This window comes from Bradyrhizobium sp. AZCC 1577 (assembly GCF_036924575.1).
Classification (GTDB): domain Bacteria; phylum Pseudomonadota; class Alphaproteobacteria; order Rhizobiales; family Xanthobacteraceae; genus Bradyrhizobium.
This window is the reverse complement of record NZ_JAZHRQ010000001.1, coordinates 1,140,931-1,197,568: the sequence shown is the minus strand read 5'-3', so window position 1 is coordinate 1,197,568 and position 56,638 is coordinate 1,140,931. Positions and strand designations below refer to the sequence as shown.

Here is a 56,638-nt window from a genome sequence, read left to right as displayed (position 1 = left end):
CCGGCACGACATCGAGCGACAGATTGTCGGTGGCTTTGATGCCACCAAAACTTCGGACCAGGCTTTCTACACGGAGCAGAGGATCAGCCACGGCTCAACCTCCCGAGCAGGCCCATGATGCCACCGCGCGCGAACAGCACGATCAGCAGCAATAGCGGGCCCATAATCAGCGCCCAATATTCAGTGAATTGCGACAGGACTTCTTCCAGCAGGAGGAACACGATGGTGCCCAGGACGGGACCGAACAGCGAGCCCATGCCGCCGAAGACCACCATCACCATGAGTTCGCCGGAGCGGGTCCAGTACATCCCGGCCGGGCTGATGAAATCGGTGTTGTTGGCGAGCAGCGCCCCGGCGAGGCCGCAGATCGTGCCAGAGATGACGAAGCAGACGAGACGATATCGGTTGGCGTGAAAGCCGATCGCCTGCATGCGCTGCTCGTTGGAACGGACGCCCTGCACCACCATGCCAAACCGGGAATTGATGATACGCCAGATCAGATAGACGCCGCCGAACAGGCAGGCTAGGCAGAGGTAGTAGAACTGCACACGGTTCGACAGGTCGATCAGGCCGCCGAAAGTGCTGCGCTTGTAGATGGTGAGGCCGTCATCTCCGCCATAGCGAGAAAGACCCGAGGCGATGTAATAGGCCATCTGCGCGAAGGCGAGCGTGATCATGATGAAATACACGCCGCGCGTGCGGAGGCTGAGCGCACCGATCACGAGCGCATAAAGCGCCGACAGCGCCAGCGCGACCGGCCACTGGATGAAGCCGGAGCCGATGCCTTCGTGGGCGAGGATGCCCACCGCGTAACCGCCAATGCCGAGATAGGCGGCGTGGCCAAAGCTCATCATGCCGCCATAGCCCATGATGAGATTGAGGCTCGCAGCCGCCAGCGCGAAGATGACGATGCGGGTGAACAGCGTCAGGATGAAGATGTTGCCGGTCAGCGCCGAATAGACCGGTAGCAGCGTGAGGCCGAGCGCGACGAGCGCCACGATGACGTTGCGGGCGTTGATGTGAGATTTCATCGCTTGGCAGCCGGAAACAGCCCCTCCGGCCGCACGACGAGGACGATGGCCATCAGGAGATAGATCAGCATCGACGACAGCGCCGGCGCGGCGGTGGAAGCGGCGGCGGAACTCAGCACGGTGCGCAGGAGATCGGGCAGGAAGGCGCGGCCGAGCGTATCGATCATGCCGACGAAGATCGCGGCCATGAACGCGCCGCGGATCGAGCCGATGCCGCCGATCACGATGATAACGAAAGCAAGGATCAGGATGTTCTCGCCCATGCCGATCTGCACGGTCAGGATCGGCGCCTGCATCAGCCCGGCAAGGCCGGCGAGCGCCGCGCCAAGTCCGAACACCAGCGTGAACAACAGTTTGATGTTGATGCCAAGCGCGCCGATCATTTCACGGTTGGAGGCGCCGGCGCGGATCAGCATGCCGATCCTGGTCCGCATCACCACGATATAAAGCAATGCCGCAACCGCCAGCGCGACCACGATGATCGACAGCCGGTAGGCTGGATAGAACACGCCGGGGACGATCTGCACCGGGACGGTCAACCATGCCGGCAGCGGCAGCGACAGGCCGGCAGGGCCCCAGATCAGCCGCACCGCGTCGTTGAAGAACAGGATCAGCCCGAAGGTTGCCAGCACCTGATCGAGATGGTCGCGGCCGTAGAGATGTCTCAGTGCGATGAATTCGAGCGCGATGCCCAGTAGCAGCGTGGCGCCGAGCGCCAGCAATATGCCGAGCACAAAACTATTCGTCCACGCCACGAAGGTCGCCGCGAAATAGGCGCCCATCATGTAGAGCGAGCCGTGCGCCAGATTGACGAAGTCCATGATGCCGAACACCAGCGTCAAGCCGGCCGCCAGCAGGAACAGCAACAGGCCGAACTGCAGGCCATTCAGCGATTGTTCAACGAGGACGAGCATGAACCTAAAACTCTAGACCTAGAGCGTGATGACGCGTCATCCCGCTCTATTTTTCTATTTTGGGCATGATCTTTTCGGAAAACCGGATCCCACTTTTCCGGATCATGCCCTAACAAAACAGCGGCAGCACATCTGCGCCGCCGCCATTTTTCTTGTTGGGCGGATGATCTGTCGTTAGTCGCCCCCGGGTCAAGCCCGAGGGCGCGCTCCGGCGATCATGCACTGGCCATGCCAACAATCACTTCTTCATCGGACATTTGTCGTGGAAGCGATCCTGGTCGTCCTTGACGATGGTCGCCACCGTCTTCAGCGAGAGCTGGCCGTCGGCGTCCTTGACCACGTCCTGCAGGTAGAAATTCTGGATCGGAATGTGGTTGTTGCCGTATTTGAACGGGCCGCGCACGGATTTGAAGTTGGCCTTCTCCATCTCGGCCTTCATCTCGTCCTTCTTCGAGGTATCGCCCTTCACCGCGACCACGGCACTGTTGATCAGATTCGCGGCGTCATAGGACTGCGCGCCGTAGAAGGTCGGGCGCAGGCCAGTGTACTTCTTGCGGTAGTCCTCGACGAACTTTTTGTTCTCGGGGAACGGCAAATCGTTGACCCATTGCTGCGCGCCGGGCACGCCGATCGCGTTCTCCTTCTGCAAGGGCAGCGTCAATTCGTCGATGGTGAAGGCGGTGTAGAGCGGGATCTGCCCCTTGAGCCCGGCCTGGGCATATTGATTGAGGAATTGGACGCCGGCAGCGCCAGGATAGAACACGAAGACCGCCTCGGCCTTGGAGTTCCTGGCCTTGGTGAGCTCGGCGGAGAAGTCGAGCTGGCTTGGCCACACCGTATATTCTTCGCCCACGACCTGACCCTTGAACGTGCTCTTCACGCCGGCCAGCATGTCCTTGCCGGCGGCGTAATTCGGGCCAATCAGGAACACCGACTTGACACCCTTCTGGTTCATGTAGGTACCGACCGCCTGCGGGGTCTGGTCGTTCTGCCAGGAGGTCGAGAAGACGTAAGGCGAGCAGAGATCGCCGGCGATCTGCGAGGGGCCGGCATTGGACGTGATCAGGAAGGTCTTGGAATCGACCGCGGTCTTCAGCGAGGCCAACAGCACGTTCGACCAGATATAGCCGGCGATGAAATCGACCTTGTCGGACTGGATCAACTTCTCGGTCTTCTGCTTGCCGACGTCAGGCTTCTGGCCGTCGTCCTCGTAGATCACCTCGACCGGCTTGCCGCCCATCTTGCGGCCAAGATGGTCGAGCGCCAGCTCGAACGAGTTGCGCATGTCGTTGCCGATCACAGCGGTCGGGCCGCTGAAGGTCGAAACAAAGCCGATTTTGATGGTGTCGCCAGCGAGCGCGGGCTGCGCCAGCGCCAGAATTGCTGCGCCCGCCAGCCAGAATGCCTTTTTCATAATCACTCCCCTCCTGTTTATCACTCAAAACCCGGTCAACCAGGCGACCGGCAACGCTTGCTCCGCGCGCCTCTTATCTGTGAGGTATTTTGTGCGCGAAATCGCCGGTCAGCGGCAAGCATGAACCCAAGGCTCCGGTTAGAACCTTCGGCGCATGCTTAAGCCACCTGCACCATAATTCGTGGATGGCGGGGATGGCAAGAAATATAATGCCGGTTGCCCCGGACAGACCAAGGGACCGACTGGGGGCTACCTGACATTTTCAATCTCCCCTCGCCTCCATCCATGAAAGGCTCGAGATCAATATCGAGGACGCCCGGCAGCGCCGTCTCACAAATCATTTTAGGCTTAAAACAATTTTTCGCAAGGGTGGAATCGCGTATTCCCACCTTCACCTTCCAGAAGCGGTCGTTCAGATCAGATATTCAGCGCCATCGATGACGTAAGGCGCGTGGCGGAAGTCCCGGATGGTCGCGACCTTGCCGGCCGACCAACCGAGCAGCATGAAATATTTCGGCTTGGCATCGCCTTCGTTGGAATCGAACACCAGGATCGCGGGACGCCCCTCCACCAGGCCCGGCACCAGGTGCCAGTCGCTGACTTTGTCGTAGTTGCCGAAATAGCGGGACACTTCGGCCTTGCCACGCAAGTGGGTTCTGCTGACGAGATCGAGCCTGACATCGTCTGTAATCATGGCGCGGATCGCGTCAAAGTCGCGGGCGTTGAAATGGGCGACATAGGCGCCGAGCCGCTCACGATCGGCGTCGGATAGTCTTTGTTGCGGCGCGTCGTCCGGCTCGTCGGCGATTTCCCGCAACTGCGCGCGGCCGCGATGCAGCGCGGCCTTGGCCGCGGGCAGGCTGCAATCCATCACCTCGCAGATTTCCTTCAGCGAGCAGCCGAGCACGTCCATCAGGATCACGCTCGCACGCTGTGGTACCGGCAATCGCATGAAGGTGCGCAAGGAGGTCGCGGCGATCTGGCGGCTCGCCACGGCATCGAGCTGGTCAACGATCATGTCCACCTCCGCTGGTCCCCGGAGCGCCTCCTAGCGCTTGCGCCGGCGCAGGAAATCCAGCGCTGTGTTGTGCGCAATGCGAAACAGCCAGCCTTCGGGATTGCCGAGCGTGCCGGCGGAGGCATGCGCCTCCACCGCCTTGATCATGGCATCCTGCAGCACGTCCTCGCCGTCGATGACGGAGCCCACCATGCGCGCGCAATAGCGATGCAGCCTTGGGCGCGTCGCCACCAGCAGGCGCTCGATGTCGAAGGCGGCGGATGTCTCGGGAACCACTGTCATTCAGACTCCGGCAAGTGCGTTCTCGGTCTCGCGCAACATGCGATAATTGCCGACGACGGTCACGCCTTTCGGCAGCGGCGGTTCGGCGCAACGCTCGCGAATGCCGTTCTGGAACGCCTGAAACGCCGCCAGTTTCGGCAACGCGCTGGAGCCGTCGTCGGCTGCGGTCTCGACGAAATGGATGAACGTATCATCCTCCAGCCGCAGCGACAGATAGCGAAAGCCCTCCGGCTGGGCCGCCTGCAATTCGGCAAACACCGCCGCCACCAATTCGGCGTTCCTGTCGCTCATTTCCGGCTTGGTTTTGTACCTGATCACGGTTTGTCTCATGGCTTTCTCCTCATTTTGCGGCCATCTCGACCCCAAGGACGTTTGGGATTGGGCAAAGGATGCTGTGGCAGGAAATTTATTTTGCCGTCGTCCCTGCGAACGCAGGGACGACAGCGTGATACGCTTTCGCTATCGACCGATTGACAAAGGCGTATTGGAGCGGAGCCGCAAATGGCTACATAGTCCAAGGCGTTGAGACATCTGAAACCGGGGTCGCATTCCCATGACGACAGTGCCGAAAGAACCCCATCACGTCGTGATCGTCGGCGCCGGTTTCGGCGGTTTGGAGACCGCCTTTGGCCTCGCCGGGGCGCCGGTCCGGATCACGCTGATCGACCGCCGGAACCATCATCTGTTCCAGCCGCTGCTCTACCAGGTCGCGACCGCTTCGCTGGCGACGTCGGAAATCGCCTGGCCGATCCGCTATCTCTTGCGCGACCGCCCCGAAGTGACGACGCTGTTTGCCAATGTGAATGGCGTCGATGCCGAGGGAAAGCGCGTGCTGCTCGAAGATGGCGAAACGATTTCCTATGACACGCTGATCCTCGCCACCGGCGCCCGCCACGCCTATTTCGGCCACGATGAATGGGAGCCGTTCGCACCAGGCCTGAAGACGCTGGAGGATGCCACGACGCTGCGGCGGCGCATCCTCGTCGCCTTCGAGCGCGCCGAGCGCGAGAAGGATCCGGCGCGGCGCGCGGCGCTGCTCACCTTCGTCATCGTCGGCGCCGGCCCGACCGGCGTCGAAATGGCCGGAACGATCGCCGACCTCGCCAAGGACACGCTGCCGCCGGACTTTCGCAACATCGATACCCACAAGACCCGCGTTATCCTGATCGAGGCCGGCCCGCGCGTGCTCGCGGGCTTTCCCGAAGACCTCTCTTCCTATGCGCAGCGCGCGCTGGAGGAGCTTGGCGTCGAGGTGGTGCTGGGGCAGCCGGTCACGGAATGTGCGATCGACGGCGTTGTCTATGGCGGCAACCGGCTGGAGGCCAGGACCATCGTCTGGGCGGCCGGCGTGCGCGCCTCGCGCGCTGCGGAATGGATGAAGGCACCCGCCGACCGCGCCTACCGCCTGAAGGTCGAGCCTGATCTGACCGTGCCCGGCCATCCCGATGTGTTTGCCATCGGCGATACCGTGACGATCGCCGGCCCCGACGGCAGTCCCGTGCCCGGCATCGCGCCGGCGGCCAAGCAGCAGGGGCGCTATGTGGCGGCGCTGATCAAGGCGCGCCTCTCCGGCGGCACGCTGCCGCCGTTCCGCTACAAACATGCCGGCAGTCTCGCGCAGATCGGCAAGAAGAAGGCCGTGATCGACTTCGGCCGCATCAAGCTGCGCGGCAATCTCGCCTGGTGGATATGGGGCATCGCCCACATCTACTTCCTGATCGGCCTGCGCAACCGCCTCAGCGTCGCCTTGAGTTGGCTGTGGATTCACGCCCGCGACCAGCGCGCCGCGCGGCTGATCACGCAGGGCTCGAGCAAGGTCACGGGATAGGTTTCGTCGCTCGCGTTGAGCGGAGAAGACCTCTCACGGCGCGCAGGCAAAACTGGTCGCGCTACTCGTCGGCCCCGATTTGTAGTGCGGCCATGCCGGCCATTGGCACAATGGCAGCGCGCGCGTCGTCTCAAACGCCGGCGCCTCGACCTTCTGCTCGATCACCTCGAGATCACCCGGCGCCTTGCCGTTCTCGACCCAATCAACGAGCACCGCCAGCATGTCGACATTGGCGGGCGCGCCGGAGCCGACATGGTCGACACCGGGCGCCGTGTAGAGGCGGGCGAACTCTGCGGTCTTCTCCTTGCCCAAGGTGCGCTGCACGTTTTCGAAATAGCGGATTCCTGCGTAAGGGCTCTGGGCGTAGTCGGCCATGTTTTCGAGAACCACGAGCTTGCCGCCGCGCGCGGCAAAGCGGCTGAGGTCCGGATTGGTCGAATCCATCAACCGCGATACCTGCAGCAGCCGCTCCTTGTGATCCTCGGGCCTGTAGGTCGTGACGTCGAGCTTCGGGTCGCGCGCGAAGACATATTGGATGCCGCCCGCGCCGTAGATCCAGGCGATGCCGTTGGCAGGGGCCGGCGGCTGCGCCGGCGCCGCCTTGCCGAGCCACCAGGCGATCCAACCGCCGGTCGGACCGAAGGCGGGAATGTTTTCGCCGGAAACGCCCCAGCCGGGATAATCGTCGAGGCCGTTCTCCAGCGGGAACGAGAACTTGTACGTCGAATGCAGCGTCCTGATCGCCGCGATCTGCGCCTCGCTCAGGCACTGATCGCCGCTTTGGCCTGCCACGCAACGCAGTGTGTCCGGCTGGAATTTCGCCTTGCAGCCGACGGGGTCCAGCACCAGCGAATCCTCGGCGCCGTCCGCCTTGTCGCAGGCAGCAAGCACCGCCTTGGCCACGAGCTCGACCTGCGCGGGACGAATCCAGCCCTCGCCCATGGTGGCCAGCCCCGACCGCGTCCCGGCATGCTGCAATCCGACCCAGTTGATGACGGGCACGCGGGCAAAGATGCCGTCGAAGTCATCGGGATAGCGCTGCGCCATCGTCAGCCCCTCGCGGCCGCCTTCCGACGATCCCATGAAATACAATTTGGCCGGCGGGTTGCCGTAGGCGCGCAGCATCAGGGCAACCGCGGCGTCGCGCACGCGCTTGTAGGAACGATGGGCGAAATTCTCAAAGGCCTCGTCGTTGAGCGCAAACACTTGCGGCGGCTCGCCCGGCTTGGTCTCGTGGCCGGAATCGGTGCCATAGGTGACGAACCCGCGCGCCAGCGGCGACGGCGCGCCGAATGGATACGCCGGCGGCAAGGCAAGCCCGGTAATCAGCACGCCGTTGAAACCGCCGCCACCATATTGCAGCGAGCGGCCGTTCCACTCGACCGGAAGATTCACCTGAAATTTGATCGGCGGCGCCTTGGGATCGGCCGGCGCGATCTGGCCGAGGACCTTGCAGAATTCCGGATCGGCTGGCGTGATGCGCGCCGCCGGCGTCGGTGCTCTTTCGGCGACGGCGAGCGGCGACGGCGCGACCATGGTCGCAGAATCAATCCGCACGGCATTGTCGACCGGCCGGATAAGGTCGCCGCAGGTCGCGGCGGGATCGCCGACCATCTTTGCGGCCGTGGCGTCGACGGCAAAGAACGAGGTCGCAGCCGCCAGCAAAGCCAATTGGATGCGAATTTGGAATCTGAGGCGTTGCATCGTTTCTCCCTTCGCTGTCGCAGCCGTGTTCTTGACCGGCCATCAGGCTTACAATGGTTCAGACCACGCGGGCGTCAATCGAAATAAGACGAGGCAAGATTAGCGTCGACGTTTGACATCCGTTGTGCGGCGGCACCCCAACCATAGCCGATGCTCCGCATCGGCGTTCTTCTAAGGAACGGCGGCCACAGGCCGCCTATGCCTCCCCGCAATTACCCGTAAGCGGGAGAGGAAGGGCAGCGGAGCATTACTTCACCAGCGAGCAGCCGCCGTCGGCGAGCGGGCGGAAGGCCTGGTCGGCCGGAATGGTCGAAACCAGTTTGTAGTAGTCGTAGGGATATTTCGACTCTTCCGGGTTCTTCACCTCGAACAGGTACATCGGGTGGATGACGCGGCCGTCCTGGCGGATGGTGACGTCGCCGAACAGTTTGTCCTTGCCCTTGAACTTCTTCATCTCAGGCACCGCATCCTTGGCATGGTCGCTGCCGGTCGCCGCCACCGCGTTGAGATAGGCGAGCGTGGAAGCATAGACGCCGGCCTGATTGCCGCTCGGCATCTTGCCGTTCACGCCCGGCCGCGCTGCGAAGCGCTTTGCAAACGCGCGGGTGTTTTCATCCATGTCCCAGTAAAACGCCTCGAACAGTTGCAGGCCCTGGCCTACCTTCAGCCCCATGCCATGGACGTCGTTGATGAACAGCAGGAACGCCACCATCGTCTGTCCGCTTTGCTGAAGGCCGAACTCGGCCGCCTGCTTCACCGCGTTGACGGTGTCGCCGCCGGCATTGGCGAGACCGATGACCTTGGCCTTGGAATTCTGCGCCTGCAGCAGAAGCGAGGCAAAGTCCGGCGTGTTGAGCGGATGCTTGGCCGAGCCCAGCACCTTGCCGCCGTGCTTTTCGATGTAGTTGGTGGCCTCGGCCTCGATGCCCTGGCCGAGCGCAAAATTCACCGTGATGAAGTACCATTCCTTGCCGCCGCGCGCCATCATCGCCGCCGCGGTCGAGTTGCCGGTCGCCCAGGCGTCATTGACCCACTGGATCGTGTTCGGCGAGCAGGCCTTGCCGGTCAGGTCGGAGCTCGCCGTCGACGACGCAAGAAACGTCATGCGGCTATCGCGCAGCAGCGAGTTGATGGTGAGCCCAACGGCGGAATTCGGCACGTCGACCACGGCATCGACGCCATCGACGTCGAGCCATTTGCGCACGATCGCCGAACCGACGTCGGCCTTGTTCTGGTGATCGGCATAGACGATCTCGACCTTGATACCCTTGCCACCGCCGTTGAAATCTTCCGCCGCCATGCGCGCGGCTTCCACCGAGCCCATGCCGTTGGTGTCCTGGAAGATACCGGAAATGTCGTTCAGCACGCCGACGCGCACGACATTGTCGGAAATTTCCGCGCGCGCCGCGCCCGACGCCACGCAAGACAAGGCAAGCGCGAGACCTAACCTTAAACCCCTCATCGTTCTCTCCCTTTCGAATTTGATCTTGAGCGTTCCCGGACTTCGCCGGGTTTGACTTCAGTTCAGGTGATTAGGCCGTCACAATTGCCGGTCCGGCAGATTGAGAACCAGACCATCGAGGTCGGCAGCCAACTTGATCTGGCAGGACAGCCGGCTGTTGGCCCGCCGTTGGGCCGCGGCGCCGTCCAGCAACGCGTCCTCGTCGTCGCCCATGGCCGGCAGGCGGGCGAGCCAGCCCTCGTCGACATAGACATGGCAGGTGGCGCACATCGCGTTGCCGCCGCATTCGGCCAGAATTCCACCGACATCGTGGCGCGTCGCCGCCTGCATCGCGCTTTCGCCATCGCGGGCGTCGATGCGCTGCGCCCGGCCGTCAGAGTGAACAAACGTGATGCTCGGCATCGGCGGTCCGTCAGGCCGGAGAAATGGTGATGGGGAGACTTTCGAGGCCGCGCAGCGTGTTGTTGTAGCGGCGCTTCACCGGGCCTGATATCTCGATACTTGCAACCTTGCGCGCGATCGCCGCCAGCATCACCTCGCCTTCGAGGCGTGCGAGGAGCTGGCCGACGCACATATGAATGCCCGAACCGAACCCGACATGGCCGGAGGTGCGGCGGGTGACGTCGTAGCGATCAGGATTTTCCCAGCGTCGCGGATCGCGGTTGGCGGCGCCAAGGAACATCAGAACCTTTTCGCCTTCGCCGATGCGATGGCCGGCGAGTTCGACCTCCCGCGTCGTGGTGCGGAAAAAGGTCTGCACCGGGCTTTCGAAACGGATCGCTTCCTCGAATGCGTTGCGCGCCAGCGTCGGATCGCTGCGCAGCCGCGCAAGCTGATCGGGGAAGCGCGCCAGGCAGTACATCGCGGCGCCGACACCGTTGACGGTGGTGTCGAGGCCTGCCGAAAGCAGCGAGCGCACCAACAGTGGCGCCTCTTCCGCCGTGATGTCGCCGGCGTCGGCGCGCGCATGGATGCAAGCCCCGAAGCCGCCGGGCGCAAGATTTTCGCGCTGGCACTGCGCGGCGACATAGGCCTGATGGGGCGCGGAGCGCTCGATCGCCTCCTGGCGCAACTGGTTCGGCGGCCCGAACGCGTTGAAGACCAGGCTCGCATAGGGCAGCAGATTCTCCCGCCCTTCCTGCTTAAGGCCCATCGCATCAGGAAATACCGAGAGCGGATAGGCCTCCGCGAGATCGGCAACCGCATCGAAACTTCCGCGCGCCAACAATTCGTCGACCTTGGCTGCGGCCATCGCCGTGAAATGTTCGCGGACCTGCTTCATGGCGGTCGGCGACAGCACCTGGGCGAGCACCGCGCGTGTCCTGGTATGCGCCGGCGGGTCTGCTTCAAGGATGATGCTTTGCGGTCGCCACGGCTTTTCCTTGGCAAAATCGCTCAAGCCGACGCCGCGGCTCGAGCAGAAGGTCAGGGGGTCGTTGAGGACGGCGTGCACCTCGGCATAGCGGGCGACGCCATAGACGCCCCACTTCTCGAGCCAGACCACCGGCCCGGCCTCGCGGAGAACGTCGTGGATCCGGTGCGGATCCTCGAAAAACTCGGTCGAGAACGGGTCCACGTCCAGACAGGGTACGCCGGCCGGCGCACTCCGCTCCGGGGTTGCAGAATCTATCCGGGATGTCGCGCTCATGTGGGCCTCCTGCATAATGTCCTTGCAGAGCGGTGTGCGCTGTCTCTATGTCTGGAACGCTGGAGCAGCGTCGGAAAAGCATGAGCAGGAACAGACAGGCGCGCGCCCCCCGTGTGGGCGCGGCAGGCAGGAGCGGACGGGCCGAGCAGGTGCTCGACCTCGACCGTTACGTTCCGGCCCTGATCACCTTCATCGCCAACAAATTGTCGCGTAGCGCGACCGTGGTCTATCAGAAGCGCTTTGGGGTCAACGTCACGGAATGGCGGATATTGTCGCTGCTCGCGATCGAGCCGGAAATTTCGGCGGCGCGGATCTGCCACGTGATCGGTTTCGACAAGGGACCCGTGAGCCGGACGCTGGCCGGCATGGAAGAACGCGGGCTGGTCAGCATCAGGGCCGACCGCAAGGACGGCCGCACCCATTCGATCTCGCTGACCCCGAAGGGCTATGCCACCCATGATCAGGTCATCGCGGTCGCGCTTGAACGCGAGCGCCGCCTGCTCTCCTGCTTGAGCAAGCCGGAGCGGGAGACCCTGATCGCGCTGCTGCTGCGAGTGCACGGCAATCTCGACGCCGTGAAGGGCGCGGGCGAAGTCGATACGCGGAGCTGAGCTGCGCCTATTAGCTGCGCCGCGGTGACCACACTGCGCGCGCGACATCGCATTGCGTCGTGACGATCCGACACACCCAAACATCCGTTTCTCCCTGTGCGGCCCGGCACTCTCCGTGCTCTGCGATCGGCCGCCTTGTGGAAATACGCTCGCACAAATTAGTTGCCTTGGCAACATACACGACGAGCCTCGGCGATCGATTTTCGGACCCGGCCGATTCCTGCCGGCCGCCGCCGGTCAGATCATCTCTTGACGAGTGGGCAGTTGCCGTCGCTTTCGGGACGAAACGCCTGATCGCCCGGGATCGTAGCGACGACCTTCAACAGATCCCATTTCGACGTGGATTCGTCAGGCTTCTTCACCTCAAGCAGAAACAGCGGATGAATCTTACGCCCGTCTGCGCGGATGGTTCCCTTGCCGAACAGCGGATCGTCGGTCGGCATCGCCTTCATCGCCGCGACAACGGCCTTGCCGTCGGCGGCGCCGCCGATCTTGTCGACGGCCTTCAGATAATGCAGCACCGAAGCATAGACGCCGGCCTGCATGTCGTTCGGATAATTCTTTTGCGGATGGCGCTCGGCGAACCGTTTTGCAAAAGCGCGCGTGCCTTCGTTCAAATCCCAATAGAACGGATTCATGATCTGCGCGCCCTGGGCTGCCTTCAGGCCGAGCGCAGGAATTCCGTTCATGCCGAGGATCAGCCCGACCAACTTCTGCTTTTGCGTCAGCCCGAACTCCGCCGCCTGCTTGATCGAGGTGATGGTGTCGTCACCGGCATTCGCCACGCCGACGATGTCGGCACCCGAGGCCTGCGCCTGCAGCAAGAAGGAAGCATAGTCGGCGGTGCCGAGCGGATGGCGCACGGCGCCGAGCACTTCGCCGCCGGAGGCCTTGACGCCTTCCATCGCCTGCTTCTCCAGGTCGTGGCCGAAGGCGTAATCGGCGGTCAGAAAGAACCATTTCTTGCCGCCTTGGGCTACCACGGCTTTGCCAAGGCCACGTCCATAGGCATAGGTGTCGTAGGTCCAGTGCACGGTATTCGGCGTGCACTTTTCGCCGGTGAGAAGCGCGGTGCCGGCGCCGGAGCCGATGAAGACCTTGTTCTTCTGCTCGCTCATATTGGCGACCGCGAGCGCAATCGCCGAGTTCGGCAGGTCGAAGATGGCATCGATGCTTTCGGTATCGTACCAGCGCCGCGCGATGCCGACGCCGACGTCGGTTTTGTTCTGATGATCGGCGGTGATGACGTCGACCGGCTTGCCGGCGGCCTTGCCGCCATAGTCCTCGACCGCCATTTGCGCGGCGATGACCGAACCGATGCCCTGGTAGGTCGAGAACACGCCCGACTGGTCGTTGAGCACGCCGATCCGGACGCGGTCCTGGGTCTGGGCTTGGACTTGGGAAGCGCCTGCGAAGACTCCGCCGAGCGCGACCACGAGCATTCCTGTGCGAAAAAGCTGTCGCATGCGTTCCCTCCTGTATGGAAAAGGCGGCCTTCTCGGCCGCTTCGAAATTACTTATAACTTATAAGCATTTTGAGGATTGTCAATTCACGTGATGCCGTGCGAGCTTTTGCCCATGGAACGAATCGGAAAAATTTCGACGCGCAACGGCAACGGAGCGACCAGACCGGCCGAGCCGGACTCGGCGCGAAAACTCGATCTCACCGCGCTGCAGCAGACCCCGGGATTCATGATCCGGATCCTGCAGTTGGAGAACTTCGAGGCGTTCTATCCGTATTTCGAGTCCCTGAACCTTTCGCCGCTCGAATATGCCATCCTGGTTACGGTGCGGGACAACAAGACGGTGACGCAGAGCGAACTCGCCGCCGTGTTGAAGATGCAGCTCCCCAACCTCGTGAAAATCCTGTCACGGATGGAGGAAACCGGCGTCTTGAAGCGGAAGCGATCCGCGCGGGACAAGCGCGCGGTCGAGCTCAGCCTCAGCGCGGCGGGCGAGAGGCGTGCTGACGAGGCCAGCCGGCTTGGCGAAAGCTTTAATGCGCAGACGCTTTCCGCGCTCAGCAAGAGCGAGCAGACGGCATTTCTCCAGATGCTGGTGCGGCTGGTCGAGGCGCACAAGCACGCGGCGTCCCGACGCGCCTAGTGTTTCAGCCAGCGCAGCCGATCCATTCGGCCGAGGCGTCGTCATCCAACGTTGCCACTGCGCTCGCGCGCCGCGTCAGCACCGCGCGCTGGTTGATATAACCCTTGTCGGTGATCTCGCCGCCGTCGACGGACGCGGGTTCGGCCAGCAGCAGCGCGCGCGTTGCGTGACCGGACGAATTGCCAGCTTGCGCCTTTAGGTTCGCAAGGCCCTGCGCGATTGCAGCGCGAACCTTGTCGTGGCCGATCACATCCTTCACGTCGGCGCTGTCGGGCAAGCCGGCATGTGCACGGCAGGCCGCAATATTCGGAAATACCAGGAAGCGAACCTCGTCGCCGCCATGGCCGGTCACGACGATATCCTGCGCCAGCGGCGCCAGAGCAGCGATGCCGGCGATGCGCAACGTGCCGACGCTGACCCAGGTGCCGGAATTGAGCTTGAAGTCCTCGGCGACGCGGCCGTCGAAGAACAGCCCGAGTTCGGGACGCGCCGGATCGGCAAAGGTCACGGCGTCGCCGATGAGATAAAAACCCTCTTCGTCGAACGCCTGCGCGGTCAATTCCGGCGCCTTCCAGTAACCGGGCGTGACATTCGGACCGCGCACCCGCACCTCGAGCTTGTCGCCTGATGGCACCAGCTTCAGTTCGGTGCCTGGGATCGGCACGCCGATATTGCCGGAACGTTTCGCCTGGAAATGGCAATCGGTGGCGAGCGGCGAGGTTTCGGTCGAGCCCCAGGCCGACACCATCGACAGCGCACGCCCCACCGTCTCGATCGAGAGTTCTTCCAGCGCGTCCCAGAGATTCTGCGGCAAGGCTGCGCCGGCGTAGAAAGCGAACTTCACCTCGCGGAAGAACTTTTTGCGCAGTTCGTCGTCGCTGCGCAGCGCCGCGATGAGCATGTCAAAACCGCGCGGCACGTTGAAATAGACTGATGGCATCACGCTTCGCAGATTGGCGAGCGAGGTCGCGAACAACCCCGGTGCCGGCTTGCCGCCGTCGACATAGAGCGTGCCGCCGTTGCGCAGCACCAGATTGAAATTGTGGTTGGCGCCGAAGGTGTGGCTCCAGGGCAGCCAATCGAGGATCATGAGATCCTCGCCGATATCTTCGAGGAACGTCCAGGTCTGCGCCTTGGCCTGCTGGCTGGAGGTCAGCATGCGCTGGGTATTGATCACGGCCTTCGGCGTGCCGGTCGAGCCCGAGGTGAACAGGAATTTTGCGATCGTGTCCGGCGTGATCGCGGCAAAGGCCTTTTCGACATCGGGCGTTTCCGGCGTTGCCGTGATGGCGCGGAAGGAGATCGCGTCGCCCGCGTCCGCACTGCCGCTAACGATGGTGGACGAATGCAGCGGCTTGATCGCCGCCAGCGCCGCGGCAAACGGCTTTGTGCCGGAAACATAGATGGCGCCCGGTCCGAGCAGCGTGATCATGCTCTTGAGCTTGTCGAAATCCTTGGACATCAGCGAATAGGCCGGCGAGATCGCGGCCGATGGCACGCCGACATGCTGGGCGGCGAGCGCGAACAGCGCGTGCTCGACGCTGTTGTCGGACAGGATCACCAGCGGACGCTCGGCGCTCAAGCCTCGCGCAAGGATCCAGGCGGCTGCCGAGCGCACCTGCTTCAACGCATCCTTGTAGGTGACGGTGTTCCACGGCGTATCAACGCTGGCGCGATCGGCGAGAAAGATCCGGTCCGGCGCCTGCCGCGCCCAATGCTCCAGCCAGTCGCCGATACAGCGCGCACTCGGCCGCAGCGGCGTGGTCGACCTCACCAAAATGCTGCCATCGGTCCGGCGATCGGCAACGATCGCCGGCGTCGCGAATAGATTTTGGGAATCGGCACCGCTGATGGCGGCGATGGTCATGGGCTTCCTCCTGCCGCCTCGAAAGGGCTGGCTTGAGGCCAATGTTGAGCACAACAATTGTTGTCGTCAACAACAATCTTCCCCTTGGCCCCGGGAAGCGCTAGAAGGAAACGATGGCGAGGAACAGTCAGGCACCCAGAATTGCCAAGTCACGAATAGCCAAGTCACGCGCTGGTATTCGGCCGCTTCCCGGCCGCGCGCGAAGCGAAAACGGCAACGCGCACAGCGATCTGATGAACGGCGAAATCGGCCTCGACGCGCTCACCGGCCACGCCGGCTATGCGGTGCGGCGCTTTCAGATCTGGGTTTTCCAGGATTTCATTCGTACGCTCGGCGCCGTCGATATCCGGCCCACGCAGTATTCCGTGATGACGGTGATCGGGGCCAATCCTGGGCTGAGCCAGATGGCTGTTGCAAAACGGCTCGGCATCGAGCGCGCCCGGCTGGTGCACCTCCTGGATAGTCTTGAACAGCGCGATCTCGTCAGCCGCGTCAAATCCGCCGCCGACCGGCGCTCCCACGCGCTGCACCTGACCGCGCGCGGCCGGACAGCGCTGGCGCAGTTCAAGCGACTTGCCGCCGAACATGAGCGCCATGTGGCCGAGAAGATCGGCAAGGAGAACCGGGAGAAACTGCTGCAGATACTCTCGGACTTCACCTGATCGAGGCTGGCGCCAGGCCTTGGGCTGAGTCGCCTAAGTTTTAGGCAGTCTCCAGTAACGGCCGGCGCTCATGGCATGCGCAGTCGTCCCGTAAGTGCATGAAACTGCAAATCTATATTTGAGCGTTGGCTCGACTTAGCGATTGTACACAATGGCACATCGCTTGCTTCAGCTTGGTAACCTTCGTCCGAGTAACCTTGCTCGCTGGAGTTTTGCTGCCATGGGGTCCGACGCGCCTGAAACCGTTGCTGCCATTGTCGCCGCGCACCGCGCCGGCGCGATCACCCCGGCGCAAACCGTCGCGCGCTGCTATCAGCGCATCCGCGACCATAATGATCCCGCCGTGTTCATCAGCCTGCGCGACGAGAAGGATGCGGTGGCGGAGGCCGAAGCGCTGGCCTCGAAAGATGCGGCATTGCTTCCGCTGCTCGGCGTCCCGGTCGCAGTGAAGGACAATATCGACGCGCTGGGCTTAGCGACCACGGCCGCCTGCCCGGCCTTTTCCTTTTTCCCCGCGCAGGACTCGACGGCGGTCGCAAAGCTGCGGGCGGCCGGCGCCATCGTTATCGGCAAGACCAATCTCGACCAGTTCGCGACCGGCCTAGTCGGCGTCCGCTCGCCCTATGGTATTCCCGTCAATCCGATCCGCGCCGATCTCGTGCCGGGCGGATCGAGTTCAGGATCGGCGGTGGCGGTTTCCGCCGGCCTCGTGCCGCTTGCGCTCGGCACCGACACCGCGGGCTCGGGCCGCGTGCCGGCGATGCTCAACAACATCGTAGGACTCAAGCCGAGCCTTGGGCTGATCTCCAACGCCGGGCTGGTCCCGGCCTGCCGCACGCTGGACTGCGTTTCGGTTTTCTCGCTCACCGTCGACGATGCGATGACCGCACTGGCTGCGATGGCGGGCGCCGACAGTGCCGATCCGTTTTCGCGCTACCGGCCGCTGGGACCGATGTCGGCATTTCCCGAGAAACTCCGGCTCGGCGTGCCGCGCAATGGCCAATTGATCTTCTTTGGCGACGCGGCTTCCGAGAAAGCCTATGGCGAGGCGCTCAAGCGCTGGACGGCGCTCGGCGCCACGCTGGTCGAGTTCGACCTCGAACCCTTTTGTGAGACCGCGCGGCTGCTTTACGAAGGCCCGTGGGTCGCCGAGCGATACCTTGTCATCCGCGACCTCCTGGCATCCTCGCCGGATTCGATTCATCCGGTGACCCGCGAAATCACCGCCGCCGGCGCGCGGCTGACCGCCGCCGACACCTTTGCTTCACTCTATCGGCTGCAGGCGCTACGGCGCACAGCCGAGCGCAGCTTTGCCCATTTCGACGCGATGGTGCTGCCGACGGCGCCGACCGCCTATTCGACCGCGCAGGTGCTGGCCAATCCGATCGAGCTCAACAGCCGGCTCGGCACTTACACCAATTTTGTCAACCTGCTCGACCTCTCCGGCCTCGCGCTGCCGGCCGCGATGCGCGCGGACGGCATTCCGTTCGGCATCACGCTGCTGGCGCCCGCGGGACGCGACGCGCAGCTCGCCAGCATCGGGCGGGTGTTTCATGCCCACACCCAAATGAAGATGGGAGCCAAGGGGCTGATGCAGCCGCCGCTCGCTTCGTTGCCGGCAGCCGCGAGCGGCGATCAAATCACCCTCGCGGTGGTCGGCGCGCATCTTTCCGGCATGGCGCTCAATGGCGAGTTGCAGGTGCTCGGCGCCCGCCTGATCGAGGCGACCGCGACCGCGCCGGACTACAAGCTCTACGCGCTCGACACGGTGCCGCCGAAACCCGGCATGCTGCGCGTGGAGCAAGGCGCGGGCAGTTCGATCAAGCTCGAGCTTTGGGCATTGTCGGCGACAGCCTTCGGCAAATTCGTCGCTGCGATCCCGCCGCCGCTCGGCATCGGCACGATCCGGCTCGCCGACGGAAGGGACGTGAAGGGATTTCTGGTCGAGCCCGCAGCCATCGACGGCGCGCGCGATATTTCAGCCTATGGCGGCTGGCGCGCGTTCATCGCGAAGAAGGTGGCGGTGTAGCCCCGTGTCCCGGACGCGGCGCAGCGTGCAACGCTGCTCCGCAGAGCCGGGACCTATGCGTATTCGGAGAGATGGACCCCGGCTCTGCAGCGCATCACTGCGTGCCGCGCTGCGTCCGGGGCACGCATACCGAGAGAATCTTACACCGACACCGCGTAAATTTCGTACTCCCCGCGCACCAGTTCGATATGCGCGCGCATCGCGGCCGCAGCGCCCACCTTGTCGCCGCGCATGATCGCGACCACGACGCGGTCGTGCTCGGCATGCGATTTTGCCAGCCGCCCGAGATTGCGGAACTGGGCGCGGCGGAATGGCTGCACGCGCACCCGCGTCGCCAGCGTCATCTCGGCGATGTAGCTGTTCTGCGAACCGGCATAGATCGCGTTGTGGAAACGCTCGTTGACTGCGTGAAAGCGTTCGGGATTGCCGGCATGGCTCAGCACCCGCAATTCTTCATGGATCGCCTCCAGCTTCTGACGGTCCCCTGGCGGCATCCGTTCGGCCGCGAGCCCCGCGCACAACGCTTCCAGCTCCGCCATCGCTTCGAACATTTCGGTCAGGCGGTCCAGCGACGGCTGCGCCACCACCGCGCCGCGATGGGCCCGCGCCTCCACCAGGCCGCTCGCCACGAGTTGTCGCAGGGCCTCGCGCACCGGCGTGCGCGACACGGCAAAGCGCCGGGCGATATCGGTCTCGTCGAGCGCCGATCCCGGCGGCAGCACACCGCGCACGATCTCGTCGGCGAGCTGCAGCCGCAGTTCTTCTGCGCGCGTGACCTTGTCCCGCTGCGACGAAGGGCGATCGACGCGGCGAACCGTGGCTTCCGGCAGATCTTCCAGACTCATGCCTTTTGATCCATTTGCTCAGAAGATTTGGGCTCGTCGATCATGCTGACATGGGCCGCGACGATCTTCCAACCCTCGGGAAACCGTATCCAGGTTTGCATCTGCCGCCCGACCTTTCCGGGTGCGCTGTCGCGATAGAACAGCGTGGAGGCGACGGCGGTATCGCGGCCATAGGTCGTGATCACCGTCTTGTCGGTCCGCCGCATCAGCCCGACCGGCGAGCGCGCGGCGCGGAACGCCATGATGGCGTCGTAGCCGTAGAGATTTTCGCCGATGCCATAGCGCAGCGTGCGGGGATCGTCGCGGAACAATTCGTCCAGCACCGCCACGTCGTTCGACACCAGCGCCTTTTCGTAGCGTTCGAACTGCGCGGTGACTTCGGCGAGCGCGTCGGGAAGATCGATCTCCATGCTTACAATCCTCTCGGCGCGGGTGCCGCGGCGGCGCCCATCCGCTCCAGCGCATGCGCAACCCGCAAGGCGATATCTTCCCGCCACGGCGCGGCGATGATCTGCACGCCGATCGGCATCGGCTCAAGCGGCACCGGTACCGCCACCACCGGAAGACCGATGAACGAAATCGGCTGGGTGTGGATGCCGATATTGGCACGCACCGGCAATTCGACGCCATCGAGCGTAAAGGTTGCCTGGCCGAGCTTGGGCGCGATGCAGGGCGTCGCCGGTGCGATGATTACGTCCACCGATTGGAACAGCTCCAACACCCTTGCCCGATACCAGCGGCGGAATTTCTGCGCGCGGTCGACCAGCGGAGCCGGGACCATCGCGCCCGCAATCAGGCGGTCGCGCACCGCGGGATCGAAATCGTTCGGACGCTGGCGCAGGCGATCGAGATGCAGCGACGCGCCCTCGGTCGTGGTGATGACGTAGGCCGCGGCGCGGGCGCGCGCGGCCTCGGGAATCTCGACCGTCTTGGTCGCGTTCAACGCCTTGGCGATGCGCGCCACGGCCTCGACCGCTTCCGGAAAGACGTTCTTCTGAAAATACCCGCCGGCCACCGCGACCCGCAGGCCGTCGATGCCTTTCGCCAACAGCGGCGCAACCGGTTCGACCGGCCGTGTCGTGCAGGCGGCGTCGTCAGCGTCGGGGCCCTGCATGGCGTCATAGGCCAGCGCGAGATCGCCGACATTACGCGCCAAGGGACCCAGATGATCGAGGCTTGCGACAAAGGGGAACGAACGGGCGCGCGAAAGCCGGCCATAGGTCGGCTTCAAGCCGAAGACGCCGCAGAACGACGAGGGCACGCGGATCGAGCCGTTGGTATCGGATCCCAGGGCGATCGGAACAAGAGCGCTGCCGACCGCACTGCCAGAGCCGCCGGAGGAGCCGCCGGTCATCCGCGTCGGATCGTGCGGATTGCGCGACGGGCCGTCATGCACGTTCTCGCCGGTGAAGTCATAGGCGTATTCGCCCATGTTGAGCGCGCCGACCAGCACGGCGCCGGCTGCTTCCATGCGCTCGATCAGCGTGGCGTCGCGCGGTCCCAGAGCGAGATCGCGGTTGATCTTCGATCCGGCGCGGGTGGCGAGACCCTTCACGTCGAACAGGTTCTTCACCGCGAACGGCACGCCGGCGAGCGGGCCGACCTTCTGACCGGCGGCGACGGCGGCATCGACCGCGCGAGCTTTCGCGCGCGCGCGATCGGCGGTGATGTCGGTAAACGAGTTCAGCACGGAATCATATTTGGCGATTCGCGCCAGTGCGGCTTCGGTCGCGTCGAGTGCGGATAGCTTGCCGCCTGCGACGGCCTGCGCGATTTGTTGGGCCGATAGCCCGTCACTGTTCACGGTCATGGCCTTGTCACGCTGTGTAGACGCTGGCCGGCTCGATCTCGTCCGGCAGCGGGAATTCGTCGACCAGCCGCGCCAGCCTCAGCGACACTTCGAGGTTCGCCCGCACCGCCGGCCGCCAGGCTTCTTCAACCGGCAGCGCCAGCGCCTTGGCGACGGCGTCGATGTAATTATCCAGGGGATCGGCGGCCATTTCGCTTCCATTCGAGTTTCTAGTGAACCGGCAACGGCGGATGCGGGATCGCCGTCAGCAATTCCTTGGTGTAGGCGTCCTGCGGATCGCCGAGCACACGCTCCGACGAGCCCTGCTCGACGATTCGCCCCGCCCGCATCACGATGACACGATCGCAAAGCAGACGCACCACATTCAGATCATGCGACACGTACAAATAGCTCATGCCCATCGACGCTTTCAGATCCTGTAGTAGATTGAGCACCACGGCCTGCACGGAGACGTCGAGCGCCGCGGTTGGCTCGTCGAGGATCACGAGTTTCGGATGCAGCGCGATTGCGCGGGCGATGCCGACGCGGGCTTTTTGGCCGCCGGACAATTGATGCGGGAAACGATCGAGCAGATCGGCGGGCAGGCCGACCAGACCGGCGAGCTTCTCGCAGCGAGCGCGCAGCGCGTCGCGCCCCTTGATGTCGCCGAGCTGCAGAAGCGGATCGGCAATGGCGCGTGCCGCGGTGAAGCGCGGGTTGAGGCTGTCGGTCGGATCCTGGAACACCATCTGGATGCTCTTGCGTAGCGGCAGCCGCGCAAAGGCCTGCGGCAGGATGGCGCCGATCTCCTCGCCGTCGAAACTGATGCGCCCGGAGGTCTGATCCAATAGCCGCATCACCATCATCGACGTCGTCGATTTGCCGCAGCCGGATTCGCCGACGAGGCCAACGCTCTCGCCGTGGCCGACGGTGAAGCTGATGCCGTCAACGGCGCGGAAGACTTCCGCCTCCACCGGCGGCTTGCGAGAGAACAGTTTTGACAGCACCGCACTCGCGCCCTGGCGCGGGTATTCCTTGACCAGCTTTTCGACGAGGAGGAGAGGCTTTGGAAGGTCGTCACCCTCGGGCTTGACCCGGGGGTCCATCGCCTCTGAGGAAGAGTCTTTCGAAGATGGATGGATGGCCGGGTCCCGGCTACGCCAAGGCTTCGCCGAGGCTTCGCCATGTTGGCGCGCCGAAGCTTTAGCGGAGGCGGCAAGCCCGGCCATGACAGCGGATGGGCGGGGAGAGGCTAAAACCTCCTCCTCCGGAAGCAGATCCCGCAACGACACGCCGAGCCGCGGCGTCGCGCGCATCAGTTTCTTGGTGTAGGCGTGCTCGGGCTTTGCAAAGATGTCCGCCGACCTCGCGGTCTCCACCACGCGGCCCTTCTTCATCACCACCACGCGATCGCAGTAGGCGGCGGCGAGGCCCAGATCGTGCGTGATCAGGATCGTCGACATGTGCCGGCGCTTCGTCAGCTCCACGATCAGGTCCATCACGGCTTTCTGCGTGGTGACGTCGAGTCCCGTCGTCGGCTCGTCCGCGATCAGGAGCTGCGGATTGCAGGCCAGCGCCAGCGCGATCACGACGCGCTGGCACATGCCGCCCGAAAGTTCGAACGGATAGGCATGATAGCGCTCGCGTGGACGGGCGATCTTGACCTGCTCCAGCGCCTCGATCGCCTTCTCGCCGCGATCGCTGGCTGCGCTCTGCACGTGCTGGCGCAGCACGTCCTCGATCTGGTCGCCGACCTTGCGGATCGGATTGAGCGCGGCGCGCGGGTTCTGGAAGATCATCGAGATTTCACGGCCGCGCAAATCGCGCATCTCGTTTTCGCTCGCGGCCTTGACGTCGATGCCGGAGAACATCACCGAACCGTCGGCGATCCTGCCGGCGCGGTCGAGGATCCGCATCACGGCATATGACGTCACCGACTTGCCGGAGCCGGATTCGCCGACGATGCCGAGCGTCTCGCCCTTGGCCACTGAAATGTTGACATGCTGCACAGCCTTGACGATGCCGCGTCGGGTGGTGAACTCGACGGTGAGGTCGTTGACGTCGAGCAGGGGCTGGGCGGTCATGACGACCTCCGCAAAAATATCGAAAACAACCCCATGCAAAGTAGAACGAGGTTGGATTCACTGGATAATCTTCGAGAGTGATTCGCGCGTAAGTTGGGCACAACTCTCTCATTCCCCCCCTTGCGGGGGAGGGGCAGGGAGAGGGGTAGCCACAAACTCCCATCTCTCCCGCGGCCACCCCTCTCCCCAAACCTCCCCCGCAAGGGGGGAGGGAGCGCAGCTGCGAGCGTGGAGACACCCATCACGTCCTCCGCTGCGGATCGACGATGTCGCGCAGGCCGTCGCCGAGCAAATTGAAGCAGAACACCGCAATCATCAGCGCCAACCCCGGGAACAGCGCGATCCACCATTCGCCCGACACCATGAAGGTGGCGCCTTCCGCGACCATGATGCCCCATTCCGCCGTCGGCGGCCGCACACCGAGCCCGATGAAGGAGAGGCCTGCGGCGTTGAGGATCGCGTAGCCCATGGTCAGCGACATCTGCACGATCATGATCGGCATGATGTTGGGCAGGATGTGCACCAGCAGGATCCGCATCTCGCCATTGCCTGACAGCCGCGCCGCCTGCACGAAGCCGGCGTTGCGGCGCACATTGGCTTCGGCGCGGGCGACGCGGGCATAGAGCGGAAAGTTCACGATCGCGGTGGCGATAATGATGTTCTGCACGGTATTGCCGAGTGCCGCCACGATGCCCATTGCCAGCACGAACAGCGGAAACGCCATGATGGTGTCGGCGATGCGCCCGACGATGCGGTCGGTCCAGCCGCCGAAATAGCCGGCGGCGATGCCGGCCAGTCCGCCCATCAGGAACACCAGCCCCACCGAGGCGACCGCGATGAAGGTATCGAGCCTTGTGGCGACGATGACGCGGCTGAAGATATCGCGCCCCAATTGGTCCGTGCCGAACCAATGCGCCGCCGACGGCGGCTTCAACGCCGCGGCGGTATCGCTGGCGAGCGGATCGTAGGGAGCGATGTAGGGGCCGAAGATCGCGGCAAACAGGATGATGACGAGCAAACCGAAAGCAAAGGCGGTGACGCGGTTCTCGCCGAGCACGTAGCTGATATGCTCGAACATCGCCGCCAAACCCGAGGTGCGGGCGGGAGCAGCAGGTTCAACGGCAGGCGCAACGCTACTCATCTTTGAACCTCACCCCTCAAGCCGCACGCGTGGATCGATCACGCCGTAGAGAATGTCGATGACCAGATTGAGCAGCACGTACATGACCGCCATGGTCAGCACGAAGCCCTGCACTGGCGCGAAGTCCGACGAGATCAGCGCTTCCACCGCATAGGAACCGATGCCGGGCCACGCGAACACCTTCTCGACCAGCACGTTGGCCCCGAGCAGAAACGAGAACACCATGCTGAGCGTGGTTATGACGGGCAGCATCGCGTTGCGGAACGCGTAGGTGACGATCACGGTCGATGGAGAAAGCCCGCTGGCGCGCGCGGTGCGGACGAAGTCAGAGGCCAGCACCGCCAGCATCGAGGCCCGCGTCATGCGCGCAATCGGCGCCAGCGAGAAGACCGCCAGCGTCGCCGCCGGCAGGATGAGCTGGCTCAGCGCCGAACGAAACGTCTCGAACTCGCGCGCGATCAGGGCGTCGATGAGATAGAGACCGGTCACGGTCGGCGGCGCGCTGTAGAACACATCTAGCCGGCCGAGCGGTGCCGGCGACCAGCCGAGCCTGAAATAGAACAAGTACACCAGCACGAGGCCAGTAAAGAACACCGGCAGCGATACGCCGGCCGTTGTCGTGATCCGGCAGAGGTGATCGATCCACGAGCCCGGCCGGGTCGCGGCGAGCACGCCGAGCGGAATCGCGATTGTGATCGAGACGATGAGGCCGAGCAGCGTCAGTTCGGCGGACGCCGGCAGGCGGTTGCGGATTTCGGTGGCGACCGGCTGGCCTGTCGTCAGCGAATTGCCGAAGTCGCCATGCGCGAGATCGTTGGTGTAGCGGAAGAACTGCTCGATCAGCGGCTTGTCGAAGCCGAGCTTCTTGCGGATCTGCTCGATCGCTTCCTTGCTCGCCGCGGGCCCGGCGAAATAGGCGGCCGGGTCGCCCGGCAGCGCGCGCGTCAGCAGGAAGGTGACGATCACGACCCCGATGAGCGAGGGTATAGCAAACATCAGCCGCTTGCCGATCATGGTCAGCATGATGCGCTCCCGGTGATGAGACGAGGTGCTGCCGCAGGCGCAATTGCGCTCCCTCCCCCCTTGCGGGGCAGGGCTGGGGAGAGGGGTGGCGGCAACGGCGGTGCGTGTGGCTTACCCCTCTCCCCGCCCCTCCCCCGCAAGGGGGGAGGGAGTGAGAGAGCATTGCGTCCCTCACAGCAAAAGAGAGCGGAGCAAGTCAGCATTTCGCCTACCGCCAGCATCATCCACTCACGCCTTCACGAGCGCGCGATAATCCAGCCTCCGGTGGAACCAGTATTGATAGCCGGACACGTTCTTCTGCATCGCGACGTTGACGTAGGGCTGATACAGCGGGATGCGCGGGATGTCCTTGAAGGCGAGATCGACGAAGCCTTTGACGTCAGCATCGTATTTGGCCGTGTTGCCAATTGCCGCCGCGTCGACGGCGCCGTGGATGAATTCGTCCATCGGCTTCGACTGGTAGCTCATGGTGTTGAAGATCGAATTCTTGCCGTCGTAGCACCAGATGAAAAAATATTCGGGATAGTCGAGCCAGCCGGAGAACACGTTGGTGTAGAGCGGCAGCACCTTCTTGTTCAGTTCGGTGCGCCAGTTGGCGCCGGGGATCTTGTTGATCGTGGTCTTGATGCCGATTTGCGCCAGGCTCTCCTGCACCAGAACGCAGAGCGGCTCGTTGACACCGGCAAAGCCGAGATCAAACGACAGCGTGGTCTCAAAACCGTTGGGGTAGCCGGCCTCCGCCAGCAATGCCTTGGCTCTTGCGATATCGGTGACGTATTTGGTCGGCTGCGGCCAGGCTACCTCGGTCGCCTTGTCGGCTGCGGCGCCGAACATCGGCTTGGCCAGGCCGAACAGCACCGCATCCATGATCTTCTGGTAGGGAATCGCGCAGGCGACGGCCTCGCGGACCTTGACGTTGTCGAACGGTGCGATCTTGACGTTCATGCCGATATACTGGACGCCGTTGGAATAGGGCACCGAGACGATGTTGAGCTTGCCGCTGTCCTTCAGCTCGACGAAATCCTTGTTCGGCAGATCGTAGGAAATATCGGCATCGCCGCGCTCCAGCAGCGCGCGGCGGTTGCCGGCCTGCGGCACCATGCGCCAGATCACGCGCTTGACCTTCGGCAAGGGACCGCCGACCCACGCGTCGTTGCGCTCCATGATGACTTCGGTGCCGGCCGTCCACTTCACCACCTTGTAGGCACCGGAGCCCGCGGTCTGCTGCTTGGTGTATTCGAGGCCCCACGGATCCTTCTCGGTGGCGTTCTTCTTCACCAGCTCGGAATTGACGATGCACGGCACGATGACCGCGAGATCGGGGATGGTGAGGCGGTCCTTCTTGGCGAAATCGATCCGCACCGTGTTGTCGTCGACGACGACGAACTGCTCGGTCTTGGTCAGCGAGCCCGCGCCCATCTGGAACGTCGGAAAGCCGCCGACGCTGACGGCGCGATCGAGCGACCATTTGACGTCCTTCGCCGTGACCGGCGCGCCGTCGTGGAATTTCGCGTTCTTCTTCAATTTGAAGGTCACCGACATGTCGCCGACCTTCATGTCCTCGGCGAGTTCGGGCTTGAACTTGTCGCGGTCGTAATACGGCACGCCGCCCGGACCGCTCTTCATCTCGTGGCTGATCAGGCGGTCGTAGCAATTCCACGACACCTCATAGCCGGGCACGTTGGTGCCGACGCCGTGAATGTCGAGATTGTTGGGGCCGCTTTCCGAGACGATCAGCAACGTTTCCGACCGCGCTTGCGCCTTGGCGGAGGACCAAATCGCCGGAGCCGGCGTGAGCGCGCCGGCGGCCGCCAACCCCGACACGGATTTGAGGAAATCGCGACGCTTCATGGGTGATGCTCCAACGCCCGAGGGAAAACGGCTTTGGAACTGGAATCGCAAGGTTCGTGCCAACGTTTAAGGAAAACTTACTTTCACGCCAACTCATTGATGCTGCTGGCGAATGCGTCCGACGCGAAATGGCGTCCGGGGACGCGGCATCCTGGCGGATTGCATACAGAGATGCATATTTGCTCAATTAATGTGCAGTCGTTTCGAGCGCTCCATTGCTGTGCTCCGCTCAAATTGGCCAGAGCAAATCCTGCAATTCATGGAGGTCCGCGGCCTTCTCCTGCCATCCCTCGATGCAGAATGCCCTGACCGGATCGCTGGCCCGATGCAGCAGCATCAGCGCGAGCAGCCGCCGCTTCAGTTCGGGCGTGATATCTGCGGCTGAATATCCAAAACCCTCGAACAGGCTTCGCACCCGCCGCGGCATGCCGGCGGTCATGAAGGCGCTGGGACCAAGCAGGTCATACTCGCCCCTCCCTGTCATCACGTCGCCGAAATCGATCAACCCCGCGAGCCGCCAACCCGAACCGCCGCTCAGCAGGAAGTTTTCCGGAATGTATTCGCCGGTCAGGATCACCGCTGGCCCCTCCAGCGCGACCAGCGAGCTCGCATAGCGCAGCAAATCGTCTAGGCCGTCGAGAAATTTCTGCGGCAATCCGAGACGCGCGTGCCGGGCGCGGCATCCCTCGATCTGTCCGCGCATGAAGACGTCCCAGCCCGGCTCGACCGAGGCGAGCGGTCCAACGGCGACGCGCTGCACCTCGGCGATGGTCTCGCCAACCTCGGCAAGCACACGCTCCTTGTCCGCTTCCCGCAGCGATGGCCAGGCATCCGCGCCCAACGCACCCGACAGCCGCGTGATAACGAGATATGGCCATCCGTCGCGCTCCCCTTCGGCGACGATTTCGGGGATCGCAACGCGAAGCCGTCCATGAAGCTGCGCCAGCGCGCCACGCTCCGACACGAATTGGGCGCGAAGAAATGGCGGAAAGATTTTGAGGATGAGTTTTTCGTCGAGGGCCATGACGAGATTGGTGCCGGTGGAGAAGACGTGCGGCGCTGCGCACGCCAGGCCATGGCCGCGAGCGATATCGCGCGCGATCGGCAGCCATTGCGCCGGATCGGCGCGAAAGGCGCGGAAGGGCTCGTAGCCGGTAAATGGCGGCAAAGATGCGGTCATGCGGGCACTGAACTTTGTTTGTCGTCATTGCGAGCGAAGCGAAGCAATCCATACCTCAGCGCGGGGACAGATGGATTGCTTCGCTGCGCTCGCAATGACGCTGTGAGATTATCGATCCGGATTGGCCCGTTCGAACTGGCGCAGCAGGCGGTTGCCGCGCTCGACGGCGGCGTCGAGTGCTGCCTGCGCAGTGCGCTTGCCGCTGAAGACGTGCTCCAGCTCGTCCTCGATGGCGTCGCGGATCAGCACAAAGGACCCAAGCCGGATTCCCTTCGAATTCTCGGTCGGCGGCTTCGGGGTCATCTGCTCGATTCCGATCGCAGTGCCCGGATTGCGATCGTAGAAGCCCTGCGCGCGGGTGAGATCGAAAGCGGCGCGGGTGATCGGCAGATAGCCGGTGTTCTGGTGCCAGGCGGCCTGAACCTCGGGCTTGGAGAGATAGGCGAAGAACCGCGCAACGCCGGTGTATTCGGCGTGCGGCCGGTCGCGCAGCACCCATAGCGTGGCGCCGCCGATGATCGAGTTTTGCGGGGCGCCGGCGATGTCGGGCCGGTATGGGATCATGCCGTAGCCGACCTCCGAATTTGGAATTGGCCTTGATGTCGGCGCGAGTCCCGGAAGAGCCGATGAAGATGGCGCATTCGCCCTTTTGAAAGCGCGGCTCGGCCAATTCGCCGCGGCCGCTATAGTCGAAAACTTTCGTCGCCTGCCATTCCGCGAGTTGCGCGATGTGCCGAACCACGTCCGGATTGTTGAAGGTCAGCTCGGCATCGAGACCGCCAAAGCCGTTGCCCCGGGTTGCCAGCGCCAGATTGTGGAAGGCGGAAAAATTCTCGACATGGACCCACGACGGCCAGGATGTGGTGAGCCCGCAGGGCGAGCCAGCCGCACGCAGGCGCTTCGCCGCGGCGCCGACCTCGGCCCAGGTCTTCGGCGCCACCTCAGGGTCGAGGCCGGCGGCGCGGAACAGATCCTTGTTGTAGTAGAGGATTGGGGTCGAGACATTGAACGGGAACGAGAGCATATTGCCGGCGACGTCGGAATAGTAGCCGGTCACGGCCGGCAGATACGCCTCCGGCGAGAACGGCTCCGACTGGTCGCGCATCAACTCGAACACCGGATAGATCGCCCCTTTTGCCGCCATCATGGTTGCGGTGGCGATCTCGTTGACCTGAACGATGGCGGGCTGGCTTCGCGATCGGAATGCGAAGATCGCCGCCGTCACCGTCGCGGTGTAGTTGCCCTTGTAGGTCGGCACGATCCGGTAGTCGGACTGCGACGCATTGAAATCGGCCGCCAGCTTTTCGAGTTGCTTGCCGAGTTCCCCCGACATCGCGTGCCACCACATGATCTCGGTGGTGGCGGCGTGGGCGGGGGACGCAAGCGCCATGGCGGCGAGCGCTGCGAGTTGCAAGAACCTCAAGGCCGATTTCACCGGTGATCACCCTGCTCTGCCGCGCGAGCGATGTACCCGTTCGCCGCGCCCTCATAAATCCCCGCGACCGCGGTTTCAATCCGCCGACATCACTGCAATGCACAATTAAAGATTGCAGCCGGCGCATCAGGGTAACCCCAGGATAGACCCCGCACCGCCATGCTACCAATAGCCAAGCATCGGCAAATTCTGCTAAAATTGCGTTGAACCTTTTCTCCCCGCTGCAGACTCCATCTCTAAGGGGATTTGTCGCCTGTGTATCGCCGCGCCAACCTTTCGCGGACCTTGGTGCTTGTTGTCGCGCTGTTGCTTACGGCGGTCTCAACGGGCGTTTTTGCGCGCGGATTTCCTGCCGCCGATCCCCGAAACGACAGGTATCGGATCGAAATGTTCCATTCCCGCCCGTGCGGCGCGGAACAGGACCGTTCCGGACAGACCTGGACCGGTGCGATCGATCTCCACCGTACCAACGTTGCATTGATCGGGACGGTGGCGCCGTTATTGGTCGGGCGCCTTCGCAGAGTGGAGTGGATTTGACCGGCGCGCCGCAACAGCAGCGACCAGCGGAACGGCCGGCGAGCTTCGCCGCGCGCGGGCGCTTTCACGTCGTCCAATGGCTCCGCGCGGTGCCGATCCGATGGCGCATTCTGTCGATCGCGGGATTGAACTCCGCCGTCGTCATGGTGCTCGCCGTCTTGATCTGGAACGGCGCCAACGTGCTGGGCTCTGCATGGGACGACGTCCGGCAGGTGCGGGAATCAGACAAGATCCTGGCGCACCTCGAAAGCGAAACCAGCCGGCTGCAGAACCTGATCCACCGCTACATCAACCAGCCAAGCCCTGAGCTGTTCGCCGAGATCCTGCTGCTGCGAGAGGCCGTACTGGGCACGCTCACAACGCGTGCCTCGAACGACCCGATGCTATCGGGGTCGGTCGAGCGGCTCGAACAGGTCACCGACCGTTTCCTCAACGGCTTCGGCGAATTGCGCGCCGTGCAGGCCACCATCACCAAGACCTATGAGCAGCAGGTGCTGGGACCGGCCCGGGAGATGGCCGGGCTGTATTCGATCATCGAAGGCGCCACCGGGCATCGCGACGCGCAGATCTGGCCCGCGCTCGGCAAATCGCGCGAGGCGTTTACGGCCATGCTGGTTGCCGCCAACGCCTATTACCTGTCGCCCGCCTCAGGCTCCGCCGAGGACGCCCGCCGGAATACCGAGACGATCGAGAAGACCATCCCGGTGATGACCGATCTGGCAGATAATGATTTGCAGCGCATGGCGCTGACGCGGTTGCAGGCCCGGACCGTGGCGCTGCGCGAGGGCATGGCCAAACTGACCGAACAGCTCGCGGTCCGGACCGAACTGTTGCGCAATACCATCGATGCCAGCCAGGCCGAGGCCATTGCGGTCATCGACGAGCTATCGGACAAGATGCGCCAGCGCGAGCAAAAGGCGCAGGAGACTTTTGACAAGACGCTGTCAGGCATCTCGCGCCGGGTTCTGTCGATCGCCGTGATGTTCCTCGGCATCATCCTGTCCGCCGGCGTCTTGATCGCACTCTCGATCCGTCTGCCGCTGCAGCAGATCCTGGCGGCGATGCATGCAATCACGTCGGGCAATTACGATCGCCGGGTGCAGGGCACCACCGCGAGAGACGAGGTCGGCGCCATGGCGCGTGCGGTGGACGTCTTCCGCGAGAACGCCATCGCCAAGCGCAAGACCGAGGACGAACTGCGCGCCTCGAAGGAAAGAGCCGAGAGCGCGCTGCTCGAGCTCAACACCGCGCAGCAGAACCTGATCGACGCCGAGCGGCTGGCGGCGCTCGGCGGGCTGGTCGCCGGCGTCGCCCATGAGGTGAACAACCCGATCGGCATCAGCCTGACGGTGGCGTCGAGCTTTGCGCGCCGGGCTGAAACCTTCGAATCCGAGTTGCGGACCGGGCCGCTCCGTCGCTCCAAGCTCGACGAATTCGTCAAGAGCTCGCGCGACGCCGCCCAGCAACTGGTAGCGAACCTGCACCGCGCCGGCGAGCTGATCCAGTCGTTCAAGCAGGTGGCGGTCGACCGCTCGCACGCCGAGCGCCGGCAATTCAACCTGAGCGAGGCCACCGACCAGATCGTCGCGAGCTTGAGGCCGGTGTTGAAGAAAGCGGCGATCACGCTGTCGGTCGAGGTGCCGGAAGGGCTCGTCATTGACGGCTATCCCGGCTCGTACGGCCAGATATTAACCAATCTTTTCCTCAATGCCGCCAATCATGCCTTTGCTGATGGCCGCTCCGGCGCGATCACGATCTCGGCCCGGGCGCGCGGCAGCGACGATGTCGAGATCATCTTTGCCGATAACGGGGCCGGAATGACGCCGGACGTGCAACGGCAGGCGTTCGACCCGTTCTTTACGACGCGCCGCAACGAGGGCGGCACCGGACTGGGCTTGCATATCGTCTATAATCTTGTCACTCAACAGCTCGGCGGCCGGATGATGCTGGAGTCAAGGCTGGGACAAGGCACCACATTCCGCATTATCATGCCGAAAGTCGCCAGGGGCGGATCGACAGCCGGATCCACGAGTACAGACCAGACAGCAGCCGACGGAACTTCGCAATGGCCGAACAGGACGATGTCCTCCACCTGATCGACGATACCGGATTGGCTCCGGAGGACTCGTCCGCGCGCAAGTGGAAGATCGCCGTCATCGACGACGATGCCGCCGTGCACGAGGGCACGCGCTTTGCGCTCAGCGATTACAGTCTCAACGGCGCGACGCTGGAGATCCTGTCGGCCTATTCCGCGGCCGAAGGCCGCATCTTGATGCGCGACAATCCGGACATCGCGGCCGTGCTGCTCGACGTCATCATGGAGACCGACGTCGCGGGCCTGGAGCTGGTCGAATACATCCGCAACGAGATCAAGAACGAGACCGTCCGCATCATCCTGCGCACCGGCCAGCCCGGGCAGGCGCCCGAGCGCCGCGTCATCGTCCAGTACGACATCAACGACTACAAGGCCAAGACCGAGCTGACAGCCGACAAGCTGTTCACCTCGCTGACCGCGGCGCTGCGCAGCTACCAGCAGCTCGAGCGCATGGTGCAGACAAGGCGCGGGCTTGAAATCATCATCGACGCCGCCTCGACGCTGTACGATTTCAAATCGATGCAGCGGCTGGCGGAAGGCGTGCTGACGCAGCTCGCCTCGCTGCTCAATGTCGACTGCGCCGGCATTCTGGTGCTGCGCGACGACGGCGCCCCGGGGAGCGAATTCTCGGTGCTGGCGGGCTCGGGCTGTTACAGCCGGTTCATCGGCACGACCAGCTCCAAGGCGCTCGATCCGGACTTGCGGCAAATGGTGGAGGCCGCCTTCCAGCGCCGCAAGAACGAATTCGCCGACCACCGCAGCGTGCTGTACTTGCGGACCGGCAGCGGCCGCGAAGTGGTGGTGCTGTTGCAGGCCGAGCGCCAGCTTTCCGATACCGACCGCGCGCTGGTCGAGATTTTCTCCAGCCGGCTGTCGATCGCGTTCGACAACGTCATCCTCTATCGCCAACTGCATGAGGCCAACACCCAGCTCGAGGACCGCGTCGCCCAGCGCACCCGCGCGCTGATGCAGGCCAACCGCAGGCTCTCGGCGCAGTGGCTGCGGCTGCAGCGCGCCAACGGCTTCAAGAACGAAATTCTCGGCACCGTGGCGCACGATTTGAAGAACCCGCTCGGCGTGATCCTCGGCCGCACCGAGATGTTGACCGAATTGATCGGCGCGGGCTCGCCGAAGGAGAACGTCACCGCGCAGGTCGAGCACATCAGGGATGCCACCAAACGCCTGACCTCGATGGTCGATCACCTGATTTCGGATGCAATGGCGGATGCCTTCGACATCACCATCCGCCGCGAACCGGTCGATGTCGCCGCGCTCGTGACCGAGGTCGCCGATTCCAACCTGCCCTCGGCCGTCAACAAGCAGCAGGCCGTCACGGTGTCAGCCCCGCCGAATATCGTTACCATGTGCGACGCCGACCGGATCCGCGAGGCGATCGACAACCTCGTCAGCAACGCCATCAAGTATTCGCCGATCGGCGGCAAGATCACGGTCACTGTGAGCCATGAAGGCAGCGACACGGTGATTCGCATCGCCGACCAGGGCGCCGGCCTTTCGCCGGAGGATCTCGGCCGGCTGTTCGGCCGCTTCCAGCGGCTCTCGGCCAAGCCGACCGCCGGCGAAAGCTCGACCGGCCTCGGTCTGTCGATCGTCAAACGTATTATCGACATGCATGGCGGCCATGTGACTGCGGAAAGTGCCGGACCCGGGCAGGGATCGACATTTACGGTTACACTGCCTGCGACAGAGACGACATGACCCAGAGCCCGCATATCTTCATCGTCGACGACGAGGCGCCGGCCCGCGAGATGGTCGGTGATTACCTCAAGATGCACGGCTTCGGCGTCACCTTGTGCGACGGGGGAAAGAGCCTGCGCAAGGAGATCGAGAACGCCGTGCCCGACCTCGTCGTGCTCGACCTCAACATGCCCGAGGAAGATGGGCTTTCGATCATTCGCGACCTCAAGAGCCGCATCAACGTCCCCGTCATCATGCTGACGGCGACCGCAAGCCCGATCGACCGCGTCGTCGGCCTCGAACTCGGCGCCGACGACTACATCGCAAAGCCCTGCGAGCTGCGCGAGCTGATGGCGCGCATCCGCTCCGTGCTTCGCCGCAGCACGCCGGCCAAGACGGCGACGCCCGAGCCCGCGGCAGCCAAGGCGGAGAAGGAACAACTGGTGCGGTTCGGCACCAAATGGCTCGACCTCGAAGCCCAGGCGCTGCGCGACGACGAAGGCAACGAGCATCCGCTGACGGCCTCCGAATTCGGCCTCTTGAAAGTATTCGCGGCGAATCCGAAGCGGGTGTTGTCGCGCGAGCGGCTGTTGGAATTGGCCAATGCGCGCGACGCCGAAGCCTTCGACCGCGCCGTCGATCTGCGCATCATGCGTATCCGCCGCAAGATCGAAATCGACCCCACCAAGCCCGCCGTGATCCGCACCATCCGAGGCGGCGGCTACCTGTTCTCGCCGACCGGCGAGAAGGGTTAGGCTTTCTTTGTCGTCCCTGCGAACGCAGGGACGACGGGATAGAGGCGAGGACCTCTCAACATGTCGCCCCTGCGAACGCAGGGGCCCATAACCACAGGCGTTCGTAATTTCGCCTGGCTGGGGCTCCAGCGTATTTCGATAATCAACATCGGTGGTTATGGATCCCGGATCGCGCTCGCTACGCTCGCTTGTCCGGGACGACGGGATTTGTTCCGGGACCCAAATCTCATCTCTTCCAATTTTCCGCATATTGAAATTACTGGCATTTTGTCCCCGAATGTTTCGTCGCGGGCCCTGCAACGAAACAATTCTCTGCCGCACGAAACCATTTTCCCCTTTTCGAGCAGACATCCCGAAACGGAGGCTCATTAACAATTCTCCCAACGGAACGCCGCACCTCGTGGCGCAAGGGGAGCCTGTCATGTCGAACGTCATCGCCATCAACGCCGCAGCCAAGAAGTCGATTGCCGCCGCCCGCGCGACATCGGACGAAACGCTGCTGCAGAGTATTGCCAAGGGCGACCGCACGGCGATGCATGTGCTTTACTCCCGTCATAACGTCCGGGTTTACCGCTTCGTGCTGCGCATGGTGCGTGACACCACGATGGCCGAAGACCTCGTCAGCCAGGTGTTCCTCGACGTGTGGCGGACCGCCGCCCAGTTCGAGGGCCGCTCGCAGGTTTCGACCTGGCTGCTGTCGATCGCCCGCTTCAAGGCGCTGACCGCGCTGCGCCAGCGCAAGCATGAGGACATCGAGCAGGACGACGTGCTGGAGATCCCCGACGAGGCCGACACGCCGGAGGCCTCGCTCGACCGCAGCAACACCAGCGCCATCCTGCGCGCCTGCGTCGCCAAGCTGTCGCCGGCACATCGCGAGATCATCAACCTGGTCTACTACCACGAGAAGTCCGTGGAAGAGGCCGGCGCGATCATCGGTATCCCCCAGAGCACGGTGAAGACCCGCATGTTCTATGCCCGCAAACAATTGGCCGAGTTGCTTAAGGGCGCCGGCGTGGACAGCATCGCCGCCTAAAGACAAGCGATTTCAAACAGTTAGATTGGCGATAGGGACGGAAAAACGGGGCGGTTTCGACGGACAAAGATTACTTCCGACGAAACAAATGAAACATTTCACGACATCACCCGGAAAAGCTCACCCCCTATACCGATCACCACCGACGTAAACGCCAACGCCGAACAGGAGAGCGAACATGCTGAAGCCGTCCTTCCGCTTTTTCATCGTCCCGCTCGGCGCCGTCGCAACCCTGGCCACCCTGTCGGCCCAGAACGTTCAGCCTCGCGCTCAGCGCGACGCCGGTTCGACGTTCGTGCGCGAACAGGTGGTCGATTGCGGCACTAAGAGTCCCAAGGAGATCTGTGTGATCTCCTACGACAGCGAGACCCCCCGCTGAATTCTTCTTTACCTCCCAAGCTCCAGACTCCCAAGCGACCTCCAACGACCCGGCCGGGATGCCCCCCAGCCGGGTCGCTCTGTTTTGGGCTCCGGATTCCGTGTACGCGGGCCGAAAGAGTCTCACACGGACGTGACGCCGGCTGAAGCGCCGCTGGCGTAACGCCCTGCCCCGTCACCGCGAAGTCCATCATGCACCCGGCAATGTCTCGCCGGGACTGGTGATGGATGCTTTCGATGCTCAATCTCGTACTCGCGCTGCTCGCAGGCGTCGTCACTGTGGCCGCGCCTTGCACGCTGCCCATGCTGCCTATCCTCCTCGGGGCATCGGTCGGCCAGACCGGCAAGGCGCGGCCGGCAATGATCGCGCTCGGCTTTGTGGTGTCATTCTCGATGGTGGCATTGCTGCTGGGCGCGATCACGCGCGCATTCGATTTCGATCCCAATCATCTGCGCAACGCCGCCGCGATTCTTCTTGTCGGCTTTGGATTATTGATGATCTGGCCGGCGCCGTTCGAATGGCTGTCGGTTCGCATCGGCGGCTTCGCCGGCGCTGCGGCGGCCTCCCGGCAGGGAATGATCGGCGGCTTCGTGCTCGGCACGACACTCGGCCTGGTCTGGACGCCTTGCGCCGGACCGGTCCTCGGCTCGATCCTGACCGTCATCGCCACGTCGAACGACACCGCCTGGGCCAGCCTGCTGCTGGTCGTCTACGCAATCGGCGCGGGCTTGCCGATGCTCGCGATCGCTTATGGCGGCCAGGCCGTCACCACCCGCGTTCGCAGCGTCGCACGGATCGCGCCGCGGCTGCAGCAGGGATTCGGCATCGTCGTCATAGCCTTCGCGCTGCTGTCTTACTTCCAATACGACACGCTGATCGTGTCGTGGCTGACCGGATTTTACCCCAACGGCCAGATCGGCCTCTGATGCAATGGAGATTGCCATGAATCTACGTTCGCTCGCCACATCGGCTGCCATCGTTGCAGCATCTCTCGCGGGTTCAGCGTTACCTGCCGCCAGTGGCGAGGCGCCACGCGCGCTGGAAACGCCGCTTACCGTCGCCGCGGCGCCAGCCACCGCGCCCGATTTCGTCGGTCTCGGCAACTGGTTCAACTCGGCGCCGCTCAAGCTCGCCGATCTCCGCGGCAAGGTTGTGCTGGTGAATTTCTGGACCTATGGCTGCGTCAACTGCGTGAACACGCTGCCGCATGTCACCGCGCTCTACGCCAAATATAAGGACCGTGGCCTCGTCGTCGTCGGCATTCACACGCCGGAATTTCCGTTCGAGCGGTCTGCGTCCAACGTTCAGGCCGCGCTGAAGCGGCACGGCATCACTTATCCGGTGGCGCAAGATAACGACTCGCGAACCTGGAACGCTTACCGCAACCGCTATTGGCCGGCGCAATATATCGTCGACCAGAACGGAAAGATCGTATTCCAGCACGATGGCGAGGGTCAATACGAGCAGATCGAGCGCACGGTCGCCGGACTCCTGAACGCGAATAGCTGAAATGCCGATCCGCGCAGCGCGCGCGGGTACTATCGTCGCACCCGGCGTGGTAGGCTCCGCGCCGGGTCCGGGCGCGATCTCCGAAAAACTGTCATCCAGTTTTAAAAAAGATTGCGGCCGGCGAAACTAGCGACGGGTGGTGTCGATGTTCGAAGGCTGGGATGCGGTCGTATTGGCCCGGGCGCAGTTTGCTTTCACGATGTCGTTCCACATCATATTTCCCGCCTTCTCGATCGGGCTCGCCAGCTACCTCGCCGTGCTCGAAGCGTTGTGGCTCGCAACCGGGCGCGAGGTCTACATCAACCTGTTCAACTATTGGCTGAAGATCTTCGCCGTCGCCTTCGCGATGGGCGTGGTGTCGGGCATCGTGATGTCCTACCAGTTCGGCACCAACTGGTCGGCCTTTTCCGACAAGACCGGCCCGGTGATCGGGCCGTTGATGGCCTATGAGGTGCTCACCGCATTCTTCCTCGAAGCGGGTTTCCTCGGTGTGATGCTGTTCGGCCTGAACCGCGTCGGTCCAAAACTGCATTTTCTGGCGACGCTGATGGTCGCGATCGGGACGCTGATTTCGGCGTTCTGGATACTGTCGGCCAATTCCTGGATGCAGACGCCGGCCGGTCACACCGTCAATGAGGCCGGTCAGTTCATCGCCGCCGACTGGCTGAAAGTGATCTTCAATCCGTCGTTCCCATACCGTCTCGTGCACATGGTGCTGGCGGCGTATCTGACCACGGCACTGGTGGTCGGCGCAGTCGGTGCCTGGCACCTGTTGCGCGATCGGCACCTCGCCGGCCCGCGCGTGATGTTTTCGATGGCGATGTGGATGGCGACGCTGGTGGCGCCGATTCAGATCATCGCCGGGGATCAGCACGGGCTCAACACGTTGGAGCACCAGCCGGTGAAGATCATGGCGATGGAGGGCCACTTCGAGAGCCACAAGGACGGCGCGCCCCTGATCCTGTTCGGCCTGCCCAATCAGAGCGCCGGCAGGGTCGACTATGCGGTCGAAGTGCCGAAATTGGGATCGCTGATTCTAAAACACTCGACGGACGCGCCGATGGCCGGCCTCGACACGGTCCCGCGCGAAAACTGGCCGCCGGTCGCCATCACGTTCTGGTCGTTCCGGATCATGGTCGGCATGGGACTGCTCATGCTGGCGCTTGGCCTATTCAGCCTGTTGATGCGCGTTCAGGGCAAGCTCTACGATTCCCGGCTGTTGCACATGTTCGCGGTCGCAATGGCCCCCGCGGGCTTCATCGCCGTGCTCGCGGGCTGGATCACCACTGAAGTCGGCCGCCAGCCGTTCACGGTCTATGGATTGCTGCGCACGGTTGAATCCGCCTCGCCGCTGGCGGCGCCGGCCGTTGCCTCCTCGCTGATCGCCTTCATCATCGTCTATTTCGCGGTGTTCGCGGCCGGCGTGATCTACCTGCTGCGCCTGATGGCAGCGCCGCCACATCCGGGCGAAGAGGGGCCGTCATCACACGAGGCGCCGATCCGCACCGCCGGCATCACGCCGGCTGCCCAGGGGGTCGGCTCATGAACATCGCGGTCGACCTCGCCACCGTCTGGGCCTTCATCATCGCCTTTGCCGTGTTCGTCTATGTCGTGATGGACGGCTTCGATCTCGGGCTCGGCATTTTGTTTCCGCTGTTTCCGGAGAAGCGCGACCGCGACGTCATCATGAACAGCGTCGCCCCGGTGTGGGACGGCAACGAAACCTGGCTGGTGCTCGGCGGCGGCGGCCTGATGGCGGCCTTCCCGCTCGCCTATGCCGTGCTGATGCCGGCGCTGTACACGCCGATGATTGCGATGCTGCTCGGCCTCGTATTCCGCGGCGTCGCCTTCGAATTCCGCTGGCGCACGACCAAGGCGCGAAACAGGTGGGATATCGCCTTTTTCGGCGGTTCGTTGCTGGCAACGTTGGCGCAAGGCATTGCGCTGGGCGCGATCCTGCAAGGCGTGCACGTCGAAGGACGGCATTATGCCGGTGGCTGGTGGGACTGGCTGACGCCGTTCAGCATTCTGACCGGCATCTCGCTCGTGATCGGCTATTCGCTGCTCGGGGCGACATGGCTGGTCATGAAAACCGAAGGCGAGTTGCGTGACCGCGCCTATCATCTGAGCTGGATATTTTTGCTCACGATGCTGGGCGCGATCGGCGCGGTCAGCATCGCGACGCCGTTCCTCCATATACAGTACACCGAGCGCTGGTTCGCCTGGCCGAACGTCCTCATGACGGCACAGGTACCGATTTCGGTTGCTGTAGTCACCGCCCTGTTGCTGCGCAGTCTCGCCAACAAATACGACTACCAGCCGTTCTTCCTGACGCTGGCGTTGTTCGCGCTGTCCTATGCCGGGCTCGGCATCAGCATGTATCCCTATATCGTGCCGCAGAGCATCACGATCTGGCAGGCGGCGGCGCCGGAAAACAGCCAGCTCTTCATGCTGGTCGGCGTCGCCGGGCTGATCCCGCTGATCCTCGGCTATACCGCCTGGGCCTATTGGGTTTTTCGCGGCAAGGTCAAACCCGAGAGTGGATACCATTGAAGCCCAACGAGCCGGCCCGTCGTCCTCTGATGCAGCGCTTGCTGTGGTTTGCCGCGCTCTGGCTCGGCGGCGTCGGCACCGTCGTGCTGATTTCGTTTTTGCTGCGGCTGTGGATCGCGCCGAAATAAGGCAGGCGGGATATCCCATGAATTTGGTGGACCACGAAAATGGACGACATTTCAGTCACGTATCCGCCGCATTCGCCCTAAACTTGCCATCAAGCCAGCCCTGAGATTTGATGGTTCCGCTGATTTGCCAAAGCGCCAACCATTTGGCCGCCGCGCCAACAAGGAGAATTTTTGCGATGACAAAATTTCGGCACCTGATCTGGATGGTGATCGCCGCCGGCGGTCTGGTCCTTTCAGCTTCTCAGAGCCAGGCGCAGACGCGGCAGCCCGATGTCGGCGACCAGCCCGGTCTGCTGCCCGATGAATCCGTCGAACTCGATCCGCAGTTCAGGAAGACCGCGGTGCTCTATCGCACCAACGAAGCGCCGGGCACCATCATCGTCGTCACGGCCGAGCGCCACCTCTACCTGATCCAGGGCAACGGCCGTGCCTTGCGCTACGGCATCGGCGTTGGCCGCGAAGGATTTCAATGGCAGGGGCTTGTGAACATCACCCGCAAGGCGGAGTGGCCGGACTGGACGCCACCGCCGGAGATGATCGCGCGCCAGCCCTATCTGCCGCGTTTCATGGCTGGCGGCCCCGGCAACCCGCTCGGTGCGCGCGCGATGTATCTCGGCACCACCGTCTACCGTATCCACGGCACCAACCGGCCCGACACCATCGGCACCGCCGTCTCGTCCGGCTGCTTCCGGCTGGTCAACGCCGACGTCACCGATCTCTATGAGCGCGTGCCTGTCGGTACCAAGGTGATTATCCGACAGAAGCCGGAACTGTAATTGCGACGCGGCCGCTCTGGCCGATCCATTCCCTCCGACTTAGTGAGTTCAAAAAATGCTACGGACATTTCGAGGCGGCCTCCTGATTGGGCTGGCTGTCGCAATCGCGATTGCGGCTGGCGCGATCACCTATGAGCGTTACGACACCAAGACGCTGAAGCGGACCATCCGGCGCGGCGAAGTGCTGTGCGGCGTCAACAAGGGCCTGCCCGGCTTCTCGATCCCCGATGACAAGGGCGACTGGACCGGCTTCGACGTCGATTTCTGCCGCGCAGTAGCCGCGGCGATCTTCGACGATCCCAAGAAGGCGAAATTCGTAGCGCTGGATGCCAACGAGCGCTTCAAGGAGCTGCAGAGCCGCAAGGTCGACATCCTCTCCCGCAACACGACCTGGAGCATGTCCCGCGAGAGCAACTACGCCCTCTATTTCCCGGCGGTCGCCTATTATGACGGCCAGGGCTTCATGCTGCCGCGCTCGCGCAACATCGATTCCGCGCTGGACCTCAACAACAGCAAGGTTTGCGTGCAGGAGGGCACAACGACGGTGCTCAATGTCGCCGACCATTTCCGCGCCAACAACATGAAGTATACCGAGGTCAAGTTTCCCAAGCTGGAAGACGTGCTCAAAGCCTATGAGGGCGGCAAGTGCGACACCTTCACCGCCGACGTTTCCCAGCTCTACGCGCTCCGCTTGAACCTGATCCAGCCGAGCGATCATGTCATCCTGCCCGACGTCATCTCCAAGGAGCCGCTCGCGCCCGTGGTGCGCCAGCGCGACGACGACTGGATGATGCTCGTGAAGTGGACGCTGTATGCGATGATCAACGCCGAGGAACTCGGCATCACTTCGAAGAACATCGACGAGGCGCTGAAGTCGAAGAAGCCCGATGTGATGCGGTTGGTCGGCACCGAAGGCGCCTATGGCGAAGATCTCGGCCTGCCCAAGGACTGGGCCGCCCGCATCATCCGCCATGTCGGCAATTACGGCGAGATGTACGACCGCAATGTCGGCGAGGGATCGAAGCTGAAGATCCCGCGCGGCCTGAATTCGCTGTGGAGCAACGGCGGCATCCAGTACGCCCCGCCGATACGGTAGGTCTCTCAACCACCACAAACTGTCGTCACCCGCGAAAGCGGGTGACCCAGTACGCCGCGGCCCATCGGCTCAAGCATTGCCGTCTCTGGAATACTGGGTCGCCCGGTCCCAGCGCGAAATTGCGCACAAGGCCGGACGATGACAGCGGTGTATGACGCGCCGCTTCGGGCTGATCAATACCCCTTCATTCGCGCCAACTGATCGGCGTGGTAATTGCTGTCGCCGAACAATTCCTGGCAGACGCGGGCGCGCTTCATGAAGAAGCCGATGTCGAACTGGTCGGTCATGCCCATGCCGCCGTGCATCTGCACGCCCTCTTGCACCGCCAGCGTCGCCGTGGTGCCGGCGCGTGCCTTGGCAACCGCGACCGCGGCGCCAGCGCGCTCGAAATCGCCGTCGAGGGCCTGCAACGCCTTCAGAACGGCCGCGCGGGTGATCTCGATATCAATATAGAGCTGGGAGGCGCGGTGCTGCAGTGCCTGGAATTCGCCGATCAGTTTGCCGAACTGCTTGCGTTCCTTGAGATAGGTGACGGTGCGGCCGAACACCTCCTCGCTCAAGCCGACCATTTCGGAAGCTACCGCGCCGCGGCCGATATTGAGCACGCCCTCCAATAACGCGCCGCCCTGGTCGACCTCGCCGAGCACCTGATCGGCATTGACGTCGACATTGCTGAATTCGATCCGCGCCGCGTTATGCGCATCGACCATCACCGTGCGTTCGATCGCAATTCCCTTGGCTTTGGGATCGACCAGGAACAGCGTCAGCCCATCGCGTTCGCCAGCCGCACCGCCGGTGCGCGCCGCGACGATCAGGAGATCGGCGGTGTGGCCGTCGACCACGAGCGCCTTGGCGCCGTTCAGCTTGAAGCCGTTGCCGGAGCGCACCGCCTGCAAGTTGATCTGCAGCGGGCGATGTTTTGCGCCTTCATCGATCGCGAGCGCCGCCAGCAGCGATCCGTCCGCAATCTTCGGCAGATGTGCGGACTTTTGCGCGTCACTTCCACCGCGCGACAGTGCCGACGCCGCCAGCACCGCAGTCGACAGGAACGGCGACGGCATCAAGGTGCGGCCGATTTCCTCCATCACGATGCCGGCCTCGACGCAGCCGAGCCCGCTGCCGCCGAAATTTTCGGGCACCAGCAGGCCGGAAAAGCCCATCTCGGCAAACGCCTTCCAGAGCTCGCGGGAAAAGCCCGTTTCGTCCTTGCTGTCGCGCAAGCTGCGCATATGCGACACCGGCGCCTTGTCGCTGATAAGGCCGCGCGCGCTGTCGCGCAGCATGGATTGTTCTTCGGTGAGGACGAGGGGCATCGATGAATTCCGTTTCAGAAGAGAATTAAGCTACTTCGTCGTCCCTGCGAAAGCAGGGACCCATACGCCGCGGCTTATCGATTATGAATGGTGCTAGCGTCACAGTACTCAGACAGCGCTGGTTATGGGTCCCTGCTTTCGCAGGGACGACGGAGGAGGCGGTGCTATGCCCCCGGCAGATCGAGGATGCGCTTGGCGACGATGCCGAGCATCACCTCGCTGGTGCCGCCCTCGATCGAGTTGGCCTTGGTGCGCAGCCAGGCGCGCGGGCGGGCGCCGCCTCTGGAGCGTTCGCTTTCCCATTCCAGCGAATCAATGCCGCCGGCTGACATCAGGATTTCATGTCGGCGTTTGTTGAGCTCGGTGCCGTAATATTTCATCGCCGAGGAGAACGCCGGATGCGACTGGCCGGCCTTGGCGAGATCGATCGCGCGTTCGGCCACAGCCGCAAACGCCGCCTCGTCGATGTCGAACGCCGCAACTTGGCTGCGCAGCATTGCATCGTCGAGCCGACCGGAATCATCGCTACCGACGGAGTCGGCGGCGACCTGCCCGAGCGGACGGCCGATGCCGCGCTCTCCAGTGCCCGAGATCATCGCGCGCTCATGCTGCAGCAGATATTTTGCAACATCCCAGCCGCGGTTGACCTGGCCCACCACATGCGATTTCGGCACCCGCACATTGTCGAAGAAGGTTTCGCAGAACGGCGAATAACCGGAGATCAGAAGAATCGGCTTTGTCGAGACGCCCTTTGAGGCCATGTCGAACAGGATGAAGCTGATGCCGTCATGCTTCTTCGCCGTGGGATCGGTGCGCACCAGGCAGAAGATCCAGTCGGCATAGTTCGCATAGGACGTCCAGATCTTCTGGCCGTTAATGATGTAATCGTCGCCGTCGCTGTCGGCGCGGGTTTGCAGCGAGGCGAGGTCCGATCCGGCGTTCGGCTCGGAATAGCCCTGGCACCAGCGGATCAGGCCCGCGGCGATCTTGGGCAGATGTTCCTTCTTCTGCGCCTCGGTGCCGTACTTCAACAGCGCCGGCCCAAGCATCCAGATGCCGAAGCTCGAGAGCGGCGAGCGCGCGCCCATCGCCGCCATTTCTTCGCGCAGCACCTTGTGCTCGGCAGGCTCCAGCCCTCCGCCACCATATTCCTTCGGCCAATCCGGCACGGTCCAGCCCCTGTCGCGCATCCGCTCAAACCAGACGCGCTGCGGCTCGGAGGAGAATTTGGCGTTGCGACCGCCCCAGTAGGTGTCGCTTTCGGAGGTCATCGGCCGTCGCATTTCCGGCGGACAATTGGCCTCCAGCCAGGCGCGGGTTTCACGGCGGAATGTTTCCAGATCGGACATATCAGGCGTTTCCATGTGGGAATGTTTGGACACGACCTTAGCCCTCGCGTTGCGGAATTCAATATATGTCTGACATCAGCCCATGCCGCTCTGGCGGTGGTCACGCTGTCCGATCGGGTGTATGCGCTAGGCGATAACGATTGAAAAACAAGAGGAAACCGGCATGCGGCTGAAGTTGCTTTCGCCTGGCGAAATGAGCGCCGACCAGAAAGAAACCTACGACGAGGCCATCGCCGGCAAGCGCGGCGCCCCGCCGGCACCGATGATGGCCTGGCTCAATAGCCCGGAGATGGCGCGGCACGCCACGCGGCTTGGCGAGCAACTGCGTTTCAACACGATGTTTCCGGCAAAGCTTTCCGAGATTGCCATTCTCGTCACTGCGCGGCACTGGACGTCGCATTACGAATGGTATGCGCACAAGCGCCTGGCGCTGAAGGGTGGCATGGACCCGAAAATCATCGAGGACATCCGCGACCGTCGCACGCCCACCTTCGATGACCCCAGGGGCCAGATGATCTATGATCTCGCCAAGTCACTGCATGAGGGCCATGGCGTGTCGCAGGGACTGTACGATGAGGCGGTGAAGGTGCTCACCGTGCGTGGCGTTGTCGAGGTCATTGGATTGTGCGGCTACTACACGATGGTCTCGATGACGCTGAACACGTTCGAGTTCGGGCTGCCGGACGGCGAGGTATCGGATCTTGTGTGATGAAGATCGGCGCCTACGTGTCCCGGACGCGGTGCAGCGCGCGAGCGGTGCACCGCAGAGCCGGGACCCATCTCGGCGCGCAACATGGGCCCCGGCCTAGCAGCGCACCGCCGGAGTCGCGCAAAGCGCGATCCCGGACGCGCTGCGCAGCATCCGGGGCACGCAAGCTTCCAAACGGAGTCACAACATGCCCCAATCCCCACCTATCGTCGCCGGCACGCGGATCGGGCATGTCCATCTCAAGGTCGCCGATCTCGAACGCGCGCTCGGCTTCTATTGCGGCGTGCTCGGCTTTGAGGTGATGCAGCGGATGGGTTCTGGCGCGGCATTCATTTCGGCCGGCGGTTATCACCATCACATCGGCCTCAACACCTGGGAAAGCAAAGGCGGCCATCCGCCGCCGCCGGGCACCACCGGCCTGTTTCACACCGCCATTCTCTATCCCACCCGCGCAGCGCTGGCGGATGCGCTCTACCGCGTGATCCAGGCCGGCATCGAGCTCGACGGCGCCAGCGACCACGGCGTCAGCGAGGCGCTCTATTTGCGCGACCCCGACCAGAACGGCGTCGAACTCTATCGTGACCGGCCGAAAGAAGAATGGCCCCGCGCACCCGACGGATCGCTCGCGATGTTCACCAAGCGGCTGGATCTGGAGGATCTGCTGCGGCAGCGGGAGGCGTAGGCCAATGCGATTCACCGTAGCACCAGGTGCGTAAGCCAGCCGCCGGCATAGAGACCGCCGCCAAACACCGCATGCGTGACGAGACTGTGCAGTCGGGCGGCTGCTGGATGCGACGTGCGGCTCGCGGCAATGCCGAAACCCATGGCGGGCTGCATGACCAGGAACGGCGCGGCCACGCTGCCGATCCCGACCAACAGTGCCGGGCCGATCGTCGGATCGCGCGCCCAATCGAGGCCGAAGAACGCAAGCAGCACGCCGGCAAACACAATCCCGATCAGGTAATGCGCTGACCAGCCGATCAGTCGTTCGCCCCGCAGCGGCGGCGACGCGGCAATCCGGTCGTGGCGCAGGCGCCCGCGCGCAAGGTGGCCGAGCCAGCGGCCCACCAGACCATAGTCCAGGGACGGAATGCCAAGCAGCCGCTGCCGGATCATCGTCCAGATGTCCATCACGACGGTTGCACCCGCCCCGATCAGCACCGCTGATGTCAGATAATCTGCCGCTTCAGTCATGCATGGCCTCCGTTGGAGCCTGCGCTGCCACCATCCAGCACGCCGCGGTGAAGGAGACCGCTGGCCCGCGCATATAAGGCTCGAAGGCGGTGCTGACGGTTTCGATCACCCGTGCACGAGTGCCTTCATCCGCCCCCTGAAGGAACAGGCCGACCGGTCCAAGCCAGCCGACGTAGCGGGCGAGTTCCGTCTTTTGAAAGCTGCAGACGATATCGATCGGCCGGATGTCGATCGCTGTCCAGCCGCTCGCCGCCAAAATGGTCTCGATTCGGCGCCGGTCCGCGAAGGCGAACTGCCCCGGCCCTTCGGCTCGACGCGCGGGAAGGTCGGGCAGCAACGGCTTTGCGGCCCGCTCGGCCGTCGTCATGAATGGATTTTCCGCCGCACCCCGCCAGGCGATGAAGCGCAGCCTCGCGTCAGGCCGTGCCGCCTGGCGCAGATTGGCGAACGCCTGCACCGGGTCGGCAAAGAACATGACTCCGAGGCGCGAAATGATCATGTCGAAACTTGCGGGCGCGAAGGCGTGTGTTTCGGCGTCGGCGCAGATGAAGCTTGCAGGCTGGCCGTCCCGCGCCGCTCGGACGCGTGCCACGGCGATCATCGGTTCCGAGAGGTCGATGCCCGTGCAGTATCCCTTGGTACCGAGTGCCCGGGCGACGGCGAGCGTCGTGGCACCCGTGCCGCAGCCGACGTCGAGCACGCAGCTCGCTGCGGCCTCGGCGACCACCTGGACCAGCAAATCCTCGAAGGGCTTGAACATCTCCTCGAGCACGTGCCGTGCCTCGACCCAGCCACGTCCGGCGGGGCCGTTCCATAGTCTTGCCTGTTCGTCATCTGGCTGCTGCGCGACATTCATGATCTCTTCCTTTTGTTGGAGCTGTTTCCTGGCTTGCCAAATGGGCGCGGATGGCTGCACTCTGCCAGTTCAAGTCAACTTGAGGTCAAGGCATGAAAGACATCGATATCGCAGAGGCGGCTCGATTGTCCGGCGTTCGCGCCTCGACCCTGCGCTTCTATGAGGAGAAGGGATTGATCGCCTCTCACGGAAGGCGGGGCCTTCGCCGGATGTTCGATCCGGCCGTGTTGGACCGACTGGCGCTGATCGCGCTCGGGCGTGCCGCCGGCTTCTCGCTCGATGAGATCGCCAGGATGTTCGCACCCGACGGCCGGCCGCGCATCGACCGGCGGATGCTGGCGGCCAAGGCCGAGGAGCTGGAGCGGACGATCCGCAAGCTCAACGCCATGCGCGACGGCCTGCGCCACGCCGCCGCCTGCCCCGCCCCGAGCCACATGGAGTGTCCCACCTTCCGCCGCCTGCTGCGGGCCGCGGCGTCAGGCGCTATTGGCGAAAGCAAGACGCGGCGGCCGCCGCGCAAATCGTTCGCCGCTACTGGACGCGAGCAGGGCCGCGCCCGCGGATCATGATCAACACCGCCGCCGTCAGCTCGACTCCGATGCAGCCGTAGAACGGCAGCGCGTAACTACCCGACAGGTCCCGCAGCAATCCCACCACGCCGGGACCGAACGCATACGTGATCTGGTTGATCGCCGTGATCAAACTGACCAGCACGCCGAATGAACGCGGGTCGAATTCGCGCTGCACGATCAGGGCCGGCAATGTGATCAGGTTGCCGACGGAAAAGCCGAACAGCGCGCAGCCTGCGATCAGCACGTAATCGTTATGCACATTGATGACAATGAGCAGCGCCACCGCCTGGCTGACGAACGACAGCGAGGACGCCAGCCGCTGGTTCATCCGGTCGATCACGAAGGAAAACAGCACACGACCGACCACCGCCATCGCCGTCAACAGTGCCACCGCAATCGCCGCGCGCTGCCGCCCGATCACCGAATCCAGAAACGCGATCAGGTGGACGATGAAGCCGACCTGCGCGAACAGCACCAGTGCGAACGCCGACGACACCGAGAGAAAGCCGATGTCGCGAAAGGCGCGTGCGCGAATTTGCGTCGGCGACGGCGCGTCGGCAGCCTCTAACCCGCCCGTACTCAAGTGAAGCGGCGGCCGTCCGACCAAGAGCAGGATCACCGGCACCATCAACGCAACCATTACGACGGCCGACGCCATCATCGCGCCAGAGAAACCGAAATAGCCGATCGCGGTCACCAGCAGCGGCACGCCGACGATGCCGCCGAAGCTCGCGCCATTCAGCGCCAGGCTGATCGCCATGCCGCGCTTGTTGTCGAACCACAGCCCCAGCGTATTGGTGATGATGCCGAGGCTGGTGCCGGCCCAGCCGAACGCCAGCACGGCATTGGCGAGGTAAAGCTGCCAAGGCTCGCGCACCTGGCCGATCGAGACGGCCGCCACGGCCATCGCCAACGTGCCTGCGATCAGGCAGTTGCGCGGACCGACCGCCTTGATGGCTTCGCTGACGAAGGCGACCAGCGCGGCGCCGAACAGATAGAAGAACGTGGTGCCGGACGAAATCAGCGACGTCGGCCAGCCGTGCAGCCGCTGCAGCTCGGCGACATAGACGCTCTGGCCGTAGAAGCCGAGCCCCCAGCCGAAGGTTGCCAGCAGGAAGCACACGACGACGATACGCCAGCCGTCGTAGCGGATTGAGGTCTCATCGATGGTGGCGTAGTTGCGAGCGTCCAACGTCGTTTGCTTCTCTTGCTATTTCTCACGTCATCATGCCCGGGCTTGTCCCGGGCATCCACGTCCTTCCTGCAGCGGTCAAAGACGTGGATGGCCGGGACAAGCCCGGCCATGGCGGAGAAGGTTAGCAGACCCGCAAGCCGATTGCTTCGGTGCTGGCCGAAATGTCAGCAGATGTCACTAGGCCGCCGGCTTCGACGGATCGTAGAAGAACCGCTCACGAAACACGCGGTCGCCGCGCCATTCCTGCAAGGCGACCTCGTCGAACCGGCCGGTCTTGCCTGAATGAAAGACAAAGTCGAAAATCCAGTGGATCGCGACATGGTCGCCCTCGACGATCGAGGTCACGCAGGTCGAGGTCACGCTTTTGACCCGCTCCAACACCGCGCGCTCATGCGCCACCAGCACGCCGCGGCCGACCCGTGGCGGCGCGGCGTTCTCCTGCATGCTGGCGTCCTCGGTGTAGAAGCGCTCGATCGCGCCGGCATGATCGCCGGAGACGACGGCGGCGATGAACTCATCGAGACGGGCGCGCGACGGCATGGGACCTCCGGTAATCAGACACTCGGACCTGGAATCTCGTTGACCGCCTGCAACTTCGCGCGACGCTTGGCAAATGACGCAAACGACAGCACCGCAAGGCCGAGCAGCACCGGCGGGAACACCACCATGTTTACCATCGACCAGCCGTAATGCGCCAGCAACTGGCCGGACGAGAACGACCCCAGCGCCATCATCCCGAAGATCAGGAAATCGTTGAACGCCTGCACCTTGTTGCGCTCCTGCGGCCGATGCGTCTCCAGCACCAATGCCGAGGCGCCGATAAACGCGAAATTCCAGCCCACGCCGAGCACGATCAGCGTCGCCCAGAAATGCAGCGCGGTGATGCCGGAAAGGCCGATCGCGGCGGCGGCGGCTTCCAGGGCCAGGCCAAGTGCCACGATTGTCGGGGCGCCGAAACGCGCGATCAGCGAGCCCGTGAAGAAGCTCGGGCCGTACATCGCCACGATGTGCCACTGGATTCCGAAATTGGAATCGCTCACCGTGAGCCCGCACATCTTCATGGCGAGCGGCGCAGAAGTCATGACGAGATTCATCATGGGGTACGCAATCACGCCGCACAGCGCCGCGGCAATGAAGCGCGGTTGCCGTGCAATCTCGAACAGCGGCCGCCCGCCATGCATGTCCGACGGTGCCGGCTTCGGCGCGTCGACGCCCCACAGCACCGCCGTTGCCACCAGTGCGACGAACGCCTGCACCACGAAGCTGAACGCAAACAGATAAGGCGGCCAGATATCCATGGTCCACTGCACGAGTTGCGGACCGAGCACGCCGGCGAACACGCCGCCGGCCATCACCCAGGAGACGGCCTTCGGCCGGAACGCTGTGCTGGCGCCGTCAGCGGCGGCAAAGCGATAGGACTGCGCGACTGCGCCGTAGAGGCCGCCGAGGAAAGTCGCGAAGCAGAACAGCCAGAACGATGCGTACAGAACGGCGGCGGCGGCGAGCGCACCGGTGAGGATTCCGCAGAAGGTACCAATGATGAACGCGACACGGCGGCCATAGGCGCGCGAGATCGCGCCCGTCGGCAGCGTGCCGGCGGCGAGCCCCAGCACGTACATCGACAGCGGCACGGTGGCGAGCGAGATGGTCGGCGCCAGCGTCGCGCCGACGATCGAACCGGTGGCGAAAATCACCGCCGAATTGGCGCCGGTCAGCGCCTGCGCCGCGGCGAGCCGCAGCACGTTGGCGCGCGCGCGAGCGTCGTTTGATACCTGTTCGGTGGCTGTCGTATCCAGCATCGGCATTCCCGCCCGGCAGGCCCCGGGCCGGGAGCCTCATTGATTGATTCCGCAGGCACTATGAAGACACGGGGCGGCGCGATCAACCGACGCAAACGGGCGCGCGCTATGCGACGGGCGCAAGCAACTGTCGTATCACGACCGCTTCTTGCCTGCTCGTTTCCCAGCTTGCACCGCGCCTGTCTTGTGGACCTTCGAACGAGGATGCCCAAGGCCACCATGCGGAAAGCCCGGACTCCAATCAAGTGCAATCGTGGCAGCGAAGCCGAAGAAGCTGGAACGACTCATGCCAAGCTCCGTGGCGCGCTTGTCGATCCGCGCAATCAGGCTCTTCGGCAGATAGACGTTCACGCGTTCGGACGGATCGGGCGGATCGACCCCGACAATGAAGTAGGCGACGACGTCGGCACCCCTCGGCAGCGCGATCTGTTCGATCGGCGTTGGCTCCGGTAGCGACCTGCCCTGCTCCGCCATTTCGTCCACCGCTCGCGCCAGCGCGGCCTCCGCTTTCTCGATCGCCTCTTCTTGCGATCGCCCGCCAGCGACGCAACCCGGAAAATCGGGAAACCACGCGCCGAGCGCTCCGCGCGGACCGCGTTCCAGCACTGCAGGATAGAGCCGCTTCTTCACTCTGGCTTCCCCATGGTAGTTGTGCTATTTAACACACAAGATGGTGTGTCAAATCACACATCAATGTTAACATGATCCAGGAGGAGAGGCAAAATGGACGCGCAAGCCGAACTCCGCATCATTCGTGCGGCCTACGCCAAGCAGGTCCTTGCTGCTGCAAGCGTTGCCGATGCGCGCCTGGCTCAGGCGTTTGCGACCATTCCTCGCGAGGACTTTCTTGGGCGCGGTCCGTGGCTGGTGCGGCGCTGGCTACGCGACTACGTTTCGACACCCGACGCCGATCCCGTTTATCTCTATACCGACGATCTGGTCGCGCTCGTGCCCGAGCGGGGCGTCAACAACGGGCAGCCGTCGTTGCACGCCCATCTCATTCACCAGGCCTCACCCGCCATCGGCGAGCACGTGGTGCATGTCGGAACGGGCGCAGGCTATTACACCGCCATCCTCGCACATCTGGTCGGACCGTCAGGGCGGATTACGGCCATCGAATATGATGGGGCCCTCGCGGCCCGCGCCAGAGCCAGCCTGGCGCCCTACGCGAACGTCGCCGTGATCGAGGGCGACGGCGCACAGGTGCCCTTCGATGCCGCCGACGTCATCTATGTCAATGCCGGCTGCACACGACCCGCCACGCGCTGGCTCGACGGCCTTGCCGATGGCGGCCGCCTGATCGTGCCGATGACGTCAGATCAGGGATTTGGCGGTACTACGCCAGAGCGCATGGCGAGTGCCGGCGCAGTGTTCCGAATTGAGCGAAGAGCTGCGGACTATCTTGCAAACTGGATCTCGCCAGTTGCGATCTTCCCCTGCGCCGGCAGCCGCGACGAGGCGTCCGAACGAGCTCTCGCCGAAGCTTTTGCCCGTGGCGGCTGGCAGAAAGTCACGCGACTGTACCGCGACCAATCCATTCCGGATGAGCGCTGCTGGCTTCGCGGAGTTGGGTGCTGCCTCGCCTATCAATGATGTGCGGAAAGCGCCTACGCTGACCCGTGCAATCGCCGAAACGTCAGAATCATGTTGTTGGCGGGCATCCGCTCGGTTTCGACCAGCGTGAGGCCAACGCTTGCGGCGAGTTGCTCGAGGTCGGCTATATCGCGCACGCCCCACTCGGCGTCCTGCTCGCGCAGGCTGGTGTCGAACACGGCGTTGCTCATCGCGGTGTGCTTGCCGTCGCGCTTGAACGGGCCATAGAGAAACAGCCGTCCGTCATCGCGGAGATAGCGCGCCGAGCCGGCGAACAGGCCCTCGGCGACGCGCCAGGGCGCGATGTGGATCACATTGGCGCAGAACACCGCCAGCAGTTTGCCCGGTCCGCTGCCGTCATGCATCGCTGGGCACCAGGCTGGATCGGCGAGATCGACCCGCAGCGGCGAGCGAATGTTCGGAAAGCCGGCATGCGTGCGCCACGCTTCGATGCTCCTGAGATGTCGTTCATTGAGATCGCTCGGCCACCAGGTGATGTCGGGCGTGTGTTTTGCGAAATGCACCACATGCTGGCCGGTGCCGCTGCCGGCCTCCAGCACGTCACCGGATTTGCCGGTGAGGAATTTTTGCAGCACCGCCCAGATCGGTTCGTGGTTGCGGTGGAATGCCGCCGCGTCGAGCCGGCCGTCGGGCTCGACCGGCCGGCCATCCTTGCCGAATTCCGCCACATGCTCAGCCATCGCAGTTCGGTCCCCGACAAATCAGTGGCGCAGCGTCACTTCAGATCGCCGCAGAAAATCTCCTTCAACACCCCAAGCAGACGCAGTGTGCGCGTGTCGGCAACGCGATAATGCAGCGTCTGCGAGGTTCGCCGGAATTCCACCAGGCCGTCGGCGCGCAATTTCGCCAGATGCTGCGACAGTGCGGACTGACTGAGATTCACGACGGTGACGAGCTCGCCCACCGTCATCTCGCCGCGCACGGCAAGAAAGCAGAGGATCAGCAGACGCTTTTCATTGGCGAGCATCTTCAGGAGCTGCGCGGCGTCACCGGCCTGCTTCGCCAGCTTCTTCAGCGCCGCCGCGTCGTCGGCGCCGGCGGCGAAGGCGGTCTCTTGCGTAGTCTGTTGCTCTGTCGCTTGGGCTGCCGGGGCGGCTGCTCTCATCACTGCAAATCCGGTATCGTTCTTCCGCGCCTGCGAAGCACACATAACACACTAGCGCGTCGACCATTCTTTAGCATTGACTAAATTAGTAAATGTGGATACCGGTTGCAAAAAGCAAAAAATGATGCGGCGATGCGGCCGCAAGGGGAAGAAAACGTGCGGCCAGACCCGTTACGCAGCAAAGCTGTTCTCTCCGATCCCGCCGCCCCGGATATCCCGATGGGACGCCGCCGCTTTCTTGGCCTCGGCGCAGCCCTGACCGGCAGCCTTGCCGTTGGCGGCAAACAGGCCATAGCGGACCCGGCGCAAGAGTCTCCACCCGCAGACGCGCCCTGGTCGCAATCGATCGGCGCCGGCGTGGTCGACCGGCCCTACGGCCGCCCGGCCGATACTGAAGCTTCCGTCATCCGCCGCAACGTGCCCTGGTTGACGGCGAGCGCGGAATCGTCAGTGAGCTTTTCGCCGCTGCAGGACCTGCACGGCATCATCACGCCGAACGGATTGTTCTTCGAGCGCCATCACGCCGGCCGCCCTGATATCGACCCGGCGCAGCACAAGCTGATGATCCACGGCCTCGTCGAGCGCCCGCTGCTTCTCACGATGAAGGACATCATGCGTTTCCCGTCCGTGTCGCGCATCCATTTCATCGAATGCCCGGCCAATGGCGGCATGAACTGGCGCGCCGCGCAGATGAACTCGCTGCAGTTCAGCCACGGCATGGTCAGTTGCGCGGAATGGACCGGGGTCAAACTGTCGACGCTGCTGGAGGAAACCGGCATCAAAAATCAGGCGAAGTGGGCGATGGTCGAAGGCGCCGACGGCGCGCATATGAACCGCAGCCTGCCGCTCGACAAATGCCTCGACGATTGCCTCGTGGTCTACGCGCAAAACGGCGAGGCGCTACGGCCCGAACAGGGCTACCCGCTGCGGCTGGTGGTGCCAGGCTGGGAAGGCAACGTCAACATCAAGTGGCTGCGCCGGATCAAGCTCGGCGAAAAGCCGTGGCACACCCGCGAGGAAACCTCGAAATACACTGACCTGATGCCGGACGGCACCTCGCGCGGCTTCACCTGGCTGATCGACGCCAAATCGGTCGTCACCTTTCCCTGCCCCGAGAAGCCGCTCGATGGGCCCGGCCTCTATGAAATCCGGGGACTGGCCTGGACCGGCAACGGCGAGGTCAAGCGCGTCGATGTCACCATGGACGGCGGCGTCAACTGGCAGACCGCGCGGCTGCACGAGCCGGTGCTGTCGAAGGCGCTGACGAAATTCACCCTGCCCTGGCGCTGGGACGGCCGGCCCGCGCTGGTCGCATCCCGCGTTATCGACGAGACCGGTTATGTGCAGCCGACAATTGCACAACTGCGCGCACAGCGCGGCTCAAACTCGGTCTACCACAACAATTCGATCCAGACCTGGCAGGTCAAGCCCGACGGAAGCGTCTTCAATGTACAGCTCGCATAAGATTTGCCTGCCGATCATAGCCATTCTGCTTGCCTGCGCCGCAAGCCTCGCCGGCGCGGCCGAACCCGGCTCGTTCGGTTACGGCAGCGTGGCCACGCCGGCGCAGATCGGCGGATGGGACATCGACGTGCGCGGCGAGGACGGAACGGGCCTGCCGTCCGGCAAGGGCACCGTCGACCGGGGCGCGGAGGTTTATGCCGAACAATGCGCGGCGTGCCATGGAACCTTCGGCGAAGGCGAAGGCCGGTTTCCGAAGCTGGTGGGCGGCGTCGGCTCGCTCCGGGACGAGCGCCCGGAGCCGACGGTCGGCAGCTACTGGCCATTCGCCCCGACCCTGTGGGACTATATTAACCGCGCCATGCCGATGCAGGCGCCGCACACATTGTCAGCGGATGACGTTTATGCTTTGACCGCCTATATTCTGAACCTGAACGATCTCGTTCCCCATGAATTCGTTGCCGATCGCAACAGTTTGCCGAAAGTCAAAATGCGCAATCGCGACAATTTCATCTGGACCGATCCGCGCCCCGATACGATGACAAAACCCTGCATGAACGACTGCGTTAACGCCGCCGATGTCAGGATATCGTCGACGGCTGAGGGCAGGAATCTGACGCCGCGCACGACCGGGCCGCTCGACACGATGCAACAGAAGTAGAAATTACGGAAACGCCTGTGACCGATCATTTTCCGACGAAATCCGCAAAGCTTCCGGCGTTGGCGCTGCTCGTCGCTCTGGCGTCCGCGGGCGCCGCGCAGGCGCAGTCCGCGGTGGATGAAGGCCGCAAGCTGGCCTTCGACCGCAGCAAGGGCAATTGCCTGACCTGTCATGTCATCAAGGGCGGCAACCTTCCCGGCACGATCGGGCCCGAACTGGTCGACATCAAGAGCAAATATCCGAAGCGCGAGGATCTCGTCGCCATCCTCAACGACGAGACCCTGCGCAATCCGCTCACCGTGATGCCGCCCTTCGGACGGAATCGGATTC

The 56,638-nt window shown here is 63.6% G+C and carries 55 protein-coding genes and 2 pseudogenes (2 of these 57 running past the window's edge); 24 read left to right on the top strand and 33 right to left on the bottom strand.

Annotated features, from left to right (window positions below):
- The 6 genes and pseudogenes from V1278_RS05530 to V1278_RS05505 form a co-directional block, all read right to left on the bottom strand.
- Positions 1-91 carry the 5' end (the start) of an ABC transporter ATP-binding protein gene (locus V1278_RS05530; RefSeq protein WP_334379959.1) on the bottom strand. 677 nt of this gene lie to the left of the window's left edge, so only the first 91 of its 768 coding nucleotides appear in the window; its start codon is at positions 89-91; the stop codon falls past the left edge of the window.
- Complete coding sequence (locus tag V1278_RS05525) at positions 84-1,031, bottom strand: branched-chain amino acid ABC transporter permease (protein WP_247512064.1); 948 nt, start codon at positions 1,029-1,031, stop codon at positions 84-86. The genes V1278_RS05530 and V1278_RS05525 overlap by 8 nt, the downstream gene beginning before the upstream one ends.
- On the bottom strand, positions 1,028-1,945 hold the full coding sequence (locus tag V1278_RS05520; protein ID WP_213289778.1) for a branched-chain amino acid ABC transporter permease: 918 nt from the start codon (positions 1,943-1,945) through the stop codon (positions 1,028-1,030). The genes V1278_RS05525 and V1278_RS05520 overlap by 4 nt, the downstream gene beginning before the upstream one ends.
- Before the next feature lie 238 nt (positions 1,946-2,183).
- Positions 2,184-3,359 carry an ABC transporter substrate-binding protein gene (locus V1278_RS05515; protein ID WP_334379958.1) on the bottom strand — a complete coding sequence of 392 codons (1,176 nt, stop codon included), beginning with the start codon at positions 3,357-3,359 and terminating at the stop codon, positions 2,184-2,186.
- Positions 3,360-3,771: 412 nt separating this feature from the next.
- Positions 3,772-4,659: pseudogene (locus tag V1278_RS05510) on the bottom strand (sigma-70 family RNA polymerase sigma factor).
- The gene (locus tag V1278_RS05505; RefSeq protein ID WP_334365387.1) at positions 4,660-4,989 is read right to left on the bottom strand and encodes a hypothetical protein; all 330 of its coding nucleotides are present in this window, start codon (positions 4,987-4,989) and stop codon (positions 4,660-4,662) included.
- Between the two features lie 223 nt (positions 4,990-5,212).
- On the opposite strand from V1278_RS05505, the gene V1278_RS05500 reads away from it, so the two are divergent.
- On the top strand, positions 5,213-6,487 hold the full coding sequence (locus V1278_RS05500) for an NAD(P)/FAD-dependent oxidoreductase (protein WP_334379957.1): 1,275 nt from the start codon (positions 5,213-5,215) through the stop codon (positions 6,485-6,487).
- A gap of 33 nt (positions 6,488-6,520) precedes the next feature.
- Here the strand turns inward: V1278_RS05500 and V1278_RS05495 are convergent, their stop codons facing one another.
- The 4 genes from V1278_RS05495 to V1278_RS05480 form a co-directional block, all read right to left on the bottom strand.
- Positions 6,521-8,191, bottom strand: coding sequence for a tannase/feruloyl esterase family alpha/beta hydrolase (locus V1278_RS05495; RefSeq protein WP_442893682.1), 1,671 nt, complete (start codon positions 8,189-8,191; stop codon positions 6,521-6,523).
- 247 nt (positions 8,192-8,438) lie between these two features.
- Entirely contained in the window at positions 8,439-9,653 is a 1,215-nt protein-coding gene (locus tag V1278_RS05490) for an ABC transporter substrate-binding protein (protein WP_334379956.1), read from the bottom strand.
- A 78-nt stretch (positions 9,654-9,731) separates the two neighbouring features.
- Positions 9,732-10,055 carry a 2Fe-2S iron-sulfur cluster-binding protein gene (locus V1278_RS05485; protein WP_334379955.1) on the bottom strand — a complete coding sequence of 108 codons (324 nt, stop codon included), beginning with the start codon at positions 10,053-10,055 and terminating at the stop codon, positions 9,732-9,734.
- 10 nt (positions 10,056-10,065) lie between these two features.
- The gene (locus tag V1278_RS05480; protein ID WP_334379954.1) at positions 10,066-11,301 is read right to left on the bottom strand and encodes a cytochrome P450; all 1,236 of its coding nucleotides are present in this window, start codon (positions 11,299-11,301) and stop codon (positions 10,066-10,068) included.
- An 80-nt stretch (positions 11,302-11,381) separates the two neighbouring features.
- On the opposite strand from V1278_RS05480, the gene V1278_RS05475 reads away from it, so the two are divergent.
- Positions 11,382-11,912 (top strand): MarR family winged helix-turn-helix transcriptional regulator, encoded by a 531-nt coding sequence (locus tag V1278_RS05475; protein WP_334379953.1) that lies wholly within the window; start codon positions 11,382-11,384, stop codon positions 11,910-11,912.
- Positions 11,913-12,154: 242 nt separating this feature from the next.
- On the opposite strand, the gene V1278_RS05470 is transcribed toward V1278_RS05475, so the two are convergent.
- Entirely contained in the window at positions 12,155-13,378 is a 1,224-nt protein-coding gene (locus V1278_RS05470; protein WP_442893683.1) for an ABC transporter substrate-binding protein, read from the bottom strand.
- 112 nt (positions 13,379-13,490) lie between these two features.
- Between V1278_RS05470 and V1278_RS05465 the strand changes: the two genes are divergently transcribed.
- The gene (locus V1278_RS05465) at positions 13,491-14,018 is read left to right on the top strand and encodes a MarR family winged helix-turn-helix transcriptional regulator (protein ID WP_334379952.1); all 528 of its coding nucleotides are present in this window, start codon (positions 13,491-13,493) and stop codon (positions 14,016-14,018) included.
- A gap of 4 nt (positions 14,019-14,022) precedes the next feature.
- Here V1278_RS05465 and V1278_RS05460 read toward each other — a convergent pair whose 3' ends face one another.
- The gene (locus tag V1278_RS05460) at positions 14,023-15,885 is read right to left on the bottom strand and encodes a feruloyl-CoA synthase (RefSeq protein WP_334379951.1); all 1,863 of its coding nucleotides are present in this window, start codon (positions 15,883-15,885) and stop codon (positions 14,023-14,025) included.
- Positions 15,886-15,998: 113 nt separating this feature from the next.
- On the opposite strand from V1278_RS05460, the gene V1278_RS05455 reads away from it, so the two are divergent.
- Together V1278_RS05455 and atzF are read left to right on the top strand one after the other, a co-directional pair.
- Complete coding sequence (locus V1278_RS05455; protein WP_442893684.1) at positions 15,999-16,547, top strand: MarR family winged helix-turn-helix transcriptional regulator; 549 nt, start codon at positions 15,999-16,001, stop codon at positions 16,545-16,547.
- 220 nt (positions 16,548-16,767) lie between these two features.
- Positions 16,768-18,576, top strand: a complete 1,809-nt coding sequence (atzF, locus tag V1278_RS05450; RefSeq protein ID WP_334379950.1) for an allophanate hydrolase — start codon at positions 16,768-16,770, stop codon at positions 18,574-18,576.
- Positions 18,577-18,716: 140 nt separating this feature from the next.
- Here the strand turns inward: atzF and V1278_RS05445 are convergent, their stop codons facing one another.
- The 11 genes and pseudogenes from V1278_RS05445 to V1278_RS05395 form a co-directional block, all read right to left on the bottom strand.
- Positions 18,717-19,421, bottom strand: coding sequence for a GntR family transcriptional regulator (locus V1278_RS05445; RefSeq protein ID WP_334379949.1), 705 nt, complete (start codon positions 19,419-19,421; stop codon positions 18,717-18,719).
- Entirely contained in the window at positions 19,418-19,831 is a 414-nt protein-coding gene (gene hpxZ / locus V1278_RS05440; protein WP_334379948.1) for an oxalurate catabolism protein HpxZ, read from the bottom strand. Before hpxZ ends, V1278_RS05445 begins: the two co-directional genes overlap by 4 nt.
- A gap of 2 nt (positions 19,832-19,833) precedes the next feature.
- Entirely contained in the window at positions 19,834-21,231 is a 1,398-nt protein-coding gene (locus V1278_RS05435; RefSeq protein WP_334379947.1) for an AtzE family amidohydrolase, read from the bottom strand.
- A 7-nt stretch (positions 21,232-21,238) separates the two neighbouring features.
- A complete protein-coding gene (locus tag V1278_RS05430; RefSeq protein WP_334365398.1) occupies positions 21,239-21,421 on the bottom strand; it encodes a DUF4089 domain-containing protein in 183 nt (60 codons plus the stop codon).
- Between the two features lie 19 nt (positions 21,422-21,440).
- Positions 21,441-23,294 (bottom strand): ABC transporter ATP-binding protein, encoded by a 1,854-nt coding sequence (locus V1278_RS05425; RefSeq protein ID WP_334379946.1) that lies wholly within the window; start codon positions 23,292-23,294, stop codon positions 21,441-21,443.
- A gap of 241 nt (positions 23,295-23,535) precedes the next feature.
- Positions 23,536-24,435, bottom strand: coding sequence for an ABC transporter permease (locus V1278_RS05420; RefSeq protein WP_334379945.1), 900 nt, complete (start codon positions 24,433-24,435; stop codon positions 23,536-23,538).
- Between the two features lie 9 nt (positions 24,436-24,444).
- Positions 24,445-25,458 carry an ABC transporter permease gene (locus V1278_RS05415; RefSeq protein WP_334365401.1) on the bottom strand — a complete coding sequence of 338 codons (1,014 nt, stop codon included), beginning with the start codon at positions 25,456-25,458 and terminating at the stop codon, positions 24,445-24,447.
- Positions 25,459-25,686: 228 nt separating this feature from the next.
- A complete protein-coding gene (locus V1278_RS05410; protein ID WP_334365402.1) occupies positions 25,687-27,309 on the bottom strand; it encodes an ABC transporter substrate-binding protein in 1,623 nt (540 codons plus the stop codon).
- A 229-nt stretch (positions 27,310-27,538) separates the two neighbouring features.
- The gene (locus V1278_RS05405; protein WP_334379944.1) at positions 27,539-28,489 is read right to left on the bottom strand and encodes an aminoglycoside phosphotransferase family protein; all 951 of its coding nucleotides are present in this window, start codon (positions 28,487-28,489) and stop codon (positions 27,539-27,541) included.
- A gap of 108 nt (positions 28,490-28,597) precedes the next feature.
- Positions 28,598-29,176 carry an extracellular solute-binding protein gene (locus V1278_RS05400; protein WP_334384107.1) on the bottom strand — a complete coding sequence of 193 codons (579 nt, stop codon included), beginning with the start codon at positions 29,174-29,176 and terminating at the stop codon, positions 28,598-28,600.
- Positions 29,163-29,822 (bottom strand): annotated as a pseudogene (locus V1278_RS05395) (extracellular solute-binding protein); the annotation flags it as partial. The gene V1278_RS05400 and the pseudogene V1278_RS05395, both read right to left, overlap by 14 nt.
- Positions 29,823-30,550: 728 nt before the next feature.
- Here V1278_RS05395 and V1278_RS05390 point away from each other — a divergent pair.
- From V1278_RS05390 to V1278_RS05335, 12 genes are all read left to right on the top strand, one after another.
- Positions 30,551-32,557 carry a sensor histidine kinase gene (locus V1278_RS05390; RefSeq protein ID WP_334384106.1) on the top strand — a complete coding sequence of 669 codons (2,007 nt, stop codon included), beginning with the start codon at positions 30,551-30,553 and terminating at the stop codon, positions 32,555-32,557.
- Entirely contained in the window at positions 32,527-34,272 is a 1,746-nt protein-coding gene (locus V1278_RS05385; protein WP_334365404.1) for an ATP-binding response regulator, read from the top strand. Before V1278_RS05390 ends, V1278_RS05385 begins: the two co-directional genes overlap by 31 nt.
- A complete protein-coding gene (locus V1278_RS05380; protein ID WP_334365405.1) occupies positions 34,269-35,006 on the top strand; it encodes a response regulator in 738 nt (245 codons plus the stop codon). The genes V1278_RS05385 and V1278_RS05380 overlap by 4 nt, the downstream gene beginning before the upstream one ends.
- A 421-nt stretch (positions 35,007-35,427) precedes the next feature.
- The gene (locus tag V1278_RS05375) at positions 35,428-36,039 is read left to right on the top strand and encodes a sigma-70 family RNA polymerase sigma factor (protein WP_334365406.1); all 612 of its coding nucleotides are present in this window, start codon (positions 35,428-35,430) and stop codon (positions 36,037-36,039) included.
- A gap of 178 nt (positions 36,040-36,217) precedes the next feature.
- A complete protein-coding gene (locus tag V1278_RS05370; protein WP_334365407.1) occupies positions 36,218-36,418 on the top strand; it encodes a hypothetical protein in 201 nt (66 codons plus the stop codon).
- A 236-nt stretch (positions 36,419-36,654) separates the two neighbouring features.
- A complete protein-coding gene (locus tag V1278_RS05365; RefSeq protein WP_334379943.1) occupies positions 36,655-37,344 on the top strand; it encodes a cytochrome c biogenesis CcdA family protein in 690 nt (229 codons plus the stop codon).
- 16 nt (positions 37,345-37,360) lie between these two features.
- Positions 37,361-37,927, top strand: a complete 567-nt coding sequence (locus V1278_RS05360) for a thioredoxin family protein (protein ID WP_334379942.1) — start codon at positions 37,361-37,363, stop codon at positions 37,925-37,927.
- 145 nt (positions 37,928-38,072) lie between these two features.
- Positions 38,073-39,473, top strand: a complete 1,401-nt coding sequence (locus tag V1278_RS05355) for a cytochrome ubiquinol oxidase subunit I (RefSeq protein ID WP_334379941.1) — start codon at positions 38,073-38,075, stop codon at positions 39,471-39,473.
- Complete coding sequence (gene cydB / locus V1278_RS05350) at positions 39,470-40,480, top strand: cytochrome d ubiquinol oxidase subunit II (RefSeq protein ID WP_334379940.1); 1,011 nt, start codon at positions 39,470-39,472, stop codon at positions 40,478-40,480. Before V1278_RS05355 ends, cydB begins: the two co-directional genes overlap by 4 nt.
- Positions 40,481-40,509: 29 nt before the next feature.
- A complete protein-coding gene (locus V1278_RS05345; protein ID WP_334379939.1) occupies positions 40,510-40,608 on the top strand; it encodes a DUF2474 domain-containing protein in 99 nt (32 codons plus the stop codon).
- Positions 40,609-40,784: 176 nt separating this feature from the next.
- A complete protein-coding gene (locus V1278_RS05340) occupies positions 40,785-41,384 on the top strand; it encodes a L,D-transpeptidase (RefSeq protein WP_334379938.1) in 600 nt (199 codons plus the stop codon).
- 55 nt (positions 41,385-41,439) lie between these two features.
- Positions 41,440-42,480, top strand: coding sequence for an amino acid ABC transporter substrate-binding protein (locus V1278_RS05335; RefSeq protein ID WP_028351901.1), 1,041 nt, complete (start codon positions 41,440-41,442; stop codon positions 42,478-42,480).
- 173 nt (positions 42,481-42,653) lie between these two features.
- Here the strand turns inward: V1278_RS05335 and V1278_RS05330 are convergent, their stop codons facing one another.
- On the bottom strand, positions 42,654-43,793 hold the full coding sequence (locus V1278_RS05330; protein ID WP_334379937.1) for an acyl-CoA dehydrogenase family protein: 1,140 nt from the start codon (positions 43,791-43,793) through the stop codon (positions 42,654-42,656).
- Positions 43,794-43,957: 164 nt separating this feature from the next.
- Positions 43,958-45,142 carry an acyl-CoA dehydrogenase family protein gene (locus V1278_RS05325; protein WP_334379936.1) on the bottom strand — a complete coding sequence of 395 codons (1,185 nt, stop codon included), beginning with the start codon at positions 45,140-45,142 and terminating at the stop codon, positions 43,958-43,960.
- 163 nt (positions 45,143-45,305) lie between these two features.
- Here V1278_RS05325 and V1278_RS05320 point away from each other — a divergent pair, with 163 nt between their 5' ends.
- The gene (locus V1278_RS05320) at positions 45,306-45,851 is read left to right on the top strand and encodes a carboxymuconolactone decarboxylase family protein (RefSeq protein ID WP_334379935.1); all 546 of its coding nucleotides are present in this window, start codon (positions 45,306-45,308) and stop codon (positions 45,849-45,851) included.
- A gap of 187 nt (positions 45,852-46,038) precedes the next feature.
- A complete protein-coding gene (locus V1278_RS05315; RefSeq protein ID WP_334372248.1) occupies positions 46,039-46,533 on the top strand; it encodes a VOC family protein in 495 nt (164 codons plus the stop codon).
- Positions 46,534-46,544: 11 nt separating this feature from the next.
- On the opposite strand, the gene V1278_RS05310 is transcribed toward V1278_RS05315, so the two are convergent.
- Both V1278_RS05310 and V1278_RS05305 read right to left on the bottom strand, forming a co-directional pair.
- The gene (locus V1278_RS05310) at positions 46,545-47,045 is read right to left on the bottom strand and encodes a DUF2938 domain-containing protein (protein ID WP_334365419.1); all 501 of its coding nucleotides are present in this window, start codon (positions 47,043-47,045) and stop codon (positions 46,545-46,547) included.
- Entirely contained in the window at positions 47,038-47,901 is an 864-nt protein-coding gene (locus tag V1278_RS05305) for a class I SAM-dependent methyltransferase (RefSeq protein WP_334379934.1), read from the bottom strand. The genes V1278_RS05310 and V1278_RS05305 overlap by 8 nt, the downstream gene beginning before the upstream one ends.
- Before the next feature lie 92 nt (positions 47,902-47,993).
- Between V1278_RS05305 and V1278_RS05300 the strand changes: the two genes are divergently transcribed.
- Positions 47,994-48,470, top strand: a complete 477-nt coding sequence (locus V1278_RS05300) for a helix-turn-helix domain-containing protein (protein ID WP_334379933.1) — start codon at positions 47,994-47,996, stop codon at positions 48,468-48,470.
- Here V1278_RS05300 and V1278_RS05295 read toward each other — a convergent pair.
- From V1278_RS05295 to V1278_RS05280, 4 genes are all read right to left on the bottom strand, one after another.
- A complete protein-coding gene (locus V1278_RS05295) occupies positions 48,433-49,665 on the bottom strand; it encodes an MFS transporter (protein ID WP_334379932.1) in 1,233 nt (410 codons plus the stop codon). The genes V1278_RS05300 and V1278_RS05295 overlap by 38 nt on opposite strands.
- A 180-nt stretch (positions 49,666-49,845) precedes the next feature.
- A complete protein-coding gene (locus V1278_RS05290) occupies positions 49,846-50,208 on the bottom strand; it encodes a nuclear transport factor 2 family protein (protein ID WP_334379931.1) in 363 nt (120 codons plus the stop codon).
- Between the two features lie 14 nt (positions 50,209-50,222).
- Positions 50,223-51,467: an MFS transporter gene (locus V1278_RS05285; RefSeq protein WP_334379930.1), complete on the bottom strand. Its 1,245-nt coding sequence runs from the start codon at positions 51,465-51,467 to the stop codon at positions 50,223-50,225.
- A 135-nt stretch (positions 51,468-51,602) separates the two neighbouring features.
- Entirely contained in the window at positions 51,603-52,097 is a 495-nt protein-coding gene (locus tag V1278_RS05280) for a type II toxin-antitoxin system HicB family antitoxin (RefSeq protein ID WP_334365425.1), read from the bottom strand.
- Positions 52,098-52,190: 93 nt separating this feature from the next.
- Here V1278_RS05280 and V1278_RS05275 point away from each other — a divergent pair, with 93 nt between their 5' ends.
- Entirely contained in the window at positions 52,191-53,060 is an 870-nt protein-coding gene (locus tag V1278_RS05275) for a protein-L-isoaspartate O-methyltransferase family protein (RefSeq protein ID WP_334379929.1), read from the top strand.
- A 14-nt stretch (positions 53,061-53,074) separates the two neighbouring features.
- Here the strand turns inward: V1278_RS05275 and V1278_RS05270 are convergent, their stop codons facing one another.
- Both V1278_RS05270 and V1278_RS05265 read right to left on the bottom strand, forming a co-directional pair.
- Positions 53,075-53,761 carry a DUF938 domain-containing protein gene (locus V1278_RS05270; protein ID WP_334379928.1) on the bottom strand — a complete coding sequence of 229 codons (687 nt, stop codon included), beginning with the start codon at positions 53,759-53,761 and terminating at the stop codon, positions 53,075-53,077.
- Between the two features lie 35 nt (positions 53,762-53,796).
- Complete coding sequence (locus tag V1278_RS05265) at positions 53,797-54,186, bottom strand: ArsR/SmtB family transcription factor (RefSeq protein ID WP_334379927.1); 390 nt, start codon at positions 54,184-54,186, stop codon at positions 53,797-53,799.
- Positions 54,187-54,405: 219 nt separating this feature from the next.
- Between V1278_RS05265 and soxC the strand changes: the two genes are divergently transcribed.
- The 3 genes in view from soxC to soxX are tightly spaced (at most 59 nt apart) and all read left to right on the top strand, a layout consistent with a single transcriptional unit that may run on beyond the window.
- On the top strand, positions 54,406-55,650 hold the full coding sequence (soxC, locus tag V1278_RS05260) for a sulfite dehydrogenase (protein ID WP_334379926.1): 1,245 nt from the start codon (positions 54,406-54,408) through the stop codon (positions 55,648-55,650).
- Positions 55,634-56,308: a c-type cytochrome gene (locus V1278_RS05255; protein ID WP_334379925.1), complete on the top strand. Its 675-nt coding sequence runs from the start codon at positions 55,634-55,636 to the stop codon at positions 56,306-56,308. Before soxC ends, V1278_RS05255 begins: the two co-directional genes overlap by 17 nt.
- A gap of 59 nt (positions 56,309-56,367) precedes the next feature.
- Positions 56,368-56,638 carry the 5' portion of a sulfur oxidation c-type cytochrome SoxX gene (soxX, locus tag V1278_RS05250; protein ID WP_334369055.1) on the top strand. Its footprint extends 50 nt past the window's final position, so 271 of the gene's 321 nt are visible here — the first part of the coding sequence; the start codon lies at positions 56,368-56,370; its stop codon lies beyond the right edge, outside the window.

Coding starts and splice junctions, on each gene's coding strand:
- V1278_RS05490 (WP_334379956.1), bottom strand. CDS start 9,653: ATGAGGGGTTTAAGGTTAGGTCTCGCGCTTGCCTTGTCTTGCGTGGCG.
- V1278_RS05310 (WP_334365419.1), bottom strand. CDS start 47,045: ATGACTGAAGCGGCAGATTATCTGACATCAGCGGTGCTGATCGGGGCG.
- V1278_RS05275 (WP_334379929.1), top strand. CDS start 52,191: ATGGACGCGCAAGCCGAACTCCGCATCATTCGTGCGGCCTACGCCAAG.
- V1278_RS05480 (WP_334379954.1), bottom strand. CDS start 11,301: ATGAGCGCGACATCCCGGATAGATTCTGCAACCCCGGAGCGGAGTGCG.
- cydB (WP_334379940.1), top strand. CDS start 39,470: ATGAACATCGCGGTCGACCTCGCCACCGTCTGGGCCTTCATCATCGCC.
- V1278_RS05485 (WP_334379955.1), bottom strand. CDS start 10,055: ATGCCGAGCATCACGTTTGTTCACTCTGACGGCCGGGCGCAGCGCATC.
- V1278_RS05415 (WP_334365401.1), bottom strand. CDS start 25,458: ATGCTGACCATGATCGGCAAGCGGCTGATGTTTGCTATACCCTCGCTC.
- V1278_RS05455 (WP_442893684.1), top strand. CDS start 15,999: ATGGCGAGGAACAGTCAGGCACCCAGAATTGCCAAGTCACGAATAGCC.
- V1278_RS05520 (WP_213289778.1), bottom strand. CDS start 1,945: ATGCTCGTCCTCGTTGAACAATCGCTGAATGGCCTGCAGTTCGGCCTG.
- V1278_RS05405 (WP_334379944.1), bottom strand. CDS start 28,489: ATGACCGCATCTTTGCCGCCATTTACCGGCTACGAGCCCTTCCGCGCC.
- V1278_RS05285 (WP_334379930.1), bottom strand. CDS start 51,467: ATGCTGGATACGACAGCCACCGAACAGGTATCAAACGACGCTCGCGCG.
- V1278_RS05430 (WP_334365398.1), bottom strand. CDS start 21,421: ATGGCCGCCGATCCCCTGGATAATTACATCGACGCCGTCGCCAAGGCG.
- V1278_RS05475 (WP_334379953.1), top strand. CDS start 11,382: ATGAGCAGGAACAGACAGGCGCGCGCCCCCCGTGTGGGCGCGGCAGGC.
- V1278_RS05340 (WP_334379938.1), top strand. CDS start 40,785: ATGACAAAATTTCGGCACCTGATCTGGATGGTGATCGCCGCCGGCGGT.
- V1278_RS05300 (WP_334379933.1), top strand. CDS start 47,994: ATGAAAGACATCGATATCGCAGAGGCGGCTCGATTGTCCGGCGTTCGC.
- soxC (WP_334379926.1), top strand. CDS start 54,406: ATGGGACGCCGCCGCTTTCTTGGCCTCGGCGCAGCCCTGACCGGCAGC.
- V1278_RS05360 (WP_334379942.1), top strand. CDS start 37,361: ATGAATCTACGTTCGCTCGCCACATCGGCTGCCATCGTTGCAGCATCT.
- V1278_RS05385 (WP_334365404.1), top strand. CDS start 32,527: ATGGCCGAACAGGACGATGTCCTCCACCTGATCGACGATACCGGATTG.
- V1278_RS05270 (WP_334379928.1), bottom strand. CDS start 53,761: ATGGCTGAGCATGTGGCGGAATTCGGCAAGGATGGCCGGCCGGTCGAG.
- V1278_RS05355 (WP_334379941.1), top strand. CDS start 38,073: ATGTTCGAAGGCTGGGATGCGGTCGTATTGGCCCGGGCGCAGTTTGCT.
- V1278_RS05290 (WP_334379931.1), bottom strand. CDS start 50,208: ATGCCGTCGCGCGCCCGTCTCGATGAGTTCATCGCCGCCGTCGTCTCC.
- V1278_RS05375 (WP_334365406.1), top strand. CDS start 35,428: ATGTCGAACGTCATCGCCATCAACGCCGCAGCCAAGAAGTCGATTGCC.
- V1278_RS05435 (WP_334379947.1), bottom strand. CDS start 21,231: ATGACCGTGAACAGTGACGGGCTATCGGCCCAACAAATCGCGCAGGCC.
- V1278_RS05330 (WP_334379937.1), bottom strand. CDS start 43,793: ATGCCCCTCGTCCTCACCGAAGAACAATCCATGCTGCGCGACAGCGCG.
- V1278_RS05470 (WP_442893683.1), bottom strand. CDS start 13,378: ATGCGACAGCTTTTTCGCACAGGAATGCTCGTGGTCGCGCTCGGCGGA.
- V1278_RS05255 (WP_334379925.1), top strand. CDS start 55,634: ATGTACAGCTCGCATAAGATTTGCCTGCCGATCATAGCCATTCTGCTT.
- V1278_RS05345 (WP_334379939.1), top strand. CDS start 40,510: ATGCAGCGCTTGCTGTGGTTTGCCGCGCTCTGGCTCGGCGGCGTCGGC.
- hpxZ (WP_334379948.1), bottom strand. CDS start 19,831: ATGGAGATCGATCTTCCCGACGCGCTCGCCGAAGTCACCGCGCAGTTC.
- atzF (WP_334379950.1), top strand. CDS start 16,768: ATGGGGTCCGACGCGCCTGAAACCGTTGCTGCCATTGTCGCCGCGCAC.
- V1278_RS05325 (WP_334379936.1), bottom strand. CDS start 45,142: ATGTCCGATCTGGAAACATTCCGCCGTGAAACCCGCGCCTGGCTGGAG.
- V1278_RS05525 (WP_247512064.1), bottom strand. CDS start 1,031: ATGAAATCTCACATCAACGCCCGCAACGTCATCGTGGCGCTCGTCGCG.
- V1278_RS05410 (WP_334365402.1), bottom strand. CDS start 27,309: ATGAAGCGTCGCGATTTCCTCAAATCCGTGTCGGGGTTGGCGGCCGCC.
- V1278_RS05380 (WP_334365405.1), top strand. CDS start 34,269: ATGACCCAGAGCCCGCATATCTTCATCGTCGACGACGAGGCGCCGGCC.
- V1278_RS05465 (WP_334379952.1), top strand. CDS start 13,491: ATGGAACGAATCGGAAAAATTTCGACGCGCAACGGCAACGGAGCGACC.
- V1278_RS05505 (WP_334365387.1), bottom strand. CDS start 4,989: ATGAGACAAACCGTGATCAGGTACAAAACCAAGCCGGAAATGAGCGAC.
- V1278_RS05445 (WP_334379949.1), bottom strand. CDS start 19,421: ATGAGTCTGGAAGATCTGCCGGAAGCCACGGTTCGCCGCGTCGATCGC.
- V1278_RS05425 (WP_334379946.1), bottom strand. CDS start 23,294: ATGACCGCCCAGCCCCTGCTCGACGTCAACGACCTCACCGTCGAGTTC.
- V1278_RS05265 (WP_334379927.1), bottom strand. CDS start 54,186: ATGAGAGCAGCCGCCCCGGCAGCCCAAGCGACAGAGCAACAGACTACG.
- V1278_RS05495 (WP_442893682.1), bottom strand. CDS start 8,191: ATGCAACGCCTCAGATTCCAAATTCGCATCCAATTGGCTTTGCTGGCG.
- V1278_RS05335 (WP_028351901.1), top strand. CDS start 41,440: ATGCTACGGACATTTCGAGGCGGCCTCCTGATTGGGCTGGCTGTCGCA.
- V1278_RS05370 (WP_334365407.1), top strand. CDS start 36,218: ATGCTGAAGCCGTCCTTCCGCTTTTTCATCGTCCCGCTCGGCGCCGTC.
- V1278_RS05320 (WP_334379935.1), top strand. CDS start 45,306: ATGCGGCTGAAGTTGCTTTCGCCTGGCGAAATGAGCGCCGACCAGAAA.
- V1278_RS05420 (WP_334379945.1), bottom strand. CDS start 24,435: ATGAGTAGCGTTGCGCCTGCCGTTGAACCTGCTGCTCCCGCCCGCACC.
- V1278_RS05305 (WP_334379934.1), bottom strand. CDS start 47,901: ATGAATGTCGCGCAGCAGCCAGATGACGAACAGGCAAGACTATGGAAC.
- V1278_RS05365 (WP_334379943.1), top strand. CDS start 36,655: ATGCTCAATCTCGTACTCGCGCTGCTCGCAGGCGTCGTCACTGTGGCC.
- V1278_RS05515 (WP_334379958.1), bottom strand. CDS start 3,359: ATGAAAAAGGCATTCTGGCTGGCGGGCGCAGCAATTCTGGCGCTGGCG.
- V1278_RS05500 (WP_334379957.1), top strand. CDS start 5,213: ATGACGACAGTGCCGAAAGAACCCCATCACGTCGTGATCGTCGGCGCC.
- V1278_RS05315 (WP_334372248.1), top strand. CDS start 46,039: ATGCCCCAATCCCCACCTATCGTCGCCGGCACGCGGATCGGGCATGTC.
- V1278_RS05460 (WP_334379951.1), bottom strand. CDS start 15,885: ATGACCATCGCCGCCATCAGCGGTGCCGATTCCCAAAATCTATTCGCG.